Genomic DNA, 45,696 nt, shown 5'->3' with positions numbered 1-45,696 from the left:
GGTGCCCTGGGTCGCCACCGGGTATGTCGCCGGTCCCAGCCTCCAGCAGGTGGTCGGGCGCGATCACGGGGCGCTGCCCGAGCGTTCGGTACGGATCCTGGCGGCGGGGCTCGCGCACGCGCTGAAGGACATCCACGCCGCCGGGATCGTGCACCGGGATCTGAAACCGTCCAACGTCCTGGTCACCATCGACGGGCCCCGCGTCATCGACTTCGGGATCGCCCGCGCGCTGGAGTCGGTGGGCGAGAGCGGGCTCACCCGCACCGGCGCGCTCATCGGGTCGCCGGGGCCCGGCACACCGGGATCCGCGGGGCTCTCCCCCGCCGGGTCGCCGTCGTGGTCCGGGCTCTGCGCTCCCGCTCCGCCGACCGGGTCCTCCGCGTCCAGCAGGCGCACCGCGTGCCGCCCGAGCTGCGCCACCAGCGCGCTCGGCAGCCAGGGATCACGGGAGCGCCCGCCCGAGACGGTGTCCTCGGCACCCGTGCGCTCCAGGATCCGGTCGAGGGTCGGCCGGGCACCGGGGTCCTTGCGCACCCCGGCGACCCGATGAGCGCGCCGGTGCGGGTGAGCCCGCTCTCGCCCACCGACTCCAGCGCGCGGGCGATCCCGAAGTCGATGACGCGGGGCCCGTCGATGGTGACCAGGACGTTGGACGGTTTCAGATCCCGGTGCACGATCCCGGCGGCGTGGATGTCCTTCAGCGCGTGCGCGAGCCCCGCCGCCAGGATCCGTACCGAACGCTCGGGCAGCGCCCCGTGATCGCGCCCGACCACCTGCTGGAGGCTGGGACCGGCGACATACCCGGTGGCGACCCAGGGCACCTCGGCCTCGGTGTCCGCGTCGAGCACCGGTGCGGTCCAGAACCCGCCGACCTGCCGCGCGGCCTGCACCTCCTGCCGGAACCGGGCCCGGAACTCCTCCTGCGCGGCCAGCTCCCGCCGTACGAGCTTCACGGCGACGGTACGGCCGCGCTCCGACCGGGCCAGATAGACGTCCCCCATGCCGCCCGCGCCCAGCCGCGCCAGCAGCCGGTACACCCCGATCCGCTGTGGATCCCCGGGCCCCAGCTTCTCCATCGCACGCCCCCAACCCGCCCCCGCCTATGCGTCGGCCCCACGATAGTGCGGCATATGGGGAGGTGAGCGGGCCGGTGTCTACGGTTCCGTAACAGGACCGGCGATCTGGTCGAGCACCTTCGACAACCGTTCCAGAACCCTTACCGCATCGACGAGTTCCGCCTCCCCGAAAGCCTCCGCCAGGCGGTCCGCGAATTCCGCGTGGCCGGGGTCGATCCGGGAGATCGCCGCCCGCCCCTGCGCGGTGGGCGCGAGGAGCTTGGCGCGGCGGTGGGCCGGGTTGGGCCGGTACTCCGCGAGCCCCTTGTCCACCAGCAGATCGGCGATGCGCTGCACGCTCTGCCGGGTGATGCCCATGGCGCGGGCGACACCGGCGACGGGCAGGGGTTCGCCGAGCACCGCGCCCAGCACCTGCCACCAGGCCGCCGTCAGCCCGGACGGCCGGGCCAGTTCCTCGGCGACCCCGAGGAACTGGCCGTTGAGCTTGAAGACGCCGAGCGCGCTGCGGCTGAGCAGATCCTGACGTTCCCGGCTCACAGCACGCCGGCCTTCTCCAGCACGGCGTACGCGGTGGGGTCGGAGTCGTGGAACAGGCGGTACCAGGCGTCGACGGCCTCGTCTTCGTACACGTGCAGCAGCCGCAGGATCTCCCGCGCGAAGGCGACGGGTTCGGTGGGTCCGGCCGTGACGAGCCCGCCGTCGGTGACGGCGTCGGCCTCGACGTACCGCTCGCCGCCGCCGTACCCGGTCGCGGCCAGGTAGAAGGAGACCGCGCTGGTGTGGTCCCGGTCGTCGAGCAGACCTTCGCGCGCCACACCGGCCGTCGCCCCGCAGATCGCGGCGACGGGCACGCCGGCGTCGAGGAACTCCCGCGCCTTGCGGGCGAAGGGGGCGAGTTCGTCGCCCGCGTCCCACAGGTCGGCGCCCGGAAGGATCAGCAGGGAGGCGTCGGCCGGCCGTACGTCGTCCAGGGCCAGGTCGGGCTGGATGCGCAGACCGCCGACGGTCGTGACGGGCTCGCGGGTCGGGCCGACGGTGCGGATCTCGTACCCGGCCCGGGCCAGCTGGGCGGTGGCGTGGCCGGGCTCCCAGTCGGCGAGGGTGTCGTAGACGGCGAGATACACGGGCCTGCGGGGCTCGTGGGTGGTGGTGCCGGTGCTGTCGCTCATGGCTCCTCCTGGAGACTTCGTCACCTCTAAGATGACAGCATCCTGGCATCTAGACAGCAAGCTGTCAATCGCGGGGCTGCGGCAGCCGTCGACAACCTGTCGCGGAAACCCCCGGACCGCAGACAGGACGCCGATATCCCGTCCGGGGCGCCGATCCCTACGCTCGGCGCATGACCCCTCAGCCAAATCCCGAGGTCGGCGCCGCCGTGAAGGCCGCGGACCGTGCGCATGTGTTCCACTCCTGGTCCGCGCAGGAGCTCATCGACCCGCTCGCCGTCGCCGGTGCGGAGGGGTCGTACTTCTGGGACTACGACGGCAAGCGGTACCTCGACTTCACCAGCGGGCTCGTCTACACCAACATCGGCTACCAGCACCCGAAGGTCGTCGCCGCGATCCAGGAGCAGGCCGCGCGGATGACGACCTTCGCGCCGGCGTTCGCGGTCGAGGCCCGCTCGGAGGCGGCCCGGCTGATCGCCGAGCGGACGCCGGGCGACCTCGACAAGATCTTCTTCACCAACGGCGGCGCGGACGCGGTGGAGCACGCCGTGCGCATGGCCCGGCTGCACACGGGCCGCGCGAAGGTGCTCTCGGCGTACCGCTCGTACCACGGCGGCACCCAGCAGGCCGTGAACCTCACCGGCGACCCGCGCCGCTGGGCCTCCGACAGCGCCGCGGCGGGCGTGGTCCACTTCTGGGCGCCCTTCCTCTACCGCTCCCGCTTCTACGCCGAGACCGAGGAGCAGGAGTGCGCGCGGGCACTGGAGCACCTGGAGACGACGATCGCCTTCGAGGGGCCGTCGACGGTCGCCGCGATCGTCCTGGAGACGGTTCCCGGGACGGCCGGGATCATGGTCCCGCCGCCCGGCTATCTCGCCGGCGTCCGCGAGCTCTGCGACAAGTACGGGATCGTGTTCATCCTGGACGAGGTCATGGCGGGGTTCGGGCGGACCGGTGAGTGGTTCGCGGCGGACCTCTTCGACGTGACCCCGGACCTGATGACCTTCGCCAAGGGCGTGAACTCCGGCTATGTGCCGCTGGGCGGGGTGGCCATCTCCGGGGCCATCGCCGAGACGTTCGCGAAGCGGCCCTATCCCGGCGGTCTGACGTACTCGGGCCATCCGCTGGCCTGCGCGGCCGCCGTCGCGACGATCAACGTCATGGCGGAGGAGGGCGTCGTCGACAACGCCGCCCGGCTGGGCGCGGAGGTGGTGGGACCGGCGCTGCGTGAGCTGGCGGAGCGGCATCCGTGCGTCGGCGAGGTGCGGGGCGTGGGCATGTTCTGGGCCCTCGAACTCGTGAAGAACCGCGAGACCCGCGAACCGCTGGTGCCCTACAACGCGGCCGGTACGGCGAACGCCCCGATGGCGGCGTTCGGCGCCGCCGCGAAGGCCGGGGGCCTGTGGCCGTTCATGAACATGAACCGCACGCATGTCGTGCCGCCGTGCAACGTGACCGAGGCGGAGCTGAAGGAAGGGCTGGCGGCGCTGGACGCGGCGCTGACCGTGGCGGACGAGTACACGCGGTAACCCCCTGCGACGCGGCCCCTTCGAGACGAGGAAGATCGTGGCCGGCGCAGAAACGTCGCCCGGAACCCGAACGCGTAAGGTGGCGTGCTCGTAGACATATACGTGCACGCCACCTCATCGCGACGACGGGAGACGCCCCGACCATGCCCGGCACCGGCGGCAACGGCTCCGTGACGCGAAGTACCCTGCGCCAGCAGATCGCGGACGCACTCCGGGACGAGGTACTGGCCGGGCGACTCCAGGCAGGCCGCGAGTTCACCGTCAAGGAGATCGCCGAGCAGTACGGCGTCTCCGCGACCCCCGTACGCGAGGCACTCGTCGACCTCTCCGCACAGGGCCTGCTGGAGGCCGACCAGCACCGGGGCTTCCGCGTCCACGAGTACTCGGTCGAGGACTACCGCGGCATCGTCGAGGCCCGCGGCCTGGTCACCAACGGCATGTTCCAGGTCCTGGCCACCGACCGCTCCAGCCACCGCGACCCCGACAACCCCCGCGTCGCCGCCGCCGTCGCCGGGGTACGCCGCCGCGCCGAGGAGGCCCAGCGCGCCGCCACCGCCGGCGACCTCACCGTCCTCATCGGCTACGACCTGCGCTTCTGGCGCGAGCTCGGCGCCCTCTTCGGCAACCCCTACCTCGCCGACTTCCTGCACCGGCTGCGCGTGCAGTCCTGGGTCTGCGCGGTCCAGCACCTGCGCCGCCTGGACGATCTGCGCGGCCACCTGTGGTCCCGGCACACCGACCTGGTCGACGCCCTGATGCAGCGCGACCTGCCCACCGCCCGCCAGATCATCGCCGCCCACGACACGGACTCGGTCGCCCTGATCGAGCGACTGGCGGCCGAGTGAGCCAAGAGCGGGAGCCGACGAAAACCCCCGCCCCGCCCGAGGTCCCCGACCTCTCCGTCGTCGTCCCCGCCTACAACGAACAACACCGGCTGGCCCCCACCCTCGACGCGCTCACCGACTACCTGTCCGCCGACGAAGCCCGCTGGGGCTCCTGGGAGGTCGTCGTCTCCGACGACGGTTCCACCGATGCCACCGGCGATCTCGTCACCGCCCGCCAGGACCCCCGGATCCAGCTGGTCACCGGCCCCCGCAACCGCGGCAAGGGCCACGCCCTGCGCCTCGGTGTCGCCGCCTCCCGCGGGCGCCGTGTGCTGGTCACCGACGCCGACCTCGCCACGCCGATCGAGGAGCTGGAGCAGCTCGACAAGGCGCTCGGCGAGGGCAACTGCGCGGCGATCGGCTCCCGTTCGGTCCCCGGCGCCACTATCGGCGCCCGCCAGCACCGGGTGCGCGAACTCCTCGGCCGCGCGGGCAACGTACTCATCCGCCGTACCGCCCTGCCCGGCATCCACGACACCCAGTGCGGCTTCAAGCTCTTCGACGGCGACCGCGCCCGCGAGGCCTACGCCGCCTCCCGCGTCAACGGCTGGGGCATAGACGTCGAGGTGTTACGGCATCTGCGCCGGGCCGGCCTGACCGTCGCCGAGGTCCCGGTCCGCTGGTCCCACCGGCCCGGCTCGAAGGTCGGCCCCGCCGACTACGCCCGCTCCCTCACCGAGCTCGTCCGGATCGCCGCCCGCTCCCTGCGCCCCGCCGACGTCTTCGCCGCCCTCCTCTTCCTGCTGATGTCGGTGGCCCTGTACTCCGGCCGTTTCTTCGCCCCGGCCCACCGCTATCTCCCCGACTCGATGCGCGACCAGAACCAGTGGGAGTGGTTCTTCGCGGTCACGGCCGACAACGTCGCCCACTTCCGAAACCCCCTCTTCACCGACCTCCAGGGCTTCCCCGACGGCGTGAACCTCATGGCCAACACGGTCATGCTCGGCTTGTCCGTCCCCCTCACGCCCCTCACTCTGGCCGCCGGCCCCGCGGTCACCCTCAGCCTGGTCATGACGCTGGGCCTCGCCGCGACCGCGGCCGCCTGGTACTGGCTGATCGTCAAGTACGTCGTACGCGGCCGGATCGCGGCCTTCCTCGGCGCGTCGCTGGCCGCCTTCGCCCCGCCGATGGTCAGCCACGCCCACGCGCACCCGAACTTCGTGGTGCTGTTCATGATCCCGCTGATCATCGACCGCGCCCTGCGTCTGTGCACGGGCACCCGGGTCGTACGGGACGGGGTCGTCCTGGGCCTGATGGCGGCCTACCAGGTCTTCCTCGGCGAGGAGCCGTTGCTGCTGGCGGCGCTGGGCATGCTGCTGTTCGCCGCCGCCTACGCCGTCGTACGCCGGGATGCGGCACGGGACTCCTGGCGGCCGCTCCTCCGGGGCATCCTCATCGGCGCCTCGGTCTGCCTGCCGATCGTGGTGTATCCGCTCGTCTGGCAGTTCGCCGGGCCGCAGAGCTACACGGACATCGAGCACAACCCCCGCTCCTTCAACAGCCCCCTCGCCCTGCTCTCCTTCGCCGAGCGCTCCTGGCTCGCGGGCGACGCGGAGACGGCGAACGCGCTGGCCTTCAACACCACCGAACAGAACGCCTTCTACGGCTGGCCGCTGGTCCTGCTCGCCTTCGCGATCGTCGTACGACTGTGGGCGCGGCCCCAGGTCAAGGCGCTGGCGTTCACGGCGGTGGCCGCAGCCTTCCTGTCCCTGGGGCGGGAGCTGCGCATCCCGCTCACCGGCGTCACCCTGCCCGGCCCCTGGAAACTCCTCGCCGACAGGCCGCTGTTCGAGGCGGTCATCGAGAGCCGGGTCGCGATGATCTGCGCGCCCGCGCTGGGCATGCTGCTCGCCGTCGCCGTGGACCGGCTGCTGACGGCCCGCCCCCTGGGGACGCGCTGGGTCGGCCTGTTGGGTGTGGGCCTCGCGTTGCTCCCCCTGGTCCCGGCCCCGCTCAGGGCCGTCGACCGGATCGACGTGCCCGCCTTCATCGCGGACGGCACCTGGACGTCGTACGTCCGCGAGGGCGAGTCACTCGTGCCGGTGCCGTTGCCCGACCCCGGCGACGCGGAGGCGCTGCACTGGCAGACCGAGGCCGGGCTCGCCTTCAGGCTGCCCGGCGGCTACTTCAACGGCCCCTACGGCGACGAACGCGTCGGCATCTACGGCGCCGAGCCCCGCTTCACCTCCAACCTGCTGCGTGACGTGCGCAACTCGGGGGACGTCCCGCCGGTCAACGACTCATGGCGGGAGCAGGCCCGGGCGGACCTGGCGTACTGGAGGGCGGGCGTACTCGTGCTCGCTCCGCAGCCGAACGCCGGCGCGCTGCGTGAGACCGTGGAAAAACTGGTGGGCGGCCCCGGTAGGTGGGTCGACGGCGTGTGGGTATGGGACCTGCACCAGCGGGGACCTGCATGAGGGGGTCCGCCCCCGAGCCGCAGCGATTACCCTTCCCTGACCACTGTGCTACGCGTGAGCCACGCCCCACGACCGCCCTGTGACGACTGCTGTGTGAGGAGCCCTCTTTTGGCCTGTGACCTGTGGCTGGTACCGCTCGTCGATGTGTTGTGCCACACCCCCGACAACCCGTTCGCCGAGGAACTCGCGGAATACAACAAGGTGCTCGCCGAGGCCGGGCTGCCGCCGGTGCCGGTGTACCAGTACATGCCGGGCCTGTCCGGAGACGTCGCCCCGGTCGCCGGCTTCGACTACGACGCCCTGCACTTCCTGCGCCGCGCGTATCTGCTCCAGGTCTGCGGGCTCGCGGTCACCCCGGTCGACGAACTGGGCGGTGACTACGAGCAGCTCCTGGAGATGTTCGATTCGACGGCCCAGCAGTCGCACCTGGTCTGGCACTACGACCACGCGGGCGCCTACGTCCCCGTGGACTTCCCGAGCCCGCTCTCCAGCGACGAACTCCTCGCGGGCGGCGGCCCGCTGGGCTCCGCACAGGCGCTCCTGCGCGAGCTGGAGTTCGTGGCCCCGGTGATCGGCATCGACCCGGCCAACCCGCCGACGGCTCCCCAACCCCCGCTCACGCCCACGGCCCTGGAGGAACCGGCCGTCCCCGCCCCCTACGACCCGAGCCCCTTCGCCCGCGAACGGCACGTGTGGCTGGGCCTGCACGCGGCGGCGACGCGGAGCCTGGCGCAGGGTTCGATGATCGTCTTCAGCTGACCGTCAGCCGGCCTGCAGCTGGGACAGCCCCTTCTGCAGGTCCTCCGCGTTCATCACCGGCGTGTAGTCCACCACGGCGCCGAACTTCTGGAAGAGCTGTTCGGTGAGCACCGGCATCTGGGCGCTGTCCTGCATGTCAAAGACCAGGAAGCACGAGCGGACCCCGTTGTCGGGGCCGAAGTAGGCGGCCTCCGGCTTGAAGGCGTCCACGATCTCCTTCATCACCTGGGGCATCTTGCCGCTGCGGATGATGTCGTTCGTCTTCTCGGTGTCGAAATGGGCCTGGAGCAGTACGCGCATGAGACACGTTCCTTCTGGTCGCCGCTGAGTCGTACGGCCTCAAGGTATGGGCGGTATGCGCGCTTCGCTCGCTGAGTGCTCCATCCGGGCGGGAGGAGGGAGGGCACCCGTAGGACGCCCTCCCTCCGGTGCACGTCAGTTCTGCTCGACGATGCGGATGGTGCGGATGCCTGTGCCCCGGTAGCGGGTCGGCGTCCTGGTCAGGACCGGACGTCCGCGCGGCCACTCGACGGTGGGCAGGGCGAGATGCAGCACCTGCGCGCCGCTCCAGTCCGGCTCGTCCTTGCCCTCGTCGCCGACACCGGCCGTCCGCAGGCGCTTGCCCACGGCGGCAGCGGCCGAGAAGTCGAGCCCCTCGACATTGACCGACGGCAACGCGCCCAGGTGCTCGGCGACTCCGGCCCGCTCACGCTCTGCGGCGGCGAGACTGAGGGCCGGGATGTAGACCCGCAACGCGGGATCCTTCTCGGCCTCGACGACCAGCCGCGAGGCCATGCTGTTCCCCGCGCCGAGGGCGAGCGCGGCCGTGTCGTCGAAGATGACGGCGCGCGGCAGCGGGTACTGCTTCTCCCGCGTCACTGGACCTCCCCGATCCGCCCGGCTTCGAGGTCGGCCCACAGCTTCTCGCCCGCCCTCTCGTCCTCCTCGGTGTACGGCCGCCCCAGGAAGTGCTCCTCGACGTACGCCTTGGTCTCCTCGTACCGCTTCCGCAGCTCTTCCTTGGTGGGCGTGGCCCCGGCCAGCTCCGCCACGAAATCCCGCATGCTCATCCCGCGCTCGCGGGCCAGTTCCTGCAGGCGGTCGCGGACAGCGGGGTCGACCTTGATCGTGGTGTCAGCCATGAGGAGAGTATACCGACGGTATACCACCTCAGGCCGCTCCAGTACGACGGTCATCGAACACGCTCCATTTCTCTCGAAGGAACCGCCAGGCGAGGCCGCCCGGCTTTCCGAAATCAACCTCAACAGCCGTGACAGGCAAGGCTGTTGGCGCCGCCGGAGGGCGCATCCCACTCCGCAGCCGGCCCTCGGCATGGCCGTACGCCGAGCCCACCCACCGGGGCCGGCCCCAGGTCACCGCGGCCCGCACCTGGGCGCTACTGGCCCCCCGCCGCCACCACTCCTCCACCAGCGGCGCGAGCCGCACCGCCTCGGCGGCATCGAGGGTGAAGCGCCGGTCGTAGTCCCCGAAGGACAGGAGCAGACGCACGGCTTCGGCGGTGCGCGCGCCCGGCGACGCCCTCCGGCCGCCGACTTTTTTGGTTTCACCCGTTCGTGGCACGGCTTCGTACGGGGCGTCGAACACCTCGTAAACGACGGAGAGTTGGCCCGACGCCGAGTCCTGGCACCCCTCCCGCACAACCCGCCGCAGATACCGCCGTTCCTCCAGCTCACGCAGGGCGGCAGCGATCCGCCCCCGCCCCTCGCCGCGCGGCACGGCAAGCGCGCGCAGGGTGACGCGGGTGCGGTTCGGGAGGGCCAGCAAGTACGTCAGTACGCTCACCGCGCACCAGGAGATGCTCCGGTCGCGGAGAAGGGCGGCAGAGAAGCCTGAAAAGACGCGCGCAGGCGTCATACGATGAGAACGCATCCGGAGGTGTTGCTCCTGGTGTCGAGCCCCCGGGTGTTGGCGCACCGCGGGGGCATTTCTTGTTGGCGTGACTCTAAGGCCACACAAAGCGACGATTGCAAGTCGAAACCGCCTTTTCCCAGGCGGAAGTTCGCGTTCTTCACTCCTGCGAGTGAAGTGCGGTGCACAGCAGCAGCGCGTGGACGAGGCGGTCGGGGGCCGTGGGGCGGTAGCGCCAACTCAAAGGCCAGGTCAGGCCATTGAGAGCGGGCACCGGGATGAACGAGACATGACCCGGGCCGGCGATGAAGCGGGTGACTCCGTCGGGCCAGGCGCGGTGGGACGTACTGCCGACCGGCACGAGGAAATACACCCCGCGCCGCCCCGTCGCCGTCTCGACGATCGGCCCCGGATCACCTCCGGTCATGCGGGCGAGCCAGTCGGCGACATCCCGGCCCCCCTCGCCGTCGACTCTGATCGCGTCGAACTGGACGCCGGCCTTGCGGAGTTGAATGCCGGTGGCCGGGAGCCAGGTCAGGTCACTTTGCGTATTCACGGGGTCAGTTTGCGTGTGCGGGTCTAGCTTGATCCATGACTCTGCGTCGTCGGTTGAACACGGTTGAGTGGCCGCGTTCGCGAGTTGTGACCGGTTGAGTTCGGTTGAGTTCGGAGGTGACCGCGATGGCGCGGGCGGAGAACAAGACGGAGGCAGGCGGTACGGCCCATTTGGTCGCCGCCCTGGCGAAGGCGTTGCGGGAGCAACACGGGCTGACTCAGCCGCAGTTGGGGGACAGGCTCGGGTACACGGCAGCGGCGGTCAGCGCGATGGAGACGTGTGCGCAGCCCGCGAGCGATCAGATGCTGGTGAAGCTGGAGGAGGCGATCGGGGGTGGGCTGGGGGTATTCCAGCAGGCGCGCAAGTGGATGCTGTTGGAGAAGTACCCGGCTCGGTTCCGGGGGTTCTCGGAGCTGGAGGCGGGGGCGCTCACGCTGTGCTCGTACCAGACGTTGATCGTCGACGGTCTGTTTCAGACCGAGGATTACGCGCGGGCGCTGATCGGTGGAAGCTATCCGCCAGTGTCAGAGCAGAGGCGCGAGGAGCTTGTCGAGGCCCGGCTGGCTCGCCGGGCGCTCTTCGACCGGAATCCGTCCCCGCTGCTCGAGCTGATCCTCGAAGAGAGCGTACTGCGGCGACCGTTCGGCAGCTGGGAGATCATGCGCGGACAGCTGCGCTCACTCGCCGATAACGCCCAGCGGGACAATGTCTTCGTGCAGGTGCTGCCACTGGACCGTGGGCTGCGGGGAACGTACGCGGGCGATCGCGGCGCCATGCAGCTCGTAGAGACCAAGGACCACGAGCACGTCGTCTACATGGAGATCGAGGACCAGGGCATCCTGATCAACGATCCGGCGGAGGTATCCCAACTCTCGCACCGCTATGCGAGGATCCGTGCACAGGCCCTGAGTCCCGACGAATCACTGGCCTTCATCGAGCGGTTGGCAGGAGAGGATCGATGACCGGCACCGGAAGCCTTCGCTGGTTCAAGTCGAGCTACAGCGACGGGGGCGGCGGCGACTGCGTCGAAGTCGCCTACGCCTGGCGCAAGTCGTCGTACAGCGACGGCGGCGGCGGTCAGTGTGTCGAGGTCGCCCCCTGCCCCCACACCCCCACCATCCACATCCGCGACTCCAAAAACCCCGACGGCCCAAACCTCACCGTTTCCGGCAAGGCCTGGGCCGCCTTCATAGGTCCTACAGGAACGAGTTGATCTCGATCGTCTCGTCCCGGCCCGGGCCCACGCCGATCGCGGAGATCGGGGCGCCGGACATCTCCTCCAGCGCCTTGACGTAGTTCTGGGCGTTCTTCGGCAGGTCGGAGAACGACTTGGCCGACGTGATGTCCTCGGACCAGCCCGGGAGGGACTCGTAGACCGGCTTCGCGTGGTGGAAGTCGGACTGCGAGTAGGGGAGTTCCTCCACGCGCTTGCCGTCGATCTCGTACGCCACACAGACCGGGATCTGCTCCCAGCCGGTGAGGACGTCGAGCTTGGTGAGGAAGAAGTCGGTGAGGCCGTTCACGCGGGTCGCGTAGCGGGCGATCACCGCGTCGAACCAGCCGCAGCGACGGTCACGGCCCGTCGTCACGCCCCGCTCGCCGCCGATGCGGCGCAGTGCCTCGCCGTCCTCGTCGAACAGCTCCGTCGGGAACGGGCCGGCGCCGACACGGGTCGTGTACGCCTTGAGGATGCCGATCACCCGGCTGATCTTCGTCGGGCCCACGCCCGCGCCCGTGCAGGCGCCGCCCGCCGTCGGGTTCGAGGAGGTGACGAAGGGATAGGTCCCGTGGTCGATGTCGAGCAGGGTGCCCTGGCCGCCCTCGAAGAGGACCACCTTGTCGTCCTCCAGCGCCTGGTTGAGGACCAGGACCGTGTCGGCGACGAACGGCTTGATCTTCTCGGCGTAGCCGAGCAGCTCCTCGACGACCTGCTCCACGGCGATCGCGCGGCGGTTGTAGAGCTTGGTGAGGACCTGGTTCTTGACGTCGAGGGCGGCTTCGACCTTCTGGGTCAGGATCGACTCGTCGTAGAGGTCCTGGACCCGGATGCCCACGCGGTTGATCTTGTCGGCGTAGGTCGGGCCGATGCCGCGCCCGGTCGTGCCGATCTTCCGCTTGCCGAGGAAGCGTTCCGTCACCTTGTCCACCGTCACGTTGTACGGCGTGATGATGTGCGCGTTTCCGCTGAGGAGGAGCTTGGACGTGTCGACGCCACGCTCGTTCAGACCGCTCAGCTCGGAGAGCAGGACCGACGGGTCGACGACGACGCCGTTGCCGATGACCGGGGTGCATCCCGGCGAGAGGATGCCGGAGGGGAGAAGGTGGAGGGCATACTTCTGGTCGCCGACGACGACCGTGTGGCCGGCATTGTTGCCGCCCTGATAGCGGACCACGTAGTCGACGGATCCGCCGAGCAGGTCCGTGGCCTTCCCTTTACCCTCGTCACCCCACTGAGCACCGAGCAGCACAAGTGCGGGCACGCGCGTACACCCCTTCCGGGCGGGGCATGTCCAAGGTCAGGGGCGCACGCGTAAGGTTCCGCCGCGTGCACCACCACGGACCGCGACCGTCATTGGCCGCGAACCGTCGGACCGGAGGGCCCCGGAATAGACGAAGCCCCTGGCGCAATAGCGCAAGGGGCTCTTGCACAAAGATGCTACCCGAGGAAGCGAGGCATGGCCGAGGTGGCGACTTTCGCGATGTCCGATCAGCTGCTGGTGGTGATCGATCCGATCGCCTTGAGGACCGACGGCGAGTCCGTCAGGATCGCGAAAGACGTACTCAGCGCGGGTGCGGCCACGAAAGTGTGCCTGCCGGAGGACCCGGACGAGTTCGCCCGCGCATTGGCGAAGCGCGGGTCGCGCCGGCCGGTGGTCGTCGGCGACGACGGGGCGCTGCTGCGCACGGTGGCGCTGCTGCACCGGCAGCGGCAGCTGGCCGAATGCGTGCTGTCGGTGGTGCCGGTCGGGGGTGCGCTGTCGCTGGCCGGTTCCCTGGGGGTGCCGACGGGGGCGGTCGCGGCGGCCCGGGCGGTGCTGGACGGGGTGGAGCAGCGGCTGGATCTGCTCGTGGACGACAGCGACGGCGTGGTGCTGGGCGGGCTGCGCATCCCCCCGATACGGGAGCCCGCCGCATCGGCCGATGCGGCGGGGCCGACTGCGGGGCGGCCGCCGTGGCTGCGGACGTGCCAGTCGCTCGTACGGACGCTGGTGCCGCCGCGGGGCCCCTCCCCGGCCGGCGCGTCCGGGCCGTCGCGACTGCGCGTCGAGGTCGACGGGGCGACGCTGGTGGACCTCGACCAGCCGGTGGCGGCGGTGTCGGTGACACCGGGCATCGCGGGCCTGGCCGAGGTGGAGGTGCGACCGGCCTCGGTGGGCGCGGAGGCGTCCCCGCTGCGGGCCGAGGGCCGGACGGTGACCGTGTCGGGGGCGCACTTCCGCTATCGCGCGGACGAGGCGGTCTCCGGGCCGGTGCGCCGGCGGACCTGGACGGTGGGCGAAGGCGCGCTGCGGCTGGTGCTGCCGGGGCGGTGAGGCGGTGGTTCGCGGCGCCGAGGGCCTACGGGGCGCCGCCGCCCTGGCCGAAGGTCCGGTCACGGTGTTCGCGCCAGCGCTCCATCAGCAGGCCGATCTCGCCCTCCAGGTACTCGAAGAACGCGAGCGTCTCGGCGATGCGCTGCCCGCCGGGGGTCGCCGCGCCGAGGCTGTCGACGCCCTCGCGCAGGGTCTGGCCCCAGCGCCTGAGGATGGCGTCGCGATTGGTCAGCGCCTCGTACCACTGGTCGCTGTGCACGCGGTAGCGCTCGCGCCTGGAGCCCGGTTCGCGCTCGCGGGAGACCATGTGGACCTGGGCGAGATAGCGCACCGCGCCGGAGATCGCGGCCGGGCTGACCTGGAGCTGTTCGCCGAGTTCGGCGGAGCTCATGGTGCCGGAGTCGGACGCGAGCAGCGCGGCGAACACGCGCGCCGCCATGCGCTGCATCCCGGCCTCGACGAGCTGCGCCGCGAAGGCCTCCACGAACTTCGACACCGCCTCGGGGTCCCGCCCCGCCTCACTCGGTTCCATCATCCGTAGATCATCTCCCCTGCGTCCGCACAGCTCGCGCGCTGCCCCCGAGTCTATCCGCGATTTATACGCTTCCTTAACTTCACAAATTTCTGAAAGAAGCGTACGTTCTGAACCATGACGAAGGCAATCACCGTCTCCGGACTGCACAAGTCGTTCGGCAAGACGCACGCGCTCGACGGCCTCGACCTGGACGTCGAGACGGGCGAGGTCCACGGCTTCCTCGGCCCCAACGGCGCCGGCAAGTCCACCACCATCCGCGTCCTGCTCGGCCTGCTGCGGGCCGACTCCGGCGGCGTCCAGGTGCTCGGCCGCGACCCCTGGACGGACGCGGTGGAGGTGCACGGCCGGATCGCCTACGTGCCGGGGGACGTGACGCTGTGGCGGAACCTGTCGGGCGGTGAGGTCATCGATCTCTACGGCCGGCTGCGCGGAGGGCTGGATTCCGGCCGCCGCGCCGAGCTGATCGAGCGCTTCGAGCTGGACCCGACGAAGAAGGGCCGCACCTACTCCAAGGGCAACCGGCAGAAGGTCGCCCTCGTCGCCGCGTTCGCCTCGGACGTCGACCTGCTGATCCTGGACGAGCCGACATCGGGCCTGGACCCGCTGATGGAGGAGGTCTTCCAGCGCTGCGTGGAGGAAGAGCGCGACCGGGGCCGGACGGTCCTGCTGTCGTCCCACATCCTCAGCGAGGTCGAGGAGCTCTGCGACCGGGTCAGCATCATCCGCAAGGGCCGTACGGTCGAGAGCGGCTCCCTGGCCGACCTGCGCCACCTGACGCGGACCAGCGTCACGGCCGAGCTGGCCGGTCCGCCCAACGGGCTGTCGCAGCTGCCGGGCGTCCACGACCTCGACGTACAGGGCCATCGCGTGCGCCTTCAGGTCGACACCGACAAGCTCGACGCCGTCCTGCGCTCGCTCAGCGAGTCCGGTGTCCGGTCGCTGACCTCGACTCCGCCGACGCTGGAGGAGCTGTTCCTGCGGCACTACCAGGCGGACATGGGCGAGCGGGCCGACGTGAGCGAGGTGGCCCGATGACCGCCACGGCCTTCGAGGTACGGCCGTCGGGCTCGCGCCAGCTGGCCGGCACCGCAACCCTGCTGCGCTTCGCCCTGCGCCGGGACCGGGTGATGATCCCGGTCTGGGTGGCGGTGAACGCGCTGATGATCCTCTCCATGCCGAACACGCTGGAGAACCTGTACGACTCCCCCGCCGACCGTGCCAACCTCGTGCAGGACACCGCGACCAACGCCTCCTTCCGCGCACTGATCGGCCCGGTCTTCGACGACTCGATCGGCGCCCTGACGGCCTGGCGGGTCGGCGTGTACGCGGGCGCGCTCGCGGCCGTGATGAGCATGCTCCTCGTCGTACGGCACACCCGGGACGAGGAGGAGAGCGGCCGTCAGGAGCTGGTGGCGTCCGGGATGGTGGGCCGCAGGGCCTCGCTGACGGCGGCGCTGCTGACGGCGGCCGTCGCGAACGCGGCACTGGCCCTGCTGGTGACCGCCGGACTGGCCGGCCAGGGCGCCTCGGGGGCGCTGGTGTTCGGCCTCGGGCTCGCCGGGGTCGGCATGGCCTTCGCGACGCTGGCGGCGATCGTCGCCCAGTTCACGGAGAGCGCCCGGCTGGCGCGGGGGCTGATGGCGGGCCTGGTGGGCGCCGCGTTCGCGCTGCGCGCGGCGGGCGACTCGGCGTCGGACGACGGCTCCTCCGCGCTGACGTGGGCCTCACCGCTGGGCTGGCTGGAGAACCTGCGGCCGTTCGCGAGCGAGCGCTGGTGGGTGCTGCTGCTGTTCGCCGGGGCTGTCCTGGTGCAGGGCGTGGTGGCGTACGAACTCGCCGGGCGCCGGGACGTCGGCATGAGCTTCCTGCCCGCCCGACCGGGCCCGGCCGCCGGCCGCCTCGGCACGGCGGGCGCGCTGGCCTGGCGGCTACAGCGCGGCGGCGTGCTCGGCTGGAGCATCGGCTTCTTCCTGGCCGGGGTCATCTACGGCGGGCTGACCGACGGGGTGGCCGACCTGGTCGGCGACAACGACAACGCGCGGGAGATCTTCGAGCGCATGGGCGGCCAGTCTGGGCTGACGGACGCCTTCCTGGGGTCGATGATCGGCATGCTGGGCCTGATCGCGGCCCTGTACGTCGTGGCGTCGGTCCTGCGGCTGCACGGCGAGGAGACCTCGATGCGGGCGGAACCGATCCTGGCGAACGCGGTGGGACGGCTGCGCTGGGCCGCCGGTCACCTCGTGATCGCCTTCGCGGGCTCCGCCCTGATCATGCTCCTGGCCGGCCTGGGCTTCGCCGTCGGCTACGGCAAGGAGATCGGCCCGATCCTGGGCGCCTGCCTCGTGCAGCTCCCGGCGATCTGGGTCATCGGCGGCCTGGCGGTCCTGCTGTACGGCCTCTTCCCAGGCGCGGCGATGGGGGCCTGGGCGGTGGCCGGGGCGGTCCTGCTGATCGGCTGGGTGGGCCCCGCGCTCGACGTCCCGCAGGCGGTGCTGGACCTGTCCCCGTTCGGGCATCTGCCGAAGCTGCCCGGCGGCGGGATGGAGTGGGGGCCCGTGCTGGTCCTGCTGGCGCTGGCGGCGGGGCTGGTGGCCGCAGGCCTCGCGGGGCTGCGCCGGCGGGACATGACGACCTGACCCGGATCAGTCGATGGAGAGCTTCAGTTCCTCCGTGTCGAGCTCGATACCGACCGGGTCGGGGAGAGCGACCTTGCCGCCGAGCTTGACCACATGGATATCCCGATCAGCCGAGCGGGTGATCACGCCACCTCGACGCTCAGCCCCTCCAGGCCCCGGATCACGAAGTTCGGCTTGCGTTCCGGTTCTGACGCCGGGCGGAGGGTCGGGGCCTGCTCCAGGAGCGCCGACATGGACGCCGCCAGTTCGATGCGGGCCAGGGGTGCGCCGATGCAGTAGTGGATGCCCGCGCTGAAGGAGATGTGCGGGTTCTCCGTGCGGGTGAGGTCCAGCCTGTCCGGGGTCTCGAAGACCTCGGGGTCGTGGTTGGCGGAACCGAAGAGCATGGCGATCTCCGCGCCGCGAGGGATCGTCGTGCCGGCGATCTCGATCTCGTCCAGGACCCAGCGTTCGAAGAGCTGGAGCGGGGTGTCGTAGCGCATCAGCTCCTCGATCGCGGACGGGATCAGGGAGTGGTCGGCGCGCAGGGCCGCCAGCTGTCCGGGGTTGCGGAACAGGGCCCACCAGCCGTTGACCGTCGAGTTCACCGTGGCCTCGTGACCGGCGTTGAGGAGCAGGACCGCCGTGGAGATCATCTCCTGCTCGGTGAGCCGGTCGCCCTCGTCGTGGGCGGCGATCAGGCCGGAGATCAGGTCGTCCCCCGGCTCCTTGCGGCGGGTCGCGATCAGTTCCATGAGGTAGTCCGAGAACTCGACCGACGCGCGCACCGCCTTGCGCGCCGTCTCCTGCGACGGGGCCAGCTCGTACATCCCGCAGATGTCCGCCGACCACGGCCGCAGCTGCCCCCGGTCCGCCTCGGGAATGCCCAGCATCTCGGCGATCACCGCGACCGGCAGCGGCTCCGCGACATCCGTCAGCAGGTCACCGCCGCCCGCCTCCACCAGCCCGGACACCAGCTCCCCCGCCAGCTGCCGCACATACGGCTTCAGCTGCTCCACCGTGCGGGGCGTGAACGCCTTCGACACCAGCCGGCGGATCCGCGTGTGGTCCGGCGGCTCCAGGTCGAGCATCCCGTGGTCGTTCAGGACGTGGAACGGCTCCTGCTCCGGCGGGGGCGCCGTCCGCCCGAAGTCCTCGTGGGTGAAACGGTGCTGGTACGTCCGGCCCAGCCTGCGGTCCCGGAGCAGCGCCGAGACGTCCGCGTGGTGCGGGACCAGCCACTGGTTCGTGGGCTCGTAGTAGTGCACGCGGCCACGGGCCCGCAGCTCGGCGTAGGCCGGGTACGGGTCGGCGAGGAAGGCCGGGTCCCACGGGTCGAAGGCGAGGGCAAAGGGGGCTGCCATGTCCGGACGTTAGCCCGGCTCCCCCCGGTCTGACCAGGGGCCTAGGCGGTGCCGAAGTCCGGGAGAGTGACGGAACCGTCCTCGGCGAGCGGGAACCCGGGGTTGTGGGCGACCTCCCAGGCATGGCCGTCGGGATCGGTGAAGGCACTGGAGTAGAAGCCGATCGCGTTGACCGCCGCGGGCTTGGTGACCGTCCCGCCGGCTCCCTCCACCGCCGCGAGGAGCGTGTCCACCTCCGCCTCGGACCGGACGTTGTGCGCGAGGACGATCCCGCCGAACCCGCCCGCCGCCCCGGGCTCCAGACCGCAGTCCCGGGCCAGCTTCTCCCGGCCCCACAGCACCAGCCCCAGGCCGCCCGCCTGGAAGAACACGGTCTCCTCGACCTCCTGCCCACGCCAGCCCAGGGCCTCGTAGAAGGCCTTGGAGCGGGCGAGATCGGAGACTCCCAGCGTGATCAGAGTGATGCGCTGTTCCATGCCCCTCACCGTAGGCCCGGCTCCTCAGCCGGGCGTGACCAGCCGCGCCTCGTAGGCGAACACCGCCGCCTGCGTACGGTCGCGCAGCCCCAGCTTCACCAGGATCCGGCTGACATGGGTCTTGATCGTCGACTCGGCGACCACCAGCCGCTCGGCGATCTCCGAGTTCGACAGGCCCTGGGCGATCAGCACCAGCACCTCCGTCTCCCGCTCGGTCAGATCCCCGTACGCCGCGTGCGCCGACGGCATCAGGCGCGGGGAGTCGGACATCTTCGAGAACTCCGTGATCAGCCGCCTGGTGATCGAGGGGGCGAGCAGCGCCTCGCCGGCCGCCACCACCCGCACGCCGTCCGCGAGCTGGCGTGCCGAGGCGTCCTTCAGCAGGAAGCCGGAGGCTCCCGCGCGCAGCGCCTGGTACACGTACTCGTCGAGGTCGAAGGTGGTCAGCACCAGCACCTTGGCGGCGCCGTCCGCCGCGACGATCTCGCGGGTCGCCTCGATGCCGTTCAGCTCGGGCATGCGGATGTCCATCAGCACGACGTCCGGCGTGAGCTCACGGACCCGGTCCACCGCTTCGCGCCCGTTGACCGCCTCGCCGACGACCTCGATGTCCGGCATCGCGTTCAGCAGGACCGAGAAGCCCTCGCGCACCATCATCTGATCGTCCGCGATCAGCACGCGGATGGTCATGAGCCGTCCTCTGTGGTCGCCGTGACCGGCAGGAACACCGTCACCTCGTAGCCGCCTTCGTCCGTCGCGCCCGCCGTCATCTCACCGTTCAGCATCGAGACACGCTCCCGCATACCCGTGATGCCGTGCCCGGCGCCGGGCGAGGGCTTGACCAGGGCCGGCGCGGGCGGCGGGCCGTTGACTATGCGCACGCCGAGGCCGCCGAGGACGTACGCGATCTCCACTCTGGCGCTCGCGCCGGGCGCGTGCCGCAAGGTGTTGCTGAGCGCCTCCTGCACGATCCGGTACGCCGACAGCTCCACGCCCTGCGGGAGTGCGCGCACCGCTCCGGTCACCGTCTTGTCGACGCTCAGGCCCGTGTCCCGCACGTTCGCCAGCAGCCCCTCCAGATCGGTGAGGGTGGGCTGCGGGGTGTCCGGGGCCTCGTAGTCCTCGGCGCGGACGACGCCCAGGACGCGGCGCAGTTCGGTGAGCGCCGCCACCGCGTTCTCCCGGATGGTGGCGAAGGCTCGCTCCAGCTCCGGCGGCGGGTTCTCCACCCGGTAGGGGGCGGCCTCCGCCTGGATGGCGACGACCGACATGTGGTGGGCCACCACGTCGTGCAGCTCGCGGGCGATGTTCGTGCGCTCCTCCAGGAGCGTCCGCCGGGAACGCTCGTGCTCGGTCACCGTCTGCTGGGCCGTCACCTCCTGGCGGGCCTCCTTGCGGGTGTGCCAGACGGCGACGACGAGCAGAATCAGCGCGGACAGCACGAGCATGGGTCCGCTGTTCGTGCCGTAGTAGCCCGGCCCGAACAGGAAGTCCGCCACGAAGGCGTACGCCGCGGTGACGGCCCACATGTACGCGGCCGTGCGCGGCCTGGTCCGTATGGCCACGACCGTCAGCACGGTCAGATGGCAGGCGAAGGCCGCGGGCAGCCACGGCCAGCCGTCCCATGAGCTGCCGAAGACCTGGCTGACCGGCGTGGCCGCCAGGGACAGCCAGAACGCTCCGACCGGCCGGAGCATGGTCAGCAGGATCGGGATCACGGCGAGCGGGCCGAGGATCAGGCCCGCGCCGCCGGTGTCGACGATCGCCATGAGCAGCGTGAGCAGGGCGATCCCGGCGATCAGGGCGTGCGGTGTCCAAGCTGCGGAATCGCGCAGGCGGCCCGGCAGCCGCCGGGTCACGGGGCCGTCCACACCCATCCGCGGCAGCGGGCGATAGGCGAAGGCGTCTTCGAACAGGTCGTGCCGCAGCCCCCGCAGGGCGCCCGCGGCCAGCCGGTACTCCGGGCTGTGCTGCTTGGCCGCGTCCCCCGTCGGCGGGGTCGGCATCTGAGTCGTCTCGGTCACGTACAGAAAGGTAGGCGCCAAGGGGCGCAGCGGTCGTCCCCAGTGAGAGGGGTTCCTGCAGGTCCATCTCAGGTACTACAGGCATCACCGCTGCGCCCCTTGGCGCCTACCTTTCTGTACGTGACCGAGACGACTCAGATGCCGACCCCGCCGACGGGGGACGCGGCCAAGCAGCACAGCCCGGAGTACCGGCTGGCCGCGGGCGCCCTGCGGGGGCCTGCGGGGGCGGCGAGGGCGGGCGCGAGACTTCACGCTCAGAGTGGGCCGCCGGGTGGGGTGGGCGCGCGCCCAGAGACGCGGAGTGGGCCGCAGGACGGGCGGCGCGCAGGCCCGTGGTCGTTCAGTACCCGGTGGGCCGCACCAGGCCCGACTCGTACGCGAAGACCGCCGCCTGTGTGCGGTCCCGGAGGCCGAGTTTTACCAGGATGCGGCCTACGTGGGTCTTTACGGTCTGTTCGGCCACGACGAGGCGGTCGGCGATCTCCGCGTTCGACAGGCCTTGCGCGATCAGGGCGAGGACCTCCGTCTCGCGTTCGGTCAGGTCGCCGACGCGTTCCTTCAGGGGTGCGCGCGGCCGGCCGTCCATGCGGGAGAACTCGGCGATGAGACGGCGGGTGATGACGGGCGCGAGGAGGGCGTCGCCGGCCGCCACGACCCGTACCGCCTCGGCCAGCTGGTCGGCGGAGGCGTCCTTGAGGAGAAAGCCCGAGGCGCCCGCGCGCAGCGCCTCGTAGACGTACTCGTCGAGGTCGAACGTCGTCAGCACCAGCACCTTGATGTGCGGTGTCGCCGTGGTGATGCGGCGGGTGGCCTCGATGCCGCCGAGCTCCGGCATCCGGATGTCCATCAGGACGACGTCCGGGACGAGTTCGGCGACCTTCGCGAGCGCGTCCAGGCCGTCGACCGCCTGCCCGATCACGTCGATGTCGGGCTTGGTGTTGAGCAGCACGGAGAATCCCTGCCGGACCATCTGCTGGTCGTCGGCGATGACTACGCGGATGGGGCTGCTCGTCATGCGGTGCCGTCCTTGTCGGGGTGGTGAGAGTTCGAGTCGTGGGCGGTCGGGCCGTGGGCGGACGCCTTGGCGTTGGCGGCGTGCCCGGGGTCCTGCGGTACGTAGGACAGGCCCTCGACGCGCGGGTACGCCGGGAGGAACGCGCTCACCACGTAGCCGCCGTCCTTCGCGGGGTACGCCGACACGGCGCCGCCCAGCATCGCGCCCCGCTCCCGCATGCCGAGCAACCCGTGCCCCGCGCCCTGCGACGGCGGCGCGGGCCACTGCGGCGGTGAGTTGACGACCCGCAGGCTCACTCCGAACGGCTCGTAGGCGACGGAGACCTGGGCGATCGCGCCGGGGGCGTGGCGCAGCACGTTGCTGAGCGCCTCCTGCACGATCCGGTACGCCGAGAGCTCCACGCCGGGCGCCAGCGGGCGGCGTCGGCCGGTGATGTCGAGGTGCACGGTCAGGCCGACGCCGCGGATGTTGTCCACCAGCGCTTCCAGCCGGTCGAGGGTGGGTTGCGGCGCGTGCGGGGCGGCATTGGCGGTGGTGTCGGTGCCCGTCGGGTCGAGGGTGTTCGGGGCGTCGGGGTGCTCCGAGCGCAGGACTCCGAGGACACGGCGCAGTTCGGTCAGGGCCTCCAGGGCGTTCTGACGGATGCCTTCCAGGTTCTCCTTGAGCTCGTCGGACGGGTTCTCGACGAGGTGGGGGGCGACCTGCGCCTGGATGGAGATGACCGACATGTGGTGGGCGACCACGTCGTGCAGTTCGCGGGCGATACGGCTGCGCTCCTCCAGGACTGTGCGCTGGGCCCGCTCGGACGCGGTGAGGGTTTCCTGCTCGACGAGTTGGGTGCGGGCCTCTTTGCGGCCGCGCAGTGCGGTGCCGACGAGGACGGCCACCGCGAAGACGGCGACCGCGACCATGCCGGTGCCGGAGTAGCGCTGGGCGCCGATGACGCCCTGGAACAGGAAGGTGGCCAGGGCTGTCGCCGCGAGGGCCGCCACGGCGCTGCGGGTGCGGACGCGGAGGGCGAGGAGGAGCAGGATCGCGGCCTGGGCGATGACCGCGGGGGTGCTCCAGGGCCAGTTGGGGCCGGGGAGTGGGGTTTCCGCGAGATGGGGGCGGGCGACGAGGGCCGTGATGATCGTGGCCGACAGGTTGAGGGCCCAGGCTTCGGCGGGTCGCCACAGGGCGAGGACGAGGGTCAGGCCGAGGGCGAAGCCGGCGAGCAGGCCGTTGGCCGTGGTCAGGTCGTAGCTGGAGCTGAGTTCGTTGCCGCCGGCCAGGGCGACGCCGAGGGCGACCCAGGCGGTGAGGAGGATCGTCAGCCAGCGGAGCCAGGTTGTGCCGAAGGGTTTGCGCAGGCGGGTGGTGAAGGGTTGTTCGGTGGGCACGCGGCCTTCCGCCGCGTCTGGTTTCCCACCGGCACCACCGGTGCGGGCAGCGTCGTCGGGTGCGGGCGGCCCCGGTGGGGGCTGAACACCGTCGGCCTGCGCGCGTTGGGTGGTTGGGGCCTCCTCTTCGTTCACGTGGTCAACCCTAAGCATGGTTCTCGGCCTTCGTTTTGCGGCTCTCATGGGAACGGTGGGTGCGGATCACTCTTGACGCGTGACCCCTTGGGCGGCGTGGGCCCTGTTCGTAGGTGCGGAACGTCGCCCAGCAGACGGCCAGGGCCGCCGCGAACACGGGCAGCCACGCGATACGGGCCGCCACCCAGGTCAGGTTGTCGGGGGCGGTGTGCAGGCCGGGGAGGTGACCGGCCGTCAGGGCCGTGGCCGTGGTGGCCATCAGGGCCGTCTGGTGCCACAGGAAGATCGTCATCGCGGAGAGGTTGAGCAGCGCCACCGCCGCCCAGGCGAGCGGCCGGCGCATCGCGCGGCGCAGCGGCTCGCGCAGGAGCAGTGCCAGCCCGCACTGGGCCAGGCCGAAGGTGACGGCGGCCAGCGTCGGCGGGTTGAGGTTGGAGACACCGGCGCCGGGGACGCCGACCATGGACGCCGGATAACCCGCCCAGGCAATGAGCGCGGCCGTCACCGTCGCGCCGCTCGTCAGCAGGATCCAGCCCGCGCGCCGACGCTCCAACTCACCTCTGGTCCAGGCGGCGCCCAGCGTGAACGGCACCAGCCAGCCCGCCGCCAGGTTCACCCAGCCGAGCCAGTCGGGGCCGCCCAAACCGAAGCGGACGAGGTCCACATGGAGGACGACGGCCAGCGGCCAGAGGGGGTGGAGGCGCAGGAGGAGCGGTGTCACCGCCGTCAGCGCCGCGAACACCAGGAGGAACCACAAGGGGGACAGGGCCAGCTTGAGCAGGGTGTGGATCGTGTCCAGCTCCGTGCCCGAGAGGAGGAGCAGAACCGCCGCCACCGTCCACAGGGTGAGGACGGCCGCCACCGGTTTGAACAGGCGGGACAGCCGGGACCTCAGCCACTGCCCGTACGTGGTGCCCCGCTTGCGGGCCGAGGCGTAACCGCGGGTGGCCACATGGCCGCCGACCAGGAAGAACACGGCGAGGGTCTGGAACACCCAGGAGATCGGGGCCAGCCAGGGCATGTCGTGGAGCGGGCTCGCGGTGCGCAGGCCCGTCCCGTCGCCGTCCGCCACCAGCGCCGTCACCAGCCAGTGGCCGAGGACGACGCCGAGGATGGCGAAGGCCCGCAGGGCGTCGACGGCCCGGTCGCGCTCGGCGGGGGTGGCGGCATCCACCTGGGCGGCGCCCCGGCGTATGCCCTTCCATGCGACCGTCAGGCGCGCGGCCGTCGTCGACTCAGCCATGGGTCACCTCCGAGGTCTCGCCCAGGACGATGCGGGCCAGGTTCGCCAGGGACGTCGACCCCGGCCTGAAGTAGTCGCTGTGGCCGCCGTCGCCCGCCGCGAACACGCGGGCGCCGAAGGACGGGGAGATCGGGTCGGTGCCGAAGCCGACGGTCGTGCCGAGCAGGTCGAGCCTGATGTGCGGGACCTCCCCCACCCAGTCGTCGGTGCCGCGGGCCGCCCAGACGCGGGCCTGGGTGTCCAGGCCGGCGGCGGTGTCCACGCCGGTGCCGGGGCTGCCGACCAGGGCGAGGTCGTCGACGTCCAGGTCGGAGGCGGCGCGAGCGCAGACCACGGAGCCGTAGGAGTGGCAGAGGAGGGAGATACGGGGACGCCCTTCGCGCGCCCCGGTCGCCCCGGCCGCCCTCGCCCCCTTGTCGGTGGCGACGCTGGACGAGACGTACGCGGCCAACCGTGCCAACGCCGCCGAGGCGTCCCGCATGGCCGCGGCCCACGGCAACCGGGATCGTGCGGCCGCGGATCGCGCGATGGCCGACCCGTCCCGCCGGTTCCTCGCCTTCGACGGCCGCGGTCTCGGCCTCGCGACGGAGGTCTTCGGAGATCTGGCCCACGCCGACCGCATCGCGGTCCTGGTCCCGGGCTCCGACACCTCCCTCGACACCTACGACCGCTTCCGCGACACCGCTCGCGCTCTGCACGAACGACTCACCCGGGAAGCCCCGCAGGGCACGCGCACAGCCGTGGTGGCCTGGCTCGGCTATGAGACACCGGGCACGGTCAGCACCACGGTGGCGACGATGGGCAGAGCCGAAGACGCGGCCCCGAAGCTGCGGGAGTTCGTACGGCAGCTGCGGGCGCTCACGATCCACGAGCGGACCGGGGCGGCCGGGGCCGGGGCCGGGATCTCGGCGCGCGCGGCACCGGACAGGGGGACGACCACGGCGCCGGTGATCACGGTGGCGAGCAGCGCCCGGCGCCATCGGTGGGTGCGGTGGGTCTTCCTTCGCTCGCCCGACCCCGTCGTACGCCCCATGGTCGTCTTCCCTTCCAGTCCGCCCGGCCATCGGGCTTGTCTGAAGGGGAAGTTACGGATCAGAACTCGTCGTCCGCGTCATGCCAGGGAGCTCACCTGCGACGTAGCTCTCAGGTACTACGGGTATGACGGGTCACGCCTGCAGGGCGCCCAAGAGGACGCATTCCTGGCGGGGGGCCACCCTCCGAGAGGGCACTCCACGAGGGGCGACACGCCGCCTCACCACGCCAACTGCGCGATTTCCTCCACCACCACCGCACACGCGTCCGCCGCAGGATCGATCAGCGGGAAATGGCCGACGTCCTCCAGCAGCGTCAGACCGACCACCTCGCCCGCCTTCGCCGCCGCGTCAGCGTACGACTCGGCGACGGCCATCGGGACCACGATGTCCGTGCGGCCCTGGACGAGCGTCGTCGCGATGCCCGTCGGCAGCAGGAACGCCGGGTCGGCATAGGGCTGGCGCTCCGCGAACTCCACGCTCCCGCCCAGCAGTTGCCGCGCAGCGCCCCCGCACACGTCCAGCTTGTCGGCGACCGTGAAGTCGGCGATCGGGGCCAGGGCGACCACACCCCGCAAAGGCGCGGGCCGGTCGATGCGCCAGGGAGCGTCCGCCGGCAGGAGATGGCGGGCCGCCGCCCAGAGGGCCAGATGGCCGCCGGCGGAGTGGCCGGTGAGCACCGTCCGGCGCGCGTCGGCGTGCGGCAACGCCTCCCGCACCAGTGCCGGCAGCGCGTCCAGCGCGGCGGCGACATCGTCGAAGGTGTCCGGCCAACGCCCGGCGACCGCCGCCCCACCCCCGGCCGTACCCGCAGAACCTGCCGAACCCGCAGAACCGGCCGAAGCCGCGTCAGCGACTGCGCCACCGCCCGAGCCACCCGAACCGCCGGCCGCACCCACCGCGCCCGCGCCGTCGACCCCGCCCGCGGCCCCCCGCCGATACTCCACATTCGCCACCGCGAACCCACGGCGCGCCAGGAAGTCCGCGAACGGCGTGACATGCCGGCGGTCGTACGGCGTACGCCACGCCCCGCCGTGCAGGACGACGATCAGCGGGGCCGGTTCGCCCGGCGTGGTCTCGCCGCGGGGCGCGTAGAAGTCGATCACCTGGTCGGGGTGGTCGCCGTAGGAGGCAATGGCGTCGGGATCGACCGGCGGATGCGAGAAGGCCGACTCCTCCTCGGCGGCGTCCCGGGCAGCGGCGGCGTCGTCCGGCATGCTCCAACCTCTCAGCGATCAAACGGATTTGGACGAAAGCGGGGGTGGCGGACCAGGTGCGACTTCGGCCGTTGGCGGGACGGTACCAGGCCCGTCACGTGCACGGACACGCGCATGTCACGCTCGGTAAGGGTTAAACGGTACTGTTGTTTCGTTACGCTGGCACCGCGGATCACGCCGCAGCACGCACGTGCACCAAGGAGGCCGATATGTCCGCCGAACCCGGCACCGTCCGTCCCGGAGGGCGCACCGCGCGTGTCCGTACGGCCGTGCTGCGAGCCGCCGGAGACGTGCTGGCGGAGCAGGGTTTCGACGGCCTCGACCTCGCCGACGTCGCCCGCCGCGCGGAGGTCGGCAAGACGACCGTGTACCGGCGGTGGGGCTCGGTGACGGGGCTGGTGGCCGACCTGCTCGCCGACATGGCCGAGCAGTCGCTGCCGCGCGCGGAGACCGGCTCCGTGCTGGGTGACCTGCGGGCCAACGCGGAGCTGGTGCGGCGGACGCTGGCCGACCCCCGGCAGGGCGCGCTGTTCCGTGCCGTCATCGCCGCCGCGACCTGCGACGAACGTACGGCGCAGGCGCTGCGGCGCTTCTACGAGGTGCGGGTGGCGGAGTGGGCGCCCTGCGTGGAACAGGGCGTCGCCCGGGGGGAGTTGCCCGTCGGTACGGACCCGGAGGCGGTCGTACGGGCGGTGTCGGCGCCCCTCTACTACCAGTTGCTGACGACCGGGGAGGTCCCCGACGCCCCCGCCGCGGAGCGCGCCGCGCGGGCCGCGCACGCGGCTGCCGTGGCGGGGGTGTACGCCGGCTAGGACCGACCGGGGTCAGCGCAGCAGCACCTCGGCCAGCACCCGGGCCGCCCGCTCCACGTCCGCGAACCCGACGTACAGCGGCGTGAAACCGAACCGCAGCACGTCCGGGTGGCGGAAGTCGCCAACCACCCCGCGCTCGATGAGCCGCTTCATCACGTCCCCGGCATCCGCGGAGCGCAGCGCCACCTGGCTGCCGCGCTCCGCGTGGGGCGCCGGAGTCACCGACTCCACACGGTCCTTCGGCACATACGCCGCGACGCACTCCAGGAAGAAGTCCGTCAACGCGAGCGACTTGGCCCGTACCGCCTCGATCGACACGCCGTCCCAGACCTCCATGGCCGCCTCCAGGGCGAGCATGGAGAGGATGTCGGGCGTGCCGACGCGGCCGCGCAGAGCGCCGGAGGCCGGTTCGAAGTCGGGCCGCATGCCGAAGGGCTCGGTGTGCGAGTTCCAGCCGGGCAGCGGGGAGTCGAAACGGTCCTGGAGGTCCCGGCGCACATAGAGGTACGCCGGTGAACCCGGGCCGCCGTTCAGGTACTTGTAGGTGCAGCCGACGGCCAGGTCCACCCCGTGCTCGTCGAGCCCGACCGGCAGGGCGCCCGCGCTGTGGCACAGGTCCCAGACGGCCACCGCGCCCGCCGCGTGCACGGCGGCGGTCAGGGACGGCAGGTCGTGCAGCCGGCCCGTGCGGTAGTCGACGTGGTTGAGGAGGACGGCGGCGGTACGGCCGGACAGTGCGGCCGGCACCTCCGCGGGCGTCACGGGCCGTAGCGTACGACCGGTCATCCGGGCCGCGGACTCGGCGATGTAGCCGTCCGTGGGGAAGGTCGTCGCGTCGACGAGGATCTCGTCCCGGCCGGTACCCGCGGAACCGGTGGAACCGGCGGAACCGGCGGAACCGGTGGACTCCGCTATCCGCACTGCGGCCACAAGTGCCTTGAAAACATTGACACTTGTCGAGTCGCCGACCACGATCTGGCCCGGCGCAGCACCGACCAGCGGAGCGATACGGTCGCCGATCCGCTCCGGCGCGGTCCACCAGCCGCTCTCGTCCCAGGAGCGGATGCGCATCCGGCCCCACTGCCGCAGTACGACGTCCTCGACCCGTCCCGGCACGTTCGCCGGCAGGGCGCCCAGTGAGTTGCCGTCGAGGTAGACGATCTCGTCCAGCACGAACTCGGCGCGCTTGCCCGCGAGTTCGTCGGTCGCGTCCAGCTTCTCGGCCTTCGCGGCCAGTTCGGCGAACTCAGACATGGGACCTCGCCGTCCACAGCTCCGGGAACACGTTCTTCTGCGCGCGCTTCTCCAGCCAGGCCACGCCGGCCGAACCGCCCGTGCCAGCCTTGGCGCCCATCGCGCGGCGGGTGGCGACCAGGTGGTCGTTGCGCCAGCGCCACACCAGTTCGGCGACGTCGGTGAGCGCCTCGCCCAGGCGGGCGAGCTCGGAGTTCTGGTCGCCGGCGTAGATCGCCGTCCAGGCCGCCTCGACCGCCGGGGAGGGCTCGTACTTCCGGGACACGTCCCGCTTCAGCACGGCCTGCGGGATCGCGCAGCCGTGCCGGGCGAGGAAGCGCAGCACCTCGTCGTAGAGGCTCGGCTCGTGCAGCGCCTTCTCCAGTTCCGCGTGCACGCGCGGGGCGCCGCGGTGCGGGACCAGCATGGACGCGGACTTCTCGGCGAGCAGGAACTCCATCCGCCGGTACATCGCCGACTGGAAGCCGGAGCCCTCGCCGAGGGCGCTGCGGTAGGAGTTGAACTGGGCCGGGGTGAGCTGGCCGAGCGGCTTCCAGGAGGAGTTCAGGGCATCCAGTTCCCGTACGGAGCGCTTCAGGGCGTCGATCGCCACGGCCGGGCGGTCCTCGCGCAGGGCGCGTGCCGCGGTCTCCCACTCGTGGACGATGACCGTGAACCACAGCTCCATGACCTGGGTCGTGACCAGGAAGACCATCTCTCCGGGGTCGTCGGAGAGGGTGTGCTGGAGGTGGGTGAGCACATCCGCCTTGACGTAGTCCTCGTACGGCGTCGTGCCTGCGAAGTCGAGATTGGGGGTCTCGGGCTCCTGAGTCTCCGTCGACGTCTCCTCGGACGTCTCCACGGGCTTGTGAGCCTGCTGGGACATTGCTGTCTCCTGTGTAACTCCGGGTAGCGGTCCGCCCTGCCGTTATCGACAAAGGGGCCCCGGTCCCCACCCGGCATCCTCAGGTATCACCCCGGGTGGCGCAAGGCCCGCCTGGTCACATCGGCGGGCCTTACGGGACCGCGGTCGCCGGGAGCGACTAGCCCAGGGTCTGGGCGGCCGCCGGCGAGGAGTCCTTCAGGAACTGCGAGCAGCGCTCGTACTCCTCCTGCTCGCCGATCGCTCCGGCGGCGCGGGCGAGGGCGTGCAGGGCGCGCAGGAAGCCGCGGTTCGGCTCGTGCTCCCAGGGGACCGGGCCGTGGCCCTTCCAGCCGTTTCGGCGCAGGGCGTCCAGGCCGCGGTGGTAGCCCGTGCGGGCGTAGGCGTACGACTCCACGACGCTGCCGCGCTCGAAGGCGTCGTCGGCGAGCTGGGCCCAGGCCAGGGAGGAGGTGGGGTACTTCGCTGCGACGTCCGCGGGGGCGGTGCCGCCGGCGAGGAGCTCGCGCGGCTCGGGGTCGTCGGGGTCCCCCAGGGGCTCCGCCCCTTCGACCCCGCTGGGGCTGCCGCCCCAGACCCCGCTTCGGCCCCAAAGGGCCTCGTCCTCAAACTCCCCCAAGCTCTTCGAGCAGGGGGGACCCCCGGACGGGCTGGTGGGTGAGGGCCAGGGACGCCGGGACCTCGGCCTCACACGCCTTGACGAGCTGAGTTGTGCGGTCCGGGCCACCCGCGCTACCCCTCCCCCTCCCCCGACAACCGCGACCGACTCCGCACCCCCTCCAACGGCGGCGAATTGATCGACCCGTGGTGGAGGCACTCCGGTCGGAGGCAGTCCGGTGGCAGCGCCCGTACCGTCGCGAAGGCGATGGCCGCGCCCAGGACCAGGGCGCCGGCGCACCACACCATCGCCCGGTCGAACGACGTGTTGAAGGCGTCCGGCGAGCGGTACGCCTCCTCCCCCATGCCGGCGAGCAGCGGCAACGCGGCCACCGCGATCAGGCCCGCCGCTCGGGCCGCCGCATTGTTGATGCCGCTGGCCAGGCCCGCGCGGGCGACGTCGACCGAGGCGAGGACCGTGGCGGTGAGGGGGGCCACGATGGTGACCAGGCCGATGCCGAGGACGAGCACGGCGGGGAGCACGTCGGCGACGTACGAGGCGTCCTCGCCGACCCGCAGCATCAGCAGCATGCCGACCGCGCAGACCAGGGGCCCGACGGTGAGCGGGATGCGTGGGCCGATCCGGGCGGCGAGCGCGCCGGAGCGGGCGGAGAGCAGCAGCATCAGGAGGGTCGTCGGGAGCAGGGCCGTACCGGCGCCCAGGGCCGAGTAGCCGGAGACGACCTGGAGCTGGAGGGCGGCGAGGAAGAAGAAGCCGCCGAGGGCCGCGTACACACAGAGGGTGACGATGTTGACGGCGGTGAACTGACGGGACGCGAAGATGCCGAGCGGCATCATCGGATCGGGCCGGCGCTTCTCGACGACCACGAAGGCGACGCCCGCTGCCACGCCGGCGACCGCGGACACGGCGACGACCACCGAGCCGTCCTGGGCCTCGATCAGCGCGTACGTCACGAGGGCCAGGGACAGGGCGCCGAGGGCCGCGCCGAGCACGTCGAAGCTCCCGTGTTTGCCGCCGTCCCCGGACTCCGGGACGTGCCGTACGGCGATCGGCGCGCACGCCAGCGCCAGCGGGACGTTGAGCAGGAACACCCACCGCCAGCCGGGCCCGTCCACCAGCCAGCCGCCGAGGAAGGGGCCCACCGCCGCGCCGACGCCCCCGAAGCCCGACCACAGGCCGACCGCCCGCGCCCGGTCGTCGGGATGGAAGGACGCCTGGATCAGGGCCAGGGAACCGGGCGTGAGCAGGGCCCCGCCGACGCCCTGCAGCGCTCGCGCGGCGATGAGTACCCCGGCGTTCGGGGCGATCCCGCACAGCAGTGAGGCCACGGCGAACCACACGACGCCGATGACGAAGACCTTGCGCCGCCCGTACCGGTCCCCCAGCGAGCCGCCGAGCAGAATCAGCCCGGCCAGCGTCAGCATGTACGCGTTGATCGTCCACTGGAGCGCGGCGAGGTCGGCGTCGAGGTCCTCGCCGATGCGGGGGAGGGCGACATTGACGACGGTCGAGTCCAGCATGGCCATGCTGGAGCCGAGGACTGTGGTGAGCAGGATCCATTTGCCCTGCGGTGAGGCCAGCCGGACGTCGGGCATGTCCTCAGGTATACAGCGAGCCCGGCGCCGTAGACAGGCGCCGGGCTCGGAAGATCCCGGGAAACCCCGGGAAACCCAGGGAACTACTTGATCCTCGTACCCGAGGAACGCAGGTTGGCGCAGGCCTCCGTCACGCGCGCGGCCATGGACGCCTCGGCGAGCTTGCCCCAGGTGCGCGGGTCGTAGGTCTTCTTGGAGCCGACCTCGCCGTCGACCTTCAGGACGCCGTCGTAGTTCTGGAACATGTGGGCCGCCACCGGACGCGTGAAGGCGTACTGCGTGTCGGTGTCGATGTTCATCTTGACGACGCCGTTGTCCAGCGCGGTCGCGATCTCCTGCTCGGTGGAGCCGGAGCCGCCGTGGAAGACGAAGTCGAAGGGGGACGCCTTGCCGTACTTGGCGGCGACGCCCTCGTTCAGCTCCTTCAGCAGCTCGGGGCGCAGCACGACGTTGCCCGGCTTGTACACGCCGTGGACGTTGCCGAAGGACGCGGCCAGCAGGTAGCGGCCCTTCTCACCGAGGCCGAGCGCCTCGGCCGTACGGATCGCGTCGTCGACGGTCGTGTACAGCGAGTCGTTGATCTCGTGCGTGACGCCGTCCTCCTCGCCGCCAGTCGGGGTGATCTCGACCTCAAGGATGATCTTCGCGGCGCGGGCGCGCTCCAGCAGTTCCTGGGCGATGGAGAGGTTGTCGGCGAGGGTCTCGGCCGAGCCGTCCCACATGTGCGACTGGAACAGCGGGTTCTCACCGCGCGCGACGCGCTCCTCGGACACGGCGAGCAGCGGGCGTACGTACCCGTCGAGCTTGTCCTTCGGGCAGTGGTCGGTGTGCAGGGCGACGGTGATGTCGTACTTCTTGGCGACGATGTGCGCGAACTCGGCCAGGGCGACGGAGCCCGTGACCATGTCCTTGCTGTGCTGGCCGCCGAGGAACTCCGCACCACCCGTGGAGATCTGGATGATGCCGTCGCTCTCCGCCTCCGCGAAGCCGCGCAGGGCCGCGTGCAGGGTCTGGGAGGAGGTCACGTTGATGGCCGGGTAGGCGAACTTGCCTGCCTTCGCCCGGTCGAGCATCTCGTTGTAGACCTCGGGGGTTGCGATGGGCATCTGTCCGCTCCTTGGAGTGTGCGGGTTGACGTACTGCGTACGGCGTTTTTCTTACGGCCCTGACCTAGACCTTGGGGGGTGTGACGTCATCGTCGGCCCCATCTTTCCAGACGAACCGGGATGCTCCGAGCGCCTGTCACCAGCCGAGACGGAAGCCCCTCGGGAGCCGGCGTCAGTCCAGAGCGAGTTCGTCCTTGGAGTACGCGAAGAGGTACGGCACTCCCGCGCCCTCCTGGATCTTCTCGGCGGCCCCGGTGGCCCGGTCCACGATCGTCGCGACGGCGACGACCTCGGCGCCGGCCTCGCGCACGGCCTCGACGGCGGTGAGCGGGGAGCCGCCGGTGGTGGAGGTGTCCTCGACGACGAGCACACGGCGGCCGGCGATGTCCGGTCCCTCGACCCGGCGCTGCAGCCCGTGCGCCTTGGCGGCCTTGCGCACCACGAAGGCGTCGAGGCGCTTGCCGCGGGCGGCGGCCGCGTGCAGCATCGCGGCGGCGACCGGGTCGGCGCCCATGGTCAGCCCGCCCACTGCGTCGAACTCCAGGTCGGCCGTCAGGTCGAGCAGCACCTGCCCGACGAGCGGAGCGGCCTGCCCGTCGAGAGTGATGCGCCGAAGATCGACGTAGTAGTCGGCTTCCAGACCCGACGACAGGGTCACCTTGCCGTGCACCACGGCCTTGTCCTTGATCTGCTGCAGCAGCTCGCCACGTACGTCAGTCATGCCGCCCAGCTTAGAGGCGCCGCCAGCTCCAGACGGTCGTGGCCTCCAGCGGCTCCAGGGGCGTGACCAGGCGGGGCAGGGTGTTCAGACCGTTGGGCGGCCCGGTCTGCGGCTCGACGCACACGGCGGCCTCCTGCTCGTCGTACACGACGACCCACTCCTCGCGGCTGGCCACCTTCAGCTCCAGCTGCCCCGGCCAGGTGAGGGTGACGTCGACACCTCCGGGCATGCCGAAGCAGTCGTCCCAGGGGCCGGGTTTCGGCTCGATCCGGTTGCCGGTGGGCAGGTGATCGTCCCCGCGCTCCTCCTGCCAGGCGGGGGTGAAGTCGAGCCGGGCGTCCTGCGCGCCCTCGCCGCCGAGGTTCCGGTTGAACCAGGGATGCCAGCCGATCTGCGCCGGGAACGAGTCCTCGTACGTCTCGACCGCCATGGTCAGGCTGAGGCTGTCCGGGGTGAGCGCGACGACATGGGTGACCCTGGCGGCATAGGGCCACGGCTCGACCAGGTCGTACGTGATGACGGCCTCGTCGTCGGTGACCCGGGCGACGTTCCAGGCGCCGTCGCGACGATCGTGGACCGGGCCACCGGGGCCGCCGAGAAGATCCAGGAGGGCGCGGGAGTGCCGTACCTCTTCGCGTACTCCAAGGACGAACTCGCTCTGGACTGACGCCGGCTCCCGAGGGGCTTCCGTCTCGGCTGGTGACAGGCGCTCGGAGCATCCCGGTTCGGCATGACTGACGTACGTGGCGAGCTGCTGCAGCAGATCAAGGACAAGGCCGTGGTGCACGGCAAGGTGACCCTGTCGTCGGGTCTGGAAGCCGACTACTACGTCGATCTTCGGCGCATCACTCTCGACGGGCAGGCCGCTCCGCTCGTCGGGGCGGGGTCGCTCAGCGGCGTCGACGCAGCATCCGCCCCACCACGAACGCCGAGGCCAGCACCAGCACCGCTGCCGGAGCGGCCCACCGCAGGGTGGAATGCGGCGCCACGGTCTGCGGCGCCGGAACAGGCGCGTACCGGCCGCGCGGCGGCGCGTGGTCCACTTCCTCCGCGCTGCGACCGATCATCGTCCGCCGGGCGTGCGCCGCCTCCGCGACGTGCGGCTCCTCGTCGCCTTCGTCGTCCTCGTCGGCTTCGTCGTCCTCGTCGTCCTGGGCCCGGGGATCCAGCGACGGCGGCGGCACCTCGCTCTCGAAGACGGACGCGGGCTCCGCCCCGACCTCCGGCGCCGCGGCATCATCCGCGTCCGGCGTCGTCTCGAAGTCACTGGTCACCCGGGTCTCGAACTCCCCGGGCGCCAACGCCTCCTCGACGGCCTCGACGGACGCCTCGGCCTCCGGCTCGGGCTCCGGCTCGGACCGCTCTTCCCCGGCCACCACTCCCAGCTGCCCGCCGAACCGGTTCAGCAGCCGGGTGACGGCCGACCCCACCGCCTCCGCCGAGAACTCCGTGACCCGCCCGTCCGCCGATGCGCTCCCCTCGAACCGCATCGTGGACCCGCCGTCGGCCTCCTCCACCCGCAGGGTGAGCGCCAGCTTCACGGACCCGCTCCCGCGCGCCTCGGTCGCGTCGCCCTCGACGGCATAGGAACCGTCGTCCCGGGCGGAGATCCGCACGGCGCCCCGATAGGTGATGGTGTGGCCGCCGACGCGCACCTTCAGCCGCCCGGTCACCGGCTCGGCCCCGGCGTCCTGCTGGAGCCCGGGGACCGCCCGGGCGACCCGCACGGGATCGGCCAGCACCTCCCTGAGCCGCTCCGCCGGAACCGGAACGAACACCTCATGCTCCATGCCGATCGAGCCTACCCAGCATGGCGTGAACCGCACCCACACATCCCGGGATTCTCACCGGACACCCGCCCGCCGGGCGTATCCTCCCCGGCCCCCGCCGCTCAGTACCGCGGATGCACCAACGTGGAAGCCCCCAACCCCCACACCCGCGTCCCCTCCGCGGCCCGCGCGTCGGCCGTCAGCCCCGTCTGGGTCAGCGTCTGAAGCCGTGGCGCCCCCGCGCCGAGCCGCAGCGCCGGCGGCTCCTGTCGTCCCGCGAGGATGAACCCCCAGTCGTGCGGTGCCCGCGCCGGTCCCGTCGAGCGGTCGGGGCCCGCCGTGAAGCCGGAGTCACGGCCCCTGACGCGGTAGGGCGCGGTGCGCAGGCCCGCCGTGTGCAGGGTCGTGTCGACCGTCCAGAAGACGCGGGGGCGGATGGAGACCGGCCCGGCGTGCACCGCGAGACGGCCGTGCGGTGTCAGGGCGCGGCGGGCGAGGGCGTAGAACTCCTGGGAGTAGAGCTTCGTACTGGCGGTGATGCCGGGGTCGGGCAGGTCCGAGATGACCACGTCGTAGGTCGAGGGCGGCGCCGCCCGCAGCCAGCGGAAGGCGTCGTCCGTCATGGCGTGGACGCGGGGGTCGTCGTACACATGGCCGTTGAGCCGGGACAGCGGAGGGTCCTCGCGCGCCAACCGCACCACACCGGCGTCGAGTTCGACGACGTCGACCCGGTGCACCCCGGGATGGCGCAGCACTTCGCGCGCCGCCAGTCCGTCACCGCCGCCGAGGATGAGCACGCGCGTGTGCTCGCCGCTCATCGCGGGGTGGACCAGCGCCTCGTGGTAGCGGCGGGCGTCACGGCCGCTGACCCGCAGGCGTCCGTCGAGGAAGAGGTCGAGCGGACGGCCCTGCGTGCCGCCAGTGATGACGACCTCCTGGATGTCCGTCTGGACGGCCACGCGTACGTCCCGCCCGTACACCGCGTGCCGTGCCGCCCGTTCGAAGTCGTCGACGAGTACGGCGGCGGAGGCGAGGACGCCGAGCACGGTGACGTTGGCGATCACCAGCAGCCAGCGGGCGCGGCGGCTGAGGTCCCGGCGGAACAGGCCGAGGACGAGCGCGCCGCCCACCACGGCGTTGACGGCGCCGGTGATCAGGGCGGCGGTCAACTGGCCCAGCAGGGGCAGCAGGAGGAAGGGGAAGGCGAGCCCGCCGACCAGCGCGCCCACGTAGTCGGCGGCGAACAGGTCGGCCACCGCGCCGCCCGCGTCCTGGCGCCGGATGCGCTGGATCAGCTCCATCAGCAGCGGCACCTCGGCGCCGATGAGCAGGCCGATGGTGAGGGAGAAGGCGACGAGGAGGGCGCGCGGGCCGTTGGCCCACATCCCGCCCCAGTCGCCGGTCCAGGCGAAGACGGCGTACAGCCCCAGCGCGCTGGACCCGCCGACCAGGGCGAGTACGGCCTCGATGGCGCCGAAGCCGGCCGCGGCGTGCGGGCGCAGGCGTTTGGCGGCCAGGGATCCGATACCCATCGCGAACACCATGACGGACAGCACGACGGAGGCCTGGGTGACCGAGTCGCCGATCAAGTACGAGGCGAGGGCGACGAGTTCGAGTTCGTACACGAGTCCGCAGGCGGCGCAGACGAAGACGCCCGCGAGGACCAGGAACCGCCCGGTGCCCGGCCGGACCGGAAGCCGCGCGGGACCGGGCCAGGGCGACCTGGTGCCGGGCGGGGCGGGGGCGTGCGGCTCGATCACGCTGCCGACGGTACGTTACGGCTGCCGCACGCTACGTCACCCACACGTGTGGAACTGACCGTCATTTCCGTACCCGGTGGTTTATGCGGCCCCCGCTGTCCTCAGACTCCGGACGGGCTGAATTCACCGGCCCTGTGCCGGGCGGTGGCCGCCGGCACCCTCACCCCCACCCTCGTCCGCGTCGCCACCAACTGCCCGTCCTGTGGGTACGCGTGCCAGGTGCGCCAGTGGACCTGCCCCTCGTGATGCTGGGCCAGCATCGCGGTGAACGCGTGCGGGCTGCCGGGGAAGACACCGGCGAGGCCGTGCGGATGGTCCGCGACCAGGGCCAGCAACTCCTGGGCGCGGCCCGTGAACTGACCCGGCGACAGGATCTCCACCCGGGCCGCGAACTCGTACTCCCAGTCGCCCGCCCGCTTGGCCACGCCGAGCGGCAGGGGTGTGCTGCTGCCGGGCATACAGGCCACCGTCTCGGAACAGATGCCCCGCTCCTCCTCCAACAGCACCTGGTGGGACGCGCCGAGCAGTCTCAACTGAAGCTTCGCACCGGTCAGTTCGAGGTCGAGTGCGGCCAGCGCGGGCAGCGGCTCGCGCCCCAGGGCCCAGGCCAGGTCGGCCGCGCGCGTGTCGGTGTAGGCGGTGTTCAGGGTCGTGAGCATGGGTCGGCTCCGCTACGCGAGCAAGGGGAGGTGTGGGTCTCCGGCGCACCCGGGCCGACACCCGGAGATCGGCCCGGTCAGCCCAGTCGGCCGGTCAGAAGGGGTGTCCGCGGGACGTCCGAGGGGCTGCGTTGGTGAAATTCACTGAATCATGAACTAGGGCTCAACCACAGGGTTTTTACCCAAGTTCGTAGGGTTTCCATCCCTCAGAGGGCTTATCAGCTCAACTGTTCAACTCCGGCGTACGCCGACGGGACGGGGCGTGCGCCGGTGCGCGGCCGAACACACGAAAGCGGGGCCGGTCCCAGACACCGGCCCCGCTCGGCGCGGATGCGGTTCCCCCTGCTCGGGGAGCTCAGCTGCCCCGTGTCAGCTGCCTCCGCCACCGCATCCGCCACCGCCACCTCCGCAGGACGACCCGCCTCCGCAGGACGAGCCGCCTCCGCAGGAGGAGCTGGAGCCACCCCCGCAGGACGATCCACTTCCACTGCTTCCGCCGCCGGCCCACCAGCTGCCGCTGCGCGAGCGCCTCCGACGGCTGCTGCCACCGCGGGTGGCGGACTTGACGATCACCACAAGGACCACTGCGACCAGCACCACGATGAAACCTGTAACCATGGCGTCAGCCTCCTTCCGTTCCCCCGAAGCGGCCCTGGGCGTCCCCCCGTGGGCGCCACCGCTCGGTGCGTGGCAGTCAGATTCCCGCCCTTCTCGCGGCCCAAAGCAGAGTTGAGGAACTCCAGAGCTTGGGCGCAGGATGGCCGGCATGACCTCCACCACGCGCCCGCTGCTCAACCGCCGGCTCGCCGAGTTCGGGACGACGATCTTCGCCGAGATGTCCGCGCTGGCCCTGAGCACGGGGTCCATCAACCTGGGGCAGGGCTTCCCCGACACCGACGGCCCCGAGGAGGTCCGCGAGGCGGCCGTGCGGGCGCTGCGGGACGGGCGCGGCAACCAGTACCCGCCGGGCCCCGGCGTCCCGGAGCTGCGCACGGCGATCGCCGCGCACCAGCAGCGGCGCTACGGGCTGTCGTACGACCCCGACACCGAGGTCCTGGTCACCGCCGGCGCCACGGAGGCCATCGCCGCCGCCCTGCTCGCCCTCCTGGAACCCGGCGACGAGGTCATCGCCTTCGAGCCGTACTACGACTCCTACGCGGCCTGCATCGCCATGGCGGGCGGTACGCGCGTGCCGGTCACCCTGCGCCCGCACGAGGGACGCTTCCGGCTCGACCTGGACGAGCTGCGCGCCGCCGTCACCGACCGCACCCGGCTGCTGCTGATCAACACCCCGCACAACCCCACCGGCACCGTCCTCACCCGGGCGGAGCTGACGGCGATCGCCGAGCTGGCCGTCGAGCGGGACCTGCTCGTGGTGACCGACGAGGTGTACGAGCACCTGGTCTTCGACGACGCCGAGCACCTGCCGCTGGCGACCTTCCCGGGCATGCGCGAGCGGACGGTGACGATCGGGTCGGCCGGCAAGAGCTTCTCCTTCACTGGCTGGAAGGTCGGCTGGGTGACCTCGGCGCCCGGCCTGGTCACAGCCGTACGCTCGGCGAAGCAGTTCCTGACGTACGTCTCGTCGGGGCCGTTCCAGTACGCGGTCGCCGAGGCGCTCGCCCTGCCCGACAGCTATTTCACGGCCTTCCGCGAGGACATGCTGGCCAAGCGGGACCTGCTGGCGACGGGACTGACGGAGGCCGGTTTCGAGGTGTTCCGGCCCGCCGGCACCTACTTCATCACCACCGACATCCGCCCCCTCGGCGAGACGGACGGCTTCGCCTTCTGCCGCGCGCTGCCGGAGCGTGCCGGGGTGGTCGCCATCCCCAACGCGGTCTTCTACGACCACCGGGAGGCGGGGGCGCCCTTCGTGCGGTTCGCGTTCTGCAAGCGGACGGAGGTGCTGGAGGAGGCGGCCAAGCGACTGCGGGCGCTGTGAGCGGCGCAAACGGCGAAGCCCGGCCTCGACACTCGGCCCGTTACGGCCGGTGCCCTTGCCGGGCTCTGCCTCTGCGCGTCTGCGGGACTACTCCTCGCCGTCCTCCGGCTCCTCCGCGTCGTTGACCTCCTGCTCAAGGCCGAGCTGCTCGACGAGCCACTTGTCGAACTCGATGGCGGCCCGCACCCAGCTGACCGTCGACGAGACGAAGTGCTCCAGGCTCACGCCCGTGCCGATCAGCATCTGTGCTTCGCCGATCAGGCGGACGGTGCCGTCGTCGTGCGTGTGGCTGTAGACCTTGGGCCACAGGGTCCGGCGGTTCCAGTCGTCGATCGACTCCAGAAGCTCGGGCTTCTCGTCGATCTTGTGGGGCCGGTCGTAGAACGTCCGCACCGAGAAGACCTGCTGGTCATCCTCGCCGCGGAACATGAAGTACGTACGGAACTGCTCCCACGGCGCCGCGAGGTCACCCTCGTCGTCGACGACGTACTTCAGCTCCATCTGGTCGAGGAGCTGCTTCACGAGGTCCTGATCCGGGACTACGGGGCCGGGCGGGGGCCCGGGCTGCGGCTGCTGGCCCCCGAAGTTCGGAATCGAGGACGGGTCGATGCTCACCGTGATTTTCCCTTCGTACGGATTACGCCATCCTCCCTCATCCGGGGAGGGGGGTGGCAACCCCGGACCGGGCCTGTCAGCCCTCGGCTGACATGATCTGGCCTGTCGTGACGGTCCCGTACGGAGGGTGGGGGCATGTCCGGAAAACAGGGCGGGGAGCGGGCGCCGCGCGGGCATACCAGATGGTGGCTGTTCGCCGCGCTCATGGCCGTGCCGGCGCTGGCCCTGGCGGGCTTCGTGGTCATGGTGGCGGTGTGGGTGCTGGCGGACGACGACCTGACCCGCTCCGGGCCCGAGAAGGTCCCCTGCGCCGACGCCCTGCGCTTCGGCGGGGCCGCGCTGCCGGACGGCGCCAAGACCGTCGGGGCGTGCGAGGTGCAGGGGTTCCAGGACATCCATTACCGCGCGACCTTCCGGATGCCGCGCGCCGACGTGCCGGACTGGCTCACGCGGACCTATCCGGACGCCCCGGCGCCCGAGACGCAGTTCTGCACCGAGGACGCCGATCTCTGTCTCGATCTGGATGACCCGGGCGACCATCCCGGCGCGGGCGCCCACGCGGTGCAGGTGCTGGTGGACTACGAGGATGCCGACACCGCACTCGTGCGCTTCGCCGCGTTCACCATGTGAGCACGTGGCGACGGCCCGCCCCGGATGCGGGGCGGGCCGTCGTGCCACTGCCTGCGGCTAGAGCGTCTTCCCGGTGGCCGGCCCCACGATCAGGCCGTCGCCGAACGCGTCCACCCGGACCGTGTCGCCGTCCTTGACCTCGCCGGCCAGGATCTCCTTGGCGAGGCGGTCGCCGATGGCGGTCTGGACGAGGCGGCGCAGGGGGCGCGCGCCGTAGGCCGGGTCGTTGCCCTCGTCGGCGAGCCAGGCCAGGGCCGCGTCGGCGACCTCCAGGGTGAGGCGCCGCTCGGCGAGCCGCTTGGCGAGGCGGTCGATCTGGAGCCGCGCGATCCGGCTCAGCTCGTCCTTGTTCAGGGCCGAGAAGACGACCAGGTCGTCGAGGCGGTTGAGGAACTCCGGCTTGAAGGAGGTCCGGACCACCTCCAGGACCTGTTCCTTCTTCTCCGCCTCGCTGGTGACCGGGTCCACCAGGAACTGGCTGCCGAGGTTCGACGTCAGCACCAGGATCGCGTTGCGGAAGTCGACCGTACGGCCCTGGCCGTCCGTCAGCCGCCCGTCGTCCAGCACCTGGAGCAGGATGTCGAAGACCTCGGGGTGCGCCTTCTCCACCTCGTCGAGCAGGACGACGCTGTACGGCCTCCTGCGCACGGCCTCCGTCAGCTGGCCGCCCTCCTCGTAGCCGACGTACCCGGGAGGGGCGCCGACCAGGCGGGCCACGGTGTGCTTCTCGCCGTACTCCGACATGTCGATGCGGACCATCGCGCGCTCGTCGTCGAAGAGGAAGTCGGCGAGCGCCTTGGCGAGCTCGGTCTTGCCGACGCCGGTCGGGCCGAGGAAGAGGAAGGAGCCGGTGGGCCGGTCGGGGTCGGCGATACCCGCGCGGGTGCGGCGTACGGCGTCGGACACCGCCTGTACGGCCTCCTGCTGGCCGATCAGGCGCCTGCCGAGCTCGTCCTCCATGCGCAGCAGCTTCTGCGTCTCGCCCTCCAGGAGACGCCCGGCCGGGATGCCGGTCCAGGCCGCGACGACGTCGGCGATGTCGTCGGAGCCGACCTCGTCCTTGACCATCGTGTCCTTGGCGGCCTCCTCCTCGGCCTCGGAAGCGGCCTCCAGCTCCTTCTCCAGGCCGGGGATCTCGCCGTACAGCAGCTTGGAGGCGGAGTCGAAGTCGCCGTCGCGCTGGGCGCGTTCGGCCTGGCCGCGCACGTCGTCGAGCCGTTCCTTCAGCTCACCGACGCGGTTGAGGGACTGCTTCTCCTTCTCCCAGCGGGCGGTCAGGCCGCGCAGCTCCTCCTCCTTGTCGGCGAGGTCGCGGCGCAGCTTGTCCAGGCGGTCGCGGGAGGCCGGGTCGGTCTCCTTGTCGAGGGCCAGCTCCTCCATCTTGAGCCGGTCCACGACGCGCTGGAGTTCGTCGATCTCCACGGGGGACGAGTCGATCTCCATACGGAGGCGGGAGGCGGCCTCGTCGACGAGGTCGATGGCCTTGTCCGGCAGGAAGCGGGAGGTGATGTACCGGTCGGAGAGGGTCGCGGCGGCCACCAGCGCGGCGTCCGCGATCTGCACCTTGTGGTGGGCCTCGTAGCGTCCCTTGAGTCCGCGCAGGATCGCGATGGTGTCCTCGACGGTCGGCTCGGCGACCAGCACCTGCTGGAAGCGCCGCTCCAGGGCGGGGTCCTTCTCGATCCGCTCGCGGTACTCGTCGAGCGTGGTGGCGCCGACCATGCGCAGCTCACCGCGGGCGAGCATGGGCTTGAGCATGTTGCCGGCGTCCATGGCGGAGTCACCGCCTGCCCCGGCCCCGACCACGGTGTGCAGCTCGTCGATGAAGGTGATGATCTGCCCGTCGGAGTCCTTGATCTCCGCGAGCACGGTCTTCAGCCGCTCCTCGAACTCGCCGCGGTACTTGGCTCCGGCGACCATGGCACCGAGGTCGAGCGCGACGAGCCGCTTGTCCTTGAGGGACTCGGGCACGTCACCCTTGACGATCCGCTGGGCGAGCCCTTCGACGACGGCGGTCTTGCCGACGCCGGGCTCGCCGATGAGGACGGGGTTGTTCTTGGTGCGGCGGGAGAGCACCTGCACCACGCGCCGGATTTCCTGGTCCCGCCCGATGACGGGGTCGAGCTTGCCCTCGCGGGCCGCGGCCGTGAAGTCGGTCCCGAACTTCTCCAGCGCCTTGTACTGCCCCTCGGGGTCGGCGCTGGTCACCCGGCGCCCGCCGCGCGCCTTCTGGAAGGCGTCCAGCAGCTTTTTCGCACTGGCCCCCTGCTGGGTGAGCACGTCACCGGCCTGGCCGCCCTTGGCGGCGATGCCGATGAGGAGGTGCTCGGTGGAGAGGTACTCGTCCCCGAGCTCCTGGGCCCGCGCCTGGGCGTCCGCGATGACGGCGAGCAGCTCGCGGTTGGGCTGCGGAGGCGCCACGGTGGACCCGGTGACGCTGGGCAGTCCGGCGAGCACCTTCTCGGCGCCGGCCCGCACGGAGGCCTGGTCGGCGTCGACGGCCGCCAGCAGGTCGATGATGTTCGCGTTGTCCTGCCGCTGGCCCGGGCCCTGGAGCAGGGCCAGCAGCAGGTGGGCAGGGGTGAGGTCCGGGTGCCCCTCGGTCACGGCCCTGTTGCTGGCCGCGTTGATCGCGTCCCGGCTCCTGTTGGTCAGCTCTGCGTCCACGTGTCCGTTCTCCTCCTGGTGTCAGCGTCGCCCAGTACTGACTGAATCAGCGTACACAAAGTTGAGTCTATTCCGCTCAAGGTAGTGCCAAGAGGCATGGGACGGCTAGGTTCCAGGGCCATGGCGGCATACCCTCAGGATCCGGGCGCGCCGGACGCGCCGTACCTCACCTTCTGGCAGGAGAGGCACCTGTGCACTCTGACGACCCTGCGCCCGGACGGCACCCCGCACGTCGTACCCGTCGGAGTCACATACGACCCCGGGGCGCGGCTTGCTCGGGTGATCACGAACAAGTCGAGCACGAAGGTGGGCCACGTCCTGGCCGCCGGCCCGGACGGGGCGACCGTCGCGGTCTGCCAGGTGGACGGCGGACGGTGGGCCACGCTGGAGGGACGGGCGTACGTCCGGACGGAGCCGGAGCGGGTCGCGGAGGCGGTGCGACGGTACGCGGAGCGCTACGGCCGGATGCCGGCGCCGAATCCCCACCGGGTGGCGATCGAGATCGAGCTGACGCGGGCGATGGGGCGAGGGTGACCGGATCCGGCCGTTCCGGCAGCGACCGGATGAACAGGCGGATACGGGGAAATGTCCCCGCAAAACTGCAGCGGCGTCACCGTGTTCAGGTCACGGTGACGCCGCTGCGGGGGGAAGCACCTGAGCGATCTGTTACGACGGGGGAATCGCGTCAGGCACTGCGGGGGGTGGCTGAGATGGTCCTTGGGGCCGGGGCCTCCGGCTCCACCAGTCGGTGGTCGCGCTGATCGAGATTGACGAAGATCATTCCGTACCGGATGGCACACCGCACGGGCTGCGGCGCCCCCCGAGGCCGCCGCAGACATCGGTATGCCCGCACGTCCTCGTCGTCGTCCCGGGTGACGACGACCGGCTCTCCGAAGACAGTCACCATCAACGAGTCACCGGAGTGGGGGATCGCGGTGACCAGGTCGATGAAGTGCCAGCCGGAGCGGTAGGCGGTGGCCATTTCTCGGCGGAAGGAACGATCGTCGGGTGGGGTGGTCATGACGTCGCACCAGTCGGGTCCGCAGGTGCGGCCCCCCAGCCGGTGTCCTCCGCCACGACGACGACTCCGGTCGCCTCAGCAGCTCCCCAGCCCGTGTCCTTCAAGGTCGTACTGGCTGCTTGCGCCGTTCCCGCCCCAGCACCGAAGACCACGGCCGCAGAGAAGGCAACGGCAAGCGCCGCTCGAAGCATTCTCTTGAACATAGTCGGCTTCGTCCTCACTCAACGAGTTTTCTTCCCCCGTGCCACGACGACGATGGCTCATTCGGACACGTCAATGCCACAGGGGCGATGCATCATGTTCCTGCATGTTCAGGACCCTGGGGGGTGGAGATTTGCCTAACAATCACATAAAAGGGACACATCCCCATGCGATCACAAATCTCTGTGAGGAAGGGACGCAGCTTTATGCGACCGCGTTGAGCACCGGCCGCATCGCGCGGGCAGAGATCGCCGAAGCCCCCTGCCTGCTCGAGTTSGCRCTGCTGCACCCGGACCCTGATGACGAGAACTGGCTGCGGCCGGTTCCGCCCTCCGTCGTGCTCGCACAACGTCTTCACCCGCTGGAGCGCGAGATCCTCGACCGTCGGCGGATGTCCATCGATCTCACCGAATCCTTCGAGCCATTCATGGCGCTCAGCGCGCTCGCGCCGGCGCCCACCCACGCCATCACCGTGCTGGAGGGCTCCAACCGGATCAACGCGGCCCTCAACCTCGCGACCGGCGAGTGCCGCCACGAGGTGCTGACCGTGCAGCCGGGGGGCGCACGCAGCGAGCACATCCTGCGGCAGGCCCTGGAGCGGGACCGCCCGCTGATGGAGCGGGGCGTGCGGATGCGC

General features: G+C 71.3%; 43 protein-coding genes and 8 pseudogenes. 18 read left to right on the top strand and 33 right to left on the bottom strand.

Annotated features, from left to right (window positions below):
* Position 1: 1 nt before the first annotated feature.
* Positions 2-181 (top strand): annotated as a pseudogene (locus EAO75_RS48520) (protein kinase domain-containing protein); the annotation flags it as partial.
* Positions 182-291: 110 nt separating this feature from the next.
* On the opposite strand, the pseudogene EAO75_RS10605 reads toward EAO75_RS48520, so the two are convergent.
* From EAO75_RS10605 to EAO75_RS10595, 3 genes and pseudogenes are all read right to left on the bottom strand, one after another.
* Positions 292-1,076, bottom strand: a pseudogene (locus EAO75_RS10605) (serine/threonine-protein kinase); the annotation flags it as partial.
* A gap of 78 nt (positions 1,077-1,154) precedes the next feature.
* A complete protein-coding gene (locus EAO75_RS10600; protein WP_147994814.1) occupies positions 1,155-1,613 on the bottom strand; it encodes a MarR family winged helix-turn-helix transcriptional regulator in 459 nt (152 codons plus the stop codon).
* Entirely contained in the window at positions 1,610-2,245 is a 636-nt protein-coding gene (locus tag EAO75_RS10595) for a type 1 glutamine amidotransferase family protein (protein ID WP_147994813.1), read from the bottom strand. Before EAO75_RS10595 ends, EAO75_RS10600 begins: the two co-directional genes overlap by 4 nt.
* A gap of 170 nt (positions 2,246-2,415) precedes the next feature.
* Between EAO75_RS10595 and EAO75_RS10590 the strand changes: the two genes are divergently transcribed.
* From EAO75_RS10590 to EAO75_RS10575, 4 genes are all read left to right on the top strand, one after another.
* Positions 2,416-3,771 carry an aspartate aminotransferase family protein gene (locus EAO75_RS10590; RefSeq protein ID WP_147994812.1) on the top strand — a complete coding sequence of 452 codons (1,356 nt, stop codon included), beginning with the start codon at positions 2,416-2,418 and terminating at the stop codon, positions 3,769-3,771.
* Positions 3,772-3,914: 143 nt separating this feature from the next.
* Positions 3,915-4,616, top strand: coding sequence for a GntR family transcriptional regulator (locus tag EAO75_RS10585; RefSeq protein WP_147994811.1), 702 nt, complete (start codon positions 3,915-3,917; stop codon positions 4,614-4,616).
* Positions 4,613-7,072, top strand: coding sequence for a dolichyl-phosphate beta-glucosyltransferase (locus EAO75_RS10580; RefSeq protein WP_147994810.1), 2,460 nt, complete (start codon positions 4,613-4,615; stop codon positions 7,070-7,072). The genes EAO75_RS10585 and EAO75_RS10580 overlap by 4 nt, the downstream gene beginning before the upstream one ends.
* Positions 7,073-7,180: 108 nt before the next feature.
* Positions 7,181-7,831, top strand: a complete 651-nt coding sequence (locus tag EAO75_RS10575; RefSeq protein ID WP_147994809.1) for a hypothetical protein — start codon at positions 7,181-7,183, stop codon at positions 7,829-7,831.
* Between the two features lie 3 nt (positions 7,832-7,834).
* Here the strand turns inward: EAO75_RS10575 and EAO75_RS10570 are convergent, their stop codons facing one another.
* The 5 genes from EAO75_RS10570 to EAO75_RS10550 form a co-directional block, all read right to left on the bottom strand.
* Entirely contained in the window at positions 7,835-8,131 is a 297-nt protein-coding gene (locus EAO75_RS10570; protein ID WP_147994808.1) for a DUF3303 family protein, read from the bottom strand.
* Positions 8,132-8,266: 135 nt separating this feature from the next.
* Positions 8,267-8,710 carry a hypothetical protein gene (locus tag EAO75_RS10565; RefSeq protein WP_147994807.1) on the bottom strand — a complete coding sequence of 148 codons (444 nt, stop codon included), beginning with the start codon at positions 8,708-8,710 and terminating at the stop codon, positions 8,267-8,269.
* Entirely contained in the window at positions 8,707-8,973 is a 267-nt protein-coding gene (locus EAO75_RS10560; protein ID WP_261989235.1) for a hypothetical protein, read from the bottom strand. Before EAO75_RS10560 ends, EAO75_RS10565 begins: the two co-directional genes overlap by 4 nt.
* A gap of 28 nt (positions 8,974-9,001) precedes the next feature.
* Entirely contained in the window at positions 9,002-9,634 is a 633-nt protein-coding gene (locus EAO75_RS10555; protein ID WP_147994805.1) for a hypothetical protein, read from the bottom strand.
* Between the two features lie 226 nt (positions 9,635-9,860).
* Positions 9,861-10,256, bottom strand: coding sequence for a hypothetical protein (locus EAO75_RS10550; protein ID WP_147994804.1), 396 nt, complete (start codon positions 10,254-10,256; stop codon positions 9,861-9,863).
* A gap of 116 nt (positions 10,257-10,372) precedes the next feature.
* Between EAO75_RS10550 and EAO75_RS10545 the strand changes: the two genes are divergently transcribed.
* Positions 10,373-11,218: a helix-turn-helix transcriptional regulator gene (locus EAO75_RS10545; RefSeq protein WP_410092226.1), complete on the top strand. Its 846-nt coding sequence runs from the start codon at positions 10,373-10,375 to the stop codon at positions 11,216-11,218.
* The gene (locus EAO75_RS10540) at positions 11,215-11,469 is read left to right on the top strand and encodes a DUF397 domain-containing protein (protein ID WP_147994803.1); all 255 of its coding nucleotides are present in this window, start codon (positions 11,215-11,217) and stop codon (positions 11,467-11,469) included. Before EAO75_RS10545 ends, EAO75_RS10540 begins: the two co-directional genes overlap by 4 nt.
* On the opposite strand, the gene EAO75_RS10535 is transcribed toward EAO75_RS10540, so the two are convergent.
* The gene (locus EAO75_RS10535; RefSeq protein WP_147994802.1) at positions 11,453-12,736 is read right to left on the bottom strand and encodes an adenylosuccinate synthase; all 1,284 of its coding nucleotides are present in this window, start codon (positions 12,734-12,736) and stop codon (positions 11,453-11,455) included. The genes EAO75_RS10540 and EAO75_RS10535 overlap by 17 nt on opposite strands.
* Positions 12,737-12,931: 195 nt before the next feature.
* On the opposite strand from EAO75_RS10535, the gene EAO75_RS10530 reads away from it, so the two are divergent.
* The gene (locus EAO75_RS10530; RefSeq protein ID WP_147994801.1) at positions 12,932-13,789 is read left to right on the top strand and encodes a diacylglycerol kinase family protein; all 858 of its coding nucleotides are present in this window, start codon (positions 12,932-12,934) and stop codon (positions 13,787-13,789) included.
* Between the two features lie 25 nt (positions 13,790-13,814).
* Here the strand turns inward: EAO75_RS10530 and EAO75_RS10525 are convergent, their stop codons facing one another.
* Positions 13,815-14,324 carry a GbsR/MarR family transcriptional regulator gene (locus EAO75_RS10525; RefSeq protein WP_410092225.1) on the bottom strand — a complete coding sequence of 170 codons (510 nt, stop codon included), beginning with the start codon at positions 14,322-14,324 and terminating at the stop codon, positions 13,815-13,817.
* Positions 14,325-14,438: 114 nt separating this feature from the next.
* On the opposite strand from EAO75_RS10525, the gene EAO75_RS10520 reads away from it, so the two are divergent.
* A complete protein-coding gene (locus EAO75_RS10520) occupies positions 14,439-15,359 on the top strand; it encodes an ABC transporter ATP-binding protein (RefSeq protein WP_147994800.1) in 921 nt (306 codons plus the stop codon).
* The gene (locus EAO75_RS10515; RefSeq protein WP_147994799.1) at positions 15,356-16,960 is read left to right on the top strand and encodes an ABC transporter permease; all 1,605 of its coding nucleotides are present in this window, start codon (positions 15,356-15,358) and stop codon (positions 16,958-16,960) included. The genes EAO75_RS10520 and EAO75_RS10515 overlap by 4 nt, the downstream gene beginning before the upstream one ends.
* A 122-nt stretch (positions 16,961-17,082) precedes the next feature.
* Here EAO75_RS10515 and EAO75_RS10505 read toward each other — a convergent pair whose 3' ends face one another.
* From EAO75_RS10505 to EAO75_RS10470, 8 genes and pseudogenes are all read right to left on the bottom strand, one after another.
* On the bottom strand, positions 17,083-18,303 hold the full coding sequence (locus EAO75_RS10505) for a cytochrome P450 (RefSeq protein ID WP_147994798.1): 1,221 nt from the start codon (positions 18,301-18,303) through the stop codon (positions 17,083-17,085).
* Between the two features lie 41 nt (positions 18,304-18,344).
* On the bottom strand, positions 18,345-18,779 hold the full coding sequence (locus EAO75_RS10500; protein WP_147994797.1) for a VOC family protein: 435 nt from the start codon (positions 18,777-18,779) through the stop codon (positions 18,345-18,347).
* 24 nt (positions 18,780-18,803) lie between these two features.
* Positions 18,804-19,469 carry a response regulator gene (locus EAO75_RS10495; RefSeq protein ID WP_147994796.1) on the bottom strand — a complete coding sequence of 222 codons (666 nt, stop codon included), beginning with the start codon at positions 19,467-19,469 and terminating at the stop codon, positions 18,804-18,806.
* Entirely contained in the window at positions 19,466-20,803 is a 1,338-nt protein-coding gene (locus EAO75_RS10490) for a sensor histidine kinase (RefSeq protein WP_410092224.1), read from the bottom strand. Before EAO75_RS10490 ends, EAO75_RS10495 begins: the two co-directional genes overlap by 4 nt.
* Positions 20,804-21,143: 340 nt before the next feature.
* Entirely contained in the window at positions 21,144-21,818 is a 675-nt protein-coding gene (locus EAO75_RS10485) for a response regulator (protein WP_147994795.1), read from the bottom strand.
* A complete protein-coding gene (locus tag EAO75_RS10480; protein WP_261989234.1) occupies positions 21,815-23,200 on the bottom strand; it encodes a sensor histidine kinase in 1,386 nt (461 codons plus the stop codon). Before EAO75_RS10480 ends, EAO75_RS10485 begins: the two co-directional genes overlap by 4 nt.
* Positions 23,201-23,345: 145 nt before the next feature.
* Positions 23,346-24,578 carry an acyltransferase family protein gene (locus tag EAO75_RS10475; RefSeq protein WP_147994793.1) on the bottom strand — a complete coding sequence of 411 codons (1,233 nt, stop codon included), beginning with the start codon at positions 24,576-24,578 and terminating at the stop codon, positions 23,346-23,348.
* Positions 24,571-24,945: pseudogene (locus tag EAO75_RS10470) on the bottom strand (alpha/beta hydrolase); the annotation flags it as partial. The pseudogene EAO75_RS10470 and the gene EAO75_RS10475, both read right to left, overlap by 8 nt.
* Here EAO75_RS10470 and EAO75_RS10465 point away from each other — a divergent pair.
* A pseudogene (locus EAO75_RS10465) lies at positions 24,941-25,441 on the top strand (alpha/beta hydrolase); the annotation flags it as partial. The pseudogenes EAO75_RS10470 and EAO75_RS10465 overlap by 5 nt on opposite strands.
* Here EAO75_RS10465 and EAO75_RS10460 read toward each other — a convergent pair.
* Both EAO75_RS10460 and EAO75_RS10455 read right to left on the bottom strand, forming a co-directional pair.
* Entirely contained in the window at positions 25,336-25,611 is a 276-nt protein-coding gene (locus EAO75_RS10460; protein ID WP_147994792.1) for a hypothetical protein, read from the bottom strand. The pseudogene EAO75_RS10465 and the gene EAO75_RS10460 overlap by 106 nt on opposite strands.
* 219 nt (positions 25,612-25,830) lie before the next feature.
* On the bottom strand, positions 25,831-26,826 hold the full coding sequence (locus tag EAO75_RS10455) for an alpha/beta hydrolase (RefSeq protein WP_147994791.1): 996 nt from the start codon (positions 26,824-26,826) through the stop codon (positions 25,831-25,833).
* A 209-nt stretch (positions 26,827-27,035) separates the two neighbouring features.
* Between EAO75_RS10455 and EAO75_RS10450 the strand changes: the two genes are divergently transcribed.
* Positions 27,036-27,638: a TetR/AcrR family transcriptional regulator gene (locus EAO75_RS10450; protein WP_147994790.1), complete on the top strand. Its 603-nt coding sequence runs from the start codon at positions 27,036-27,038 to the stop codon at positions 27,636-27,638.
* A gap of 12 nt (positions 27,639-27,650) precedes the next feature.
* Here EAO75_RS10450 and kynU read toward each other — a convergent pair whose 3' ends face one another.
* The 7 genes and pseudogenes from kynU to EAO75_RS10415 form a co-directional block, all read right to left on the bottom strand.
* Positions 27,651-28,892: a kynureninase gene (kynU, locus tag EAO75_RS10445; protein ID WP_147994789.1), complete on the bottom strand. Its 1,242-nt coding sequence runs from the start codon at positions 28,890-28,892 to the stop codon at positions 27,651-27,653.
* A complete protein-coding gene (locus EAO75_RS10440) occupies positions 28,885-29,757 on the bottom strand; it encodes a tryptophan 2,3-dioxygenase family protein (RefSeq protein ID WP_147994788.1) in 873 nt (290 codons plus the stop codon). The genes kynU and EAO75_RS10440 overlap by 8 nt, the downstream gene beginning before the upstream one ends.
* A gap of 157 nt (positions 29,758-29,914) precedes the next feature.
* Positions 29,915-30,289, bottom strand: a complete 375-nt coding sequence (locus tag EAO75_RS10435) for a DUF3151 domain-containing protein (RefSeq protein WP_147995229.1) — start codon at positions 30,287-30,289, stop codon at positions 29,915-29,917.
* A gap of 197 nt (positions 30,290-30,486) precedes the next feature.
* The gene (locus tag EAO75_RS10430) at positions 30,487-31,968 is read right to left on the bottom strand and encodes an MFS transporter (protein ID WP_147994787.1); all 1,482 of its coding nucleotides are present in this window, start codon (positions 31,966-31,968) and stop codon (positions 30,487-30,489) included.
* Positions 31,969-32,051: 83 nt separating this feature from the next.
* Entirely contained in the window at positions 32,052-33,074 is a 1,023-nt protein-coding gene (fbaA, locus tag EAO75_RS10425) for a class II fructose-bisphosphate aldolase (protein WP_147994786.1), read from the bottom strand.
* A 172-nt stretch (positions 33,075-33,246) separates the two neighbouring features.
* Positions 33,247-33,795 (bottom strand): orotate phosphoribosyltransferase, encoded by a 549-nt coding sequence (gene pyrE / locus EAO75_RS10420; protein ID WP_147994785.1) that lies wholly within the window; start codon positions 33,793-33,795, stop codon positions 33,247-33,249.
* A 10-nt stretch (positions 33,796-33,805) separates the two neighbouring features.
* Positions 33,806-34,366 (bottom strand): annotated as a pseudogene (locus EAO75_RS10415) (aldose 1-epimerase); the annotation flags it as partial.
* Between EAO75_RS10415 and EAO75_RS48215 the strand changes: the two are divergent.
* Positions 34,349-34,462, top strand: a pseudogene (locus tag EAO75_RS48215) (orotate phosphoribosyltransferase); the annotation flags it as partial. The pseudogenes EAO75_RS10415 and EAO75_RS48215 sit on opposite strands and share 18 nt — an antisense overlap.
* Before the next feature lie 63 nt (positions 34,463-34,525).
* Positions 34,526-34,675 (top strand): annotated as a pseudogene (locus EAO75_RS10405) (orotate phosphoribosyltransferase); the annotation flags it as partial.
* A gap of 10 nt (positions 34,676-34,685) precedes the next feature.
* Here EAO75_RS10405 and EAO75_RS10400 read toward each other — a convergent pair.
* From EAO75_RS10400 to EAO75_RS10390, 3 genes are all read right to left on the bottom strand, one after another.
* Positions 34,686-35,585 (bottom strand): SRPBCC domain-containing protein, encoded by a 900-nt coding sequence (locus EAO75_RS10400; protein ID WP_147994784.1) that lies wholly within the window; start codon positions 35,583-35,585, stop codon positions 34,686-34,688.
* A 101-nt stretch (positions 35,586-35,686) separates the two neighbouring features.
* Positions 35,687-37,324 (bottom strand): polyamine aminopropyltransferase, encoded by a 1,638-nt coding sequence (locus EAO75_RS10395; RefSeq protein WP_147994783.1) that lies wholly within the window; start codon positions 37,322-37,324, stop codon positions 35,687-35,689.
* Positions 37,325-37,425: 101 nt separating this feature from the next.
* Positions 37,426-37,983, bottom strand: coding sequence for a DUF2617 family protein (locus tag EAO75_RS10390; protein WP_147994782.1), 558 nt, complete (start codon positions 37,981-37,983; stop codon positions 37,426-37,428).
* 757 nt (positions 37,984-38,740) lie between these two features.
* Between EAO75_RS10390 and EAO75_RS10380 the strand changes: the two genes are divergently transcribed.
* The gene (locus EAO75_RS10380; protein ID WP_147994780.1) at positions 38,741-39,925 is read left to right on the top strand and encodes a pyridoxal phosphate-dependent aminotransferase; all 1,185 of its coding nucleotides are present in this window, start codon (positions 38,741-38,743) and stop codon (positions 39,923-39,925) included.
* Between the two features lie 87 nt (positions 39,926-40,012).
* Here EAO75_RS10380 and EAO75_RS10375 read toward each other — a convergent pair whose 3' ends face one another.
* The gene (locus EAO75_RS10375; RefSeq protein WP_147994779.1) at positions 40,013-40,540 is read right to left on the bottom strand and encodes a YbjN domain-containing protein; all 528 of its coding nucleotides are present in this window, start codon (positions 40,538-40,540) and stop codon (positions 40,013-40,015) included.
* A 135-nt stretch (positions 40,541-40,675) separates the two neighbouring features.
* Between EAO75_RS10375 and EAO75_RS10370 the strand changes: the two genes are divergently transcribed.
* Complete coding sequence (locus tag EAO75_RS10370; protein WP_147994778.1) at positions 40,676-41,170, top strand: hypothetical protein; 495 nt, start codon at positions 40,676-40,678, stop codon at positions 41,168-41,170.
* Between the two features lie 57 nt (positions 41,171-41,227).
* On the opposite strand, the gene clpB is transcribed toward EAO75_RS10370, so the two are convergent.
* A complete protein-coding gene (gene clpB / locus EAO75_RS10365; RefSeq protein WP_147994777.1) occupies positions 41,228-43,837 on the bottom strand; it encodes an ATP-dependent chaperone ClpB in 2,610 nt (869 codons plus the stop codon).
* 120 nt (positions 43,838-43,957) lie between these two features.
* Between clpB and EAO75_RS10360 the strand changes: the two genes are divergently transcribed.
* Positions 43,958-44,371, top strand: coding sequence for a pyridoxamine 5'-phosphate oxidase family protein (locus EAO75_RS10360; RefSeq protein ID WP_147994776.1), 414 nt, complete (start codon positions 43,958-43,960; stop codon positions 44,369-44,371).
* A 151-nt stretch (positions 44,372-44,522) separates the two neighbouring features.
* Here the strand turns inward: EAO75_RS10360 and EAO75_RS10355 are convergent, their stop codons facing one another.
* Entirely contained in the window at positions 44,523-44,858 is a 336-nt protein-coding gene (locus EAO75_RS10355) for a hypothetical protein (RefSeq protein WP_147994775.1), read from the bottom strand.
* A 307-nt stretch (positions 44,859-45,165) separates the two neighbouring features.
* Here EAO75_RS10355 and EAO75_RS10350 point away from each other — a divergent pair.
* Positions 45,166-45,696, top strand: a pseudogene (locus EAO75_RS10350) (helix-turn-helix transcriptional regulator); the annotation flags it as partial.

The sequence above is a fragment of the Streptomyces sp. UW30 genome (assembly GCF_008042075.1).
In the GTDB taxonomy this organism is placed as follows: Bacteria; Actinomycetota; Actinomycetes; order Streptomycetales; family Streptomycetaceae; genus Streptomyces.
The sequence above is the reverse complement of the archived record's forward strand: the minus strand, read 5'-3'. Positions and strand labels throughout refer to the sequence as shown.

Coding starts and splice junctions, on each gene's coding strand:
- EAO75_RS10595 (WP_147994813.1), bottom strand. CDS start 2,245: ATGAGCGACAGCACCGGCACCACCACCCACGAGCCCCGCAGGCCCGTG.
- EAO75_RS10590 (WP_147994812.1), top strand. CDS start 2,416: ATGACCCCTCAGCCAAATCCCGAGGTCGGCGCCGCCGTGAAGGCCGCG.
- EAO75_RS10585 (WP_147994811.1), top strand. CDS start 3,915: ATGCCCGGCACCGGCGGCAACGGCTCCGTGACGCGAAGTACCCTGCGC.
- EAO75_RS10570 (WP_147994808.1), bottom strand. CDS start 8,131: ATGCGCGTACTGCTCCAGGCCCATTTCGACACCGAGAAGACGAACGAC.
- EAO75_RS10560 (WP_261989235.1), bottom strand. CDS start 8,973: ATGGCTGACACCACGATCAAGGTCGACCCCGCTGTCCGCGACCGCCTG.
- EAO75_RS10540 (WP_147994803.1), top strand. CDS start 11,215: ATGACCGGCACCGGAAGCCTTCGCTGGTTCAAGTCGAGCTACAGCGAC.
- EAO75_RS10530 (WP_147994801.1), top strand. CDS start 12,932: ATGGCCGAGGTGGCGACTTTCGCGATGTCCGATCAGCTGCTGGTGGTG.
- EAO75_RS10525 (WP_410092225.1), bottom strand. CDS start 14,324: ATGATGGAACCGAGTGAGGCGGGGCGGGACCCCGAGGCGGTGTCGAAG.
- EAO75_RS10520 (WP_147994800.1), top strand. CDS start 14,439: ATGACGAAGGCAATCACCGTCTCCGGACTGCACAAGTCGTTCGGCAAG.
- EAO75_RS10515 (WP_147994799.1), top strand. CDS start 15,356: ATGACCGCCACGGCCTTCGAGGTACGGCCGTCGGGCTCGCGCCAGCTG.
- EAO75_RS10505 (WP_147994798.1), bottom strand. CDS start 18,303: ATGGCAGCCCCCTTTGCCCTCGCCTTCGACCCGTGGGACCCGGCCTTC.
- EAO75_RS10500 (WP_147994797.1), bottom strand. CDS start 18,779: ATGGAACAGCGCATCACTCTGATCACGCTGGGAGTCTCCGATCTCGCC.
- EAO75_RS10495 (WP_147994796.1), bottom strand. CDS start 19,469: ATGACCATCCGCGTGCTGATCGCGGACGATCAGATGATGGTGCGCGAG.
- EAO75_RS10485 (WP_147994795.1), bottom strand. CDS start 21,818: ATGACGAGCAGCCCCATCCGCGTAGTCATCGCCGACGACCAGCAGATG.
- EAO75_RS10475 (WP_147994793.1), bottom strand. CDS start 24,578: ATGGCTGAGTCGACGACGGCCGCGCGCCTGACGGTCGCATGGAAGGGC.
- EAO75_RS10460 (WP_147994792.1), bottom strand. CDS start 25,611: ATGGGGCGTACGACGGGGTCGGGCGAGCGAAGGAAGACCCACCGCACC.
- EAO75_RS10455 (WP_147994791.1), bottom strand. CDS start 26,826: ATGCCGGACGACGCCGCCGCTGCCCGGGACGCCGCCGAGGAGGAGTCG.
- EAO75_RS10450 (WP_147994790.1), top strand. CDS start 27,036: ATGTCCGCCGAACCCGGCACCGTCCGTCCCGGAGGGCGCACCGCGCGT.
- kynU (WP_147994789.1), bottom strand. CDS start 28,892: ATGTCTGAGTTCGCCGAACTGGCCGCGAAGGCCGAGAAGCTGGACGCG.
- EAO75_RS10440 (WP_147994788.1), bottom strand. CDS start 29,757: ATGTCCCAGCAGGCTCACAAGCCCGTGGAGACGTCCGAGGAGACGTCG.
- EAO75_RS10430 (WP_147994787.1), bottom strand. CDS start 31,968: ATGCCCGACGTCCGGCTGGCCTCACCGCAGGGCAAATGGATCCTGCTC.
- fbaA (WP_147994786.1), bottom strand. CDS start 33,074: ATGCCCATCGCAACCCCCGAGGTCTACAACGAGATGCTCGACCGGGCG.
- pyrE (WP_147994785.1), bottom strand. CDS start 33,795: ATGACTGACGTACGTGGCGAGCTGCTGCAGCAGATCAAGGACAAGGCC.
- EAO75_RS10400 (WP_147994784.1), bottom strand. CDS start 35,585: ATGGAGCATGAGGTGTTCGTTCCGGTTCCGGCGGAGCGGCTCAGGGAG.
- EAO75_RS10390 (WP_147994782.1), bottom strand. CDS start 37,983: ATGCTCACGACCCTGAACACCGCCTACACCGACACGCGCGCGGCCGAC.
- EAO75_RS10380 (WP_147994780.1), top strand. CDS start 38,741: ATGGCCGGCATGACCTCCACCACGCGCCCGCTGCTCAACCGCCGGCTC.
- EAO75_RS10370 (WP_147994778.1), top strand. CDS start 40,676: ATGTCCGGAAAACAGGGCGGGGAGCGGGCGCCGCGCGGGCATACCAGA.
- EAO75_RS10360 (WP_147994776.1), top strand. CDS start 43,958: ATGGCGGCATACCCTCAGGATCCGGGCGCGCCGGACGCGCCGTACCTC.
- EAO75_RS10355 (WP_147994775.1), bottom strand. CDS start 44,858: ATGACCACCCCACCCGACGATCGTTCCTTCCGCCGAGAAATGGCCACC.